Here is a 57,308-nt window from a genome sequence, read left to right as displayed (position 1 = left end):
CCCCAGACTCGATTCACCATCTGGCCACGCTTCAGGCCCGGGCGGGCTTCCAGCTCCTTGCTCCAACGGACCACGTTGGTATAGGTATGCACCTCCAGAAATTCCTGTGCGTCATAGATGGTGCCGGTGACCAGATTACCGTACCAGGGCCAGATGGCCATGTCGGCAATGGTGTACTCGTCCCCGGCGATATAGCGGTTATTGGCCAGCTGCCGGTCCAGCACGTCCAGCTGACGCTTGACCTCCATGGTGTAGCGGTCGATGGGGTACTGGAACTTCTCAGGCGCGTAGGCATAGAAGTGGCCGAACCCGCCACCCAGGAAGGGCGCACTGCCCATTTGCCAGAACAACCAGTTGAGCGTCTCGGTACGGCCGGCGATATCCTTTGGCAGGAATTCACCAAATTTCTCGGCCAGGTAGACCAGCATTGAGCCGGACTCGAACAGCCGCAGGGGCGGGTTCTGGCTGTGGTCCACCATGGCAGGGATCTTGGAGTTGGGGTTCACATCCACAAAGCCGCTACCGAACTGCTCGCCGTCCATGATCTTCACCAGCCAGGCATCGTATTCCGCCTCCTTGATGCCCTTCTCCAGCAGCTCCTCCAGCATGATGGTGACTTTCGCGCCATTGGGTGTGGCCAGGGAGTACAGCTGTATCGGGTGCTTGCCAACCGGCAGCTCCTTGTCGTGGGTCGGGCCGGCAATGGGACGATTCACGCTGGTGAACTTACCGCCATCCTGCTGTTCCCATTTCCAGACTTTCGGGGGGGTATAGGTATCGTCAGACATTCACGGATCCTTTGTTGGTGTACCGAAGGTGGTGGGCCGTCCTGGCGGACTATCCTGTATTGACCGACTATGGATTGTTGCACCACAGGGAAAACGTGCGACTCACATCCTATAGGACACAAGTAACAAAGAGAACATACCGGGCAGAGGCTCGCTGCGGCTCACTGCCATGCATCGCCTCCTGCGACGTCCTATCGTGAAACGCGTGGGCGAACGGTGGTTGCCCTCATAGAACAGCGTCAGCGAGAGCGGCCCGGCGGGCTGAAAACAGCCGATTGGCCGCAACCGCTGCTATCACGACGATCAGCTGGATAAGGAGCATGGGAGCAGTGCTGCTGGTACCTGCTGCACTGACCAGCAGTCCACATAGAGCGCCCAGCAACATCTGGAGGCACCCCACCAGAGCAGCGGCCATACCTGCCCGTGAACCATGGGGGGCAATTGCCCCTGCCACCGCATTGGGGAAGACGAAGCCTGCTCCGAGGGTCAACAGGAACTGGGGCAGAACCACGCTGTATGCATCCAGCCCCCGCAACGCATAACCGACGGCAGTGGTCAGGGCAAACAGACATACCAGCGCCAGCCCTGCGGTCAGCAGTCGCTGCGGGCCAACACGCCGCACCAGCAGGCGACTCAGCACCAGGGCGATGACGAATCCCGACAGAATGCCTCCGAAGATCAGGCCCAGGGTCTCGGTGGAGACGCCCAGCATGTTCCGGACCGCAAAAGGCGCGCCCACAACGTAAGCCATCATGGCGCCATAGACCAGGCCCAGTGGTAACGCATGTCGCAGGAATACCGGATGCATGGCCACCTCCCGGTAAGCACGCAGCAGGCTTTCGGTCCGTTCCACACCGGTTCCATTTTTCGGTCGGGTTTCAGGCAGACCAACAGCAACCAACAGTGCGAGCAGCACACCGAGAACAGCCAGCGCGGCGAAAATCATCCGCCAGCCCCATTGCATCGAAACCCAACCACCAATAGTGGGCGCAATAGCCACGCTCAGTGCAATCGCCAGTGTTGTCGTTGCCAGAACGGCGGGCACACGAGGCAGTGGGTAGACATCACGGATAATCGCCCGCGCCATGACAAAACCCACGCAGGCACCAAGGGCCTGCAGCACACGGGCAATAATCAGCACGGTGACGGACTCGGCCAGCAGGCAACCGACCGTGGCCGCCACATAAAGCCCCAGACCGCTTAACAGGACAGGACGTCGGCCCAAACGGTCCGATGCCGGCCCAAACACCAGCTGCCCCACCCCGAACGCAAACAGGAACAGCCAAAGGGAGCTCTGCACAGCCACCGGGCTTGCCGACATTTCCCCCGCAATCAGGGAAAGGGCAGGCACGTAAAGCTGGGTGGACAGCTCGCCGAGAATCGTCAACATTAACACCAGCAGACCAACCATCAAGGGGATCGATCTGACGTCATCCGGGGCGCTCATGATCCGGACTCCTCTGTGTCCGCCCGACTCACCGACACGTGCCGCCCCAGCATGTCCAGCCCGAGCGTAATCAGTGAGGGGTCGTTGAGGATCCGGCGATGGCCAAGCCCGGACACCTCGTGCAGGGTCGAACCGGGCCACGCTGCCCTTAGCAGGCGGCTCTCCTCGAACGGTACTTCCCGGTCGTCCAGGTCATGGAGGATCAGTGCGGGATGGCGAAAGCCAGCAGAAAGCTCCATCAGCTCCATCGCGACCATGGGCTGGCCTGTCTCCGCCTCCATCAGGGCAAGCAGACGATCCGCCTGCTCGTCGGTCAGCCTGGCCATGGACGCAGCCCGAAGCAGAGCCCCCTGCAGGGAGCTGGGCCCGGCGATGTGGATGCTGGCACGGACCTGCAGGCCTTGGGCAAAGGCATACAGCAAGGCCGGCGAGCCCATCGAATGGCCTATCGCTGCCTCAACCGGCCCGGCAGCCTCCAGCACCCGCAATGTGGCCCGCCCCAGGTCCACCACGTTGGATCGGCTTCCGCCAGACTGCCCATGGCCCGGCGCATCGAATGCCAGCACCTGGTATCCCGCTGCCAGCAGCGCCCTGATATACCCGGCCAGATGACTCGCCCGGCTATTCCAGCCATGAACCACCAGAACCCTGGGGCCCGTCCGGCCCCACTGCCAGGCCGCCAACCGGTTACCCCGGTAATCAACCTGAAAAGGCACCGCGCTTGCCAGTAAAGACTGTTCTTCGTCGGTGGCCTGAACCCGCACGGGAGTTACCAGTGCCCGGAAAAGCTGCTCGGCCTCAAATGGTCCTGGCCCGGCGATCGATGTTGATGTTGTGGTACTTGGAGTCTCCATGATGCTTACCCTCTCTAGATGACAGTCATCATACTATTATATGTTGATCATCATTTAAAGAAGCAAAACACACGTCAACCCATCGGTACCGGAACACCGGCAGCGGCAGTCACCTCCAGCTACCGGACGGCCTGAACAGCGTTATTGCCGGCCTCCCGCAAACAGCCAGGGGCCATCACCGTCAGCGCCCGTCGCCCTTTACACCCAGGCGGTCCAGATACACGTGCAGCTCCTGCTCGCTGATATTGACGTACTCCAGTACCCGACCGTAAAGCATCACCGTGGGCACATTGCGCCCGCCCAGCTCGCGCTGGGTTTCATTCAACACGTACAGGATCAGCCGTTCAGTACGGGTCAGACCGTCACGGACATCGGGGATGGCTTCCTCGGCGGTTTGCCGCGGAGCGGCGGAAGATCGGTCGCTGTGCAGCCGATTGTTAAATCCTTCTCTGTACGTTATTTTGAACATGATCAACATCCTGTACAGGAGCAGTCTTATGGATGCCATTAGCTACACAGCAGCCAGAACCAATCTAGCAAAAACCATGGAACAGGTCTGTGAAGACCATTCACCAGTGATCATCACACGAAGCAAGGCACAGTCCGTCGTCATGATCTCTCTTGAGGACTACGAGGCGCTGCAAGAGACCGCCTATCTCCTGCGTTCACCAACGAACGCCCGTCGCTTGCTGGAATCCGTTGCAGAGCTGGAGCAAGGCGGTGGTCAGGAAAAGGAACTTCCTGAATGAAACTCATCTTCTCCGAGAACGCCTGGGAAGACTATCTGTACTGGCAGAAAACCGACAAAAAGATACTTATCCGAATTAATAAACTTATCAAAGAGACCAAACTAGAACCGTTTGAAGGTATAGGTAAACCGGAGTCCCTCAAGCACAGTCTCGCCGCTTACTGGTCCCGCCGAATTAACGAGGAACACCGAATGGTGTACAAAGTCACGGATGACGCTTTGCTTATCGCCCAGCTTCGATACCACTACTGATTTAACCGTTTCTTTCAGACTGTCAGCACTACAGGCATCGTCTGTCGTACCCGTCTTCTCTCCACTACCTGAATAGCAATTCCGGGAGCCCGTAGGGTACCGCTCATCGGTTACCAGACCAGGTTACCGTTCTCACAATCGGGGGAAGGACCCAGCACGCTAGTGCCCAGCAGGGTTGCTGTTCCGGATAAATGGGAAACCGACGGATGTTCGAACCCCGGCACACCAATCGCATTGATGCAGCCGGCCACCAGGGCCAGGACAAAGGCCCCGTACTCGATCCATTTTGGAAGCTTTGATATCAAGAGGGTTACTCGCTGGTCTACTACGAAAATACCTGCCGTGACCAAACGATTCCATGAACCTGCCGTGCGTATACAGTATTCCAGACAGGTCGTCAGTCCGGTTGATTCATATCCATGACAAGCCCGGAAACGCCCACTACAGTACAATCATGGAATGACCAGAACCCAGTTCAAACGTGGGAGCCATTGTCGCCGTGGACCAGAAATCGCAAGACCTGGAGCTGTTTGAAGGGCTCAAGGCACTTTCTGACACCGCCTTCCCCAAAGAATGCGCCAGCTGCGGTCGCGTGTACGAGTCACCGGAAGACTTTATACAACAGTCCGAGGGCATCTCCGGTCGTTCAGGCCTCAAACACGCCTACGATGATGACGACCGGCCGATGGTCGAATTGTTTCGCAATTGTGTTTGCGGCTCCACTCTCATGGATTTCTTTTCCGATCGGCGTGATTCCTCACTTGCCGGCATCAGACGACGTCAGGTATTCAGCAAGGTGCTTACACATCTGGAATCCAGGGGCATGGATACCGATACCGCCAGGCAGGAGCTGCTGAAACTGATGCGCGGAGACGCCAGCGAAAAACTCGAAAGTCTGGGTGTCAACCTGAAAGCCCGGCGCTACGACCAATAGGGGGGGCGGGTAGTTACGCACCCATGTTCCTGATTCGCTCACTTGTCCTTCTAGCCTGTTTTTTACCCGGCACTATTTGCGCGTCCACCATGCCACTACCAACGGACGCTCATCATGTGCTGGACGGCAATGTTCAGTACCTGGAAGATTCCGACAACACCTATACTGCGGCCCAGGTGAGAGCGTCAAAGTCCCTCGACTGGCAAACTGCCGGCACCGAAGCATTCAACCAGGGCGTAAGCGATTCCACGTGGTGGCTCCGGCTGCAGCTGGTTAATACCAGTGACCAGGCCCACGAACGTTTGCTGGAAATCGGCTATCCCCTGCTGGATCATGTGAATGTCTACGTGTACGACGGTATTCAGCAACGTGCCTCCTATCAGCTCGGGGACAAGCAGCCCTACCTCCAACGCCCGCTGGAGCACCACCACTATCTGGTACCCTTGACCTGGCAACCAGAGCAGACCTTGACCATTCTTGTCAGGGTAGAGTCATCGGGCGCGGTATGGGCACCACTCACCCTGTGGACGCACGAGGCTTTTGTCGGCCAGGACGGCATTCGTGCAATAGCCCGGGGCCTTTTCTACGGCGCACTGGCCATCTTCGTCGTCTACAACCTCATGCTGTTTCTCTCAGTCCGGGAGCGGAGTTACCTCTATTACGTCTGTTCCTATACCTGTCTGTTACTGTTTTCCGCAACATTTACTGGCCTGAGTTTCCGATACATCTGGTCCACTGCCACTACCTGGAACGAGCTGGCCGTGCCTGTCTTCCTCGCTGGCATCTCAACGTTTGGCAACCTGCTGGCCTGCGAGCTGCTTCGGCTCAGACAGGAACATTCCCCGCTTGCCCGAATATTCCAGATTGGAGCCATTGCCGGAGCCCTGATCATCCTGGCGGCATTCGTGGTGCCGTATCAGTGGGCGCTAACGCTCTCTATGGTCTTTGGTATAGCGTCCTTCGCCATTGCATTCATTATTGGCCTTCATCGACTGCCACGTGGCGGCATTACCGAACGCCTGTTCACTGTTGCGCTGGCCTTTGCCTTCATCAGTTCGTTGCCAAACACACTGGCCGCTGCCGACCTGATGTCGCTTAACGCCATTTCAAAACAATCCATGTACCACGGCACCATCATTGCCGCCCTGCTACTCTCCTTCGCCCTGGCGTCCCGCATTACCGATGACCGCCGCCTGCGTCACCTGGCGCATCAGGAGGCCATGCTGACCACCCAGCGGGCGAAGGCTGAGCTGGAAGAGCGGGTCCTGGAACGAACCCGGGAACAACAGCGTCTCAGCGAACATCTTCAGGAGCTTTCCATTACCGATGCCATGACCGGAGCCAGTAATCGGCGTTACTTCGAGCAACGCCTCGCAGAGGAGTGGAAACGTTGCGGTGAGTCGGAGCGTTCTCTGGCCGTCATTCTTATGGATGCGGATCATTTCAAGCGCATTAACGATACCTACGGCCATGCCGCGGGCGATGCCTGTCTGATCGATATTATTCAGCGGTCTCGCCGTTGCCTGAGACGTCCGGCGGATGTCTTTGCCCGATTCGGTGGTGAAGAATTCTGTGTGCTGTTACCCGAAACCGATCAGAACGGTGCCCTGACGATAGCCGAGCGCATTCGCCTTGCTATTGCAGAGTCACCCGTTAAGTACGACGGCGAGCTCATCCCGGTCACAGTCAGTGCTGGCGTTGCATCCACGGTGCCCAGCCCGGGCACCCGACCAGACCGGTTGCTCAACCTGGCAGACAAGGCACTTTATGACGCCAAGGAAACGGGCCGCAACAGGGTTTGTGCACGCCGGCTGGACAATAGTTCGCCAGATCATGGGAGCAGCCAATGAGCCGATTCCCGACAGCACAGCCGTTATCCGTTCTCCTGACTCTGGTGCTGATGATTCTTGCCCCCACTTCGGCGTTGGCCCAGGAACATTCTTCCGGCGGGAATTCCATAGATCCGGCTGGTCAGCTGCAATACCTGGAAGATCCGGAAGACCAGTGGACAATCCAGGACCTTACAGGGCGACAGGACTGGAAGGCAACGGAAGGCGGCTTCAATCAGGGCTATTCCCGCTCAACCTGGTGGCTAAAAGTACCCCTGATGAATCCCGGCTCGGAGACCCTGACCCGCTATCTGGAGATCAGCTATCCGATGCTCGACCACCTGGAGGTATACCTTGTCAACGACGGCCAAGTCCTCGAACGATATTCACTCGGCGACAAGCAACCGTTCGCCTCTCGCCCGCTGAATCACCAGAACTTTGTCGTACCAATGCAACTACCGCCGGGCTCTGAACGGACCCTCTATCTGCAGATATCATCAAGCAGCATCGTTCAGGCCCCGCTGACTTTCTGGAACCCTGATGCCTTTCTCGAAGCCAATTTTGATCAACTCTTCACCAGTGGTCTCTTCTTTGGCGCACTGATCCTGATAGCGGCCTATAATTTGCTCCTCGCCATCGGGTTGCGTGACAAAAGTTATCTGTTCTACGTCGGATACGTGGTATCCATGACCCTCTTTCTGGCAAGCGTGGATGGACTGGCTTTTCGCTTCCTCTTGCCGAACGCCCCCAACTGGGCCGATCAGGTCCTTGTCATGAGCTTACCCGCACTGACCGTATTTGCAGGCCTTTTTGCCCGTAACCTGCTGGATATTCCCGCGTTTTCCCGCGCCCTCGACATAGTTACCGTTACCCATATCTCACTGGCCTTTTTACTCCTGGTCGCCAGCTTTTTCCTGCCCTACGCTGCGAGCATTAAACTGGGCATGCTGGCTGCCCTCAGTGGCAGCGCCATCAGCCTGTGGGCGGGCCCGTCTGCCTGGCTCCACAAACAGCCGGCGGGCAAATTTTATACCTACGCATGGACGGCTTTGTTCGTGTGCAGCGTACTGCACTCACTGGGGCGGTTAGGGGTATTTGACGTACCCTGGCTGACCAACAACATCATGCCTGTCGGCGTAATCACTGAGGTTCTGATATTGTCGTTGGCCCTGGGCGAACGCATCAACAGCGAGCGCCAGCAGCGTGTCTCTGCGCAACTCGACGCCCTGGCTGCCGAGGAGCAGGCCACCGCCGAACTGGAGCGCAGGGTCATGCAACGCAATGAAGAGCTGGCGGTTCTCAATGCCCAGCTACAGTCGCTGACCCACACCGACCAGCTCACGTCGCTGTCGAACCGACGAAATTTCGAGAACCACCTGCATAAGGAGTTCAACCGTTGCCGTCGCAATAACCGGCCGCTGACAGTAACCCTGCTCGACGTTGATCATTTTAAAAACGTTAACGACCGCTGGGGGCACCAGATTGGTGATATCTGTCTCCAGGCCCTCGCCCGGCAGATGGAGAAAGTCGCCAACGGTACCAGCACGATGGCCGCACGTATCGGCGGCGAGGAATTCTGTTTATTGTTGCCAGAGGTGAATGCCGTCGACGCTTACCGCATTGCCGAACAACTACGGGCCGACATCGCTGACATTCCAATACCATGTGCGGACGAGACCATCCACATAACCGTGAGTATCGGCGTGGCAACGATGATACCCGGGGTTGGTGGCAGTGCTGAAGAGCTACTCAAAGACGCGGACCTGGCCATGTATCAGGCCAAGAACAGTGGCCGTAACCAGGTGCGGGTTCGCAAGTCCGTCAGTCCGGGGCCTGGTGTCAGTAGCACGCTAGACCAACCTTGAGGATGCAATATCGTAGGCTGTAAACGCCCTTTCCTGCAGCCCGAACCGCTTCGCGGCTTCCCGCCAGGGACCAATATGGGGAGCCACCAGATGGGCATCCAGGGATTCGTTGTCCGGCCAGAGCTCGGAAAACCGGATCAGCCCCGGGTCGGTGAGATCCTCGGCCACATCATAGGCAATGCACCCATCATGACACCGGGTAGCGTCTACAAAGTCCAGCAGATACGGCCTGACTGCGTCCATGACCTCCGGCGGAAATCTCAGAAACCCGAAAACAGCAACTTTCTCTTCCATGGCTCGATGGGTCCTTACCCTATTGATCAGTCACCGCAATGTACCACCTGGGCTTGATGCGGCCGAAGTCCTGGCGGTTGTTTGATGTCAGCCCCTTTTTGGAATCCAGCACCCTTGCCTTGCCCCCTTCTCTGACAAACACCACCCAGTGCCAGAAAGGCCTGCCCCGTTCCATACGCCATTTGATCGCCATGAGGGCCTTGTCGGGAAGCCGCTCCCAGGACTCGAACGGGGTTTCCCTGTCCGCTACCGGTATACCGAACGCCTCCAGAAGTGTCCGGACATACTCAGTGTCTGACCAGAGCGCTGTATTGGCGGCATGAATGCCCAGAGCGCTCGCTTTCCGACGAGCCTCCCCGTAACTGACACCTGCAAGAGCGGCGCAGGCGGCAATGCCACAACCGGTGGTTTCTTCCTGAATCACGGGTTCCATCGCTTATCCTTTAGCCCTGATGTGATTCTTCAGTCGGGTTCCGGGGAGACCGACCACTTTCCCCTGGACTCTGAAACCGACCAACCCGGAAAGCATCCAGAATACCCAAAAGCCAGATACCCATTAACAGTAAACCTGCTCCATTGGCATCCTGGAAGGCAGCGCCTGACCGTTGATTCGAGATGGCTTCCTGAATCCCCGGAATATCCAGTGGAATGTCACCGGACAGGATCCGGGCACTGATTTCCTGCGATATGGCGATCGCCGCAGCCACGATAACGTAGAGGCAGACAAGCGACACTACCAGGAACAGCGCACCTGTGACGTTTCTCTTCAGGAAAAAATGGCCAGCTCCGGGCATTATGAAGGCCGATAGAAGCACCGCTTTCGTTGTTTTACTCATTCAGAGCACCGCCTTAGTAGCTTCCTGCACGGCAAGTCTACCGTAATTTGTTGCTCAGGAACGCGTTCGCTTAGCTAAACCCCGGGAGACCAGCCTCACCATTGTACGACCGACGGAACGACCCCAGGCATTCCCAGCGCCGCAGCAAGAGCGGTATCCTCGTGCCTCCCTACTGATCAGTATCAACAGGAGAACGGCCTTGTCCATTGCGGCGTTTTTTGATGGTTACCACGATATTCGGATACCCGCCGGCCACCCGGTGCTGCACCAGGGGGACGAATGCCTCAACTACTTCGTACTGAGGTCGGGGTCGGTACGCCTGTTCACCCGCTCGGCCAACGGTCGTGAGGTCACCCTCTACCATGTCCGGCCCGACAGTATCTGCGTTCTGACCACCAGCTGCCTGCTGGGAGGACGCCGTTTTCCCGCCGAGGCGGTGGCGGAAACCGAGCTGATCGTGAGAATGATGCCCAAGTCCCGCTTCGACAAGCTGATGGAGACGGCCCCGGACTTTCGCAACGCCGTTTTTCAGAGCCTGGCGCAGCGCATGGACAGCCTGATCCAGACTATCGAGAAGCTCGCCCTGCAGCCAATTGATGTGCGCATTGCCCAGTACCTGCTGTCGTTCGACACAGCCCTGGTACATTGCACCCACCAGCTGATCGCCGCCGAGGTAGGCACCGCCCGCGAGGTGGTGAGCCGCCACCTCAAGCAACTCGCGGATCGTGGCCTGATCCAGGCGGAACGGGGCACCATCCGCATTCTCGACCCGGACGCCCTGGCGAAACTGACCTGAATCAATCCACGGCACGACTTCCCTCACCTTGGTGACTTAGTTACAGACGCGCTGCTGATGGCGCCCCAGAATGCTCCCCATCACCACTGATCGGGAGGTCATAACCATGATGAAGAACGAAGGCAAAATCGATCGTACCCTGCGCGTACTGGTTGGGCTGGTATTGCTGAGCCTGGTGTTTGTTGGCCCGCAGAGCCTCTGGGGGCTTATCGGCCTGGTACCGCTACTGACCGGCCTGGTGGGTTTCTGCCCCCTGTACCGGGTGCTTGGACTCAACACCTGCCCGCTGAATAACCGGTAGCCAGCCCTGGCGGGGCGCGATGCCCCGCCTCTATCCCCGGCGAAGCAACCAGAGACACACCCCTGCCCCCGCCAGCGCAGCCAGACGATCCACCCCCAGGACGCCGCTCAGGGGTACGAGGTGAAGAATACCGGCAATGATGTGACGGTCTTCTGCATGGCGGCCTCCGTGGCCCCGGGCTAAGGAACGAATCTCTCACCGCCTCGGCGGACGGACAATTACCTTGCAGGTAACGAGCGGTGTCTAGTTGTCAGTGGGATTGCTCACCGCCCTGAAACCGGACGTGCTACTGTGGTTAACCAATGCCCCCTGGAAGATTTCTCAGGAGCCCCCCATGCTTCGCACGTTCCAAACGCTGGTCCTGGTATGCCTCGCCGCTGGCCCCTCGGCCCTGGTTGCTCAGTCGTCCCTGGTGCCGGTCTTTTCGGAGCTGCAAACTCTGGCGGGGGATAATGGCTGGGAGCCGCTTGAGTTTCCCGATATCGAACGCCACACCCGGTACACTCTGGTGACGGACAACGGCAGACAGGTGGTGGAGGCCCGGGCCGACGACAGTGCCTCGGGCATGATCGCTCGCGTATCCCTGGTGCCAGGCGATTCCCTGACGCTGCGCTGGAGCTGGAAGGTGGCGAATGTGTTGGAGGACGGGGACGCACGCCGCAAGTCCGGTGACGACTACCCGGCACGAATCTACGTGGCTTTCGAGTTCGAGCCAGACAAAGCAGGCTGGTTTGAAAGGGCCAGGCGCAAGACCGTCAGCACGCTCTTTGGCGAGGAATTACCGGGCCGGGCCCTGAACTATATCTGGGCCAACCGCCTGCCCCGGGGCGAGATCATCGCCAACCCCTACACCGACGACACCATGATGATCGCGGTCAATTCCGGCCAGGACCAGGCTAGCCAGTGGGTTACCGTGGAACGCGACATTGTGGCGGACTATCGCCGTGCCTTTGGCAGTGAGCCCCCCGGGCTGCTCGGTGTGGCCATCATGACGGATACGGACAACACCGGCGACACCGCCAAGGCCTGGTACGGCGACATCATTCTGGAACGGCCATAGTCAACGGGCCGTCGGCGACTCCGTCCGGGGAATTCTCCGACGGGGCGCCAATCACACCAGATAGATCACACAGAGCAAGCCGACGCTGCCCATCACCACCATGTAGGGAAAGGCCATGACCACCATGCGGCCGTAGGACAGCCGCACCAGGGGGGCGATGGCGGAGGTCAGCAGGAACAGGAAGGCCGCCTGACCATTGGGCGTGGCCACGCTCGGCAGGTTGGTACCGGTATTGATGGCGATGGCCAGGGTCTGGAAGTGTTCGTTACTGATCGCGCCGGCGTCCAGGGCCTGTTTGATCTCGCTGATGTACACAGTGGCCACGAACACGTTATCACTGATCATCGACAGCAGCCCGTTGGCCACGAAGAACATTCCCGGCTGCTGGCTTTCCGGCAGGCTAAGCACGAACTCGATGATCGGCTTGAACAGGTGCTGGTCGTGAATCACCGCCACCACCGCAAAGAACACCACCAGCAGGGAGGTGAAGGGCAGTGACTCCTGGAACGCCTTGCCAATCTGGTGCTCGTCAGTGACCCCGGTGAACGAGGTGATGATGATGATCACCAGCAGCCCGATCAGGCCCACTTCTGCCAGATGGAACGCGAGCCCGACCACCAGGATGCCGGCCGCAAACGCCTGGATCCACAGCGCCGCCTGATCCGCCTTGGTGCGCTTGGCTTTCTCGTTGTCGGCAAACTCCTCCAGTACCCGGCGTACCGGTTTCGGCAGGCGGGTGCCATAACCAAACCAGCGCACCTTCTCCAGCACCCAGCAGGTAAAGAGTCCAGCCCCAAGCACCGGCATGCTTACCGGTGCCATATGTTCGAAGAAGCTCTTGAAATCCCACCCGACCGTTTTCGCAATCAACAGGTTCTGGGGCTCACCAACCATGGTGGCCACGCCGCCCAGGGCGGTACCAATGGCGCCGTGCATCAGCAGGCTGCGCAAGAATCCCCGGAACTGTTCCAGGTCTTCCCGGTGCAGTTCAATCACATCGGCATCACTATTGGCATTATGGTCCCTCTGCTGGTAGCCCTTACCCGAGGCCACCTTGTGATAGACCGAGTAGAAGCCCACAGCCACGCTGATAATCACCGCCGTAACGGTCAGGGCATCCAGGAAGGCTGACAACAGCGCCGCCGCCGCGCAGAACAGCATGGAAAGCGCCGATTTGGACCTTACACCCACCAGGATCTGGGTAAAGGTGACCAGCAGCAGCTCCTTCATGAAGTAAATGCCCGCCACCATGAACATCAGCAGCAGGATCACCGGGAAGTTGGTGAGCAGTTCGTGGTAAACCGCCTCGGGCGTGGTCATGCCGATCAGCAGCGCCTCCACCGCCAGCAGGCCGCCCGGCAGCAGGGGATAGCACTTGAGCGCCATCGCCAGGGTAAAGATGAACTCCCCCACCAGCAGCCAGCCTGCCACTGCGGGGCCGAACATCACCACCACAATGGGGTTGATGACCAGGAACAGCAGGATCAGCTGCTTGTACCAGACGGGGGCCTTGCCCAGGAAATTGGCGGCGAAACCGCCGAATACAGTCGATGGCATTTATCTATCACTTCTATAGGGCGGGTCTTGTTTGGGCGCGCATTTTACCAGAAGCCATTGCGGATGTGCTTGATATTGATGAAGGGATAAACAAAAGGCGGATCATTTTGGTGCCTCGGACCGCACTTGAACCGGTCAGGCGCACCCTTTTGATGCGCCAGACAACCGGGGCACAGCCCCAAACAACGCAGCATAGATCTTTTTTCGCTTTATTATCAGCGCCTTGATCTAACTGGCACAGAACTTGGTTATCCACCTCTACGCAGCGAGACGTTGGTTACCAGAACCACTTATCAACGCGCGACAATCTGACAAAGAGGTCAACTAGGGTTCCGGCCTGCGGCAATAACACGCAGGTGGCTGGTCCGAGAGTTGACGACCTTTTCCAAAGGTTACACGGCGGGACAAAAGCCCGGGAGGATCGTTCAGTGACTGACGCCTCTCGTATTTTGAACCCTGAACCAGGAGGAAAAGGTGATGCTCGCAACCGCAGCTCCCCTCTACGACGATCTGATTCCCGGCGGATCCCACTGGTCTTTTGTCATGCGCCGTGGCCATGTGTTGCGCCTGATCGATAAAACCGGCGGTGCCAACGTCGGCATGCTGATGTACAACCCCGAGAATCCCCTCGAACGCTACAACATGCCGGACACCCTCAAGAACCAGCACACCTTCAACCTGACGAAAGGTCACGTTCTGCTGTCCGACATGGGTCGGGTCTTTGCCTCCATCACCCGCGATGACCTGGGCTGGCACGACACCGTCAGCGGTACCTGCAACGCTGAGCAGGTGACACAGCGCTGGGGCAAGAAGACTTACCAGGAGGCCCACAACCACTACCACCGCAACGGCTTCACCAGCTTCCTCAACGAACTGGCCAAGTACGGCCTGGGCAAGAAGGACCTGACCGCCAACCTCAACTGGTTCAGCCGGGTAAAAACCGATGACGACGGCAACATGCGCTATGTGAGTGATCACTCACATGCGGGCGCCACCGTGGACCTGCGCTTCGAGATGGACACCATCGTGGTGCTGCACACCTGCCCGCACCCGCTCAACCCGGCTGCCGAATACCCCAGCCACCCGCTTCGTTACCAGCTTTTCAGGGCTGCTCCGGTCACCGATGCCGACCCTTGCAAGACCTCGTCGCCGGAGGCCACCCGCGCCTTCGCCAATAACGCCCTGTACCACCTGTTCCAGTAACGGAGGCCGGAGATGATCAAGCAAAGCGCATTGAAAACCGAAAACGCCGCCTTCCGCGAAACGGTACCTGCGGGCGAGTATTTCCTGAAGGTGGTGAAGGCCGGCGAGACCGTCCGCATCCTGGACCTGGAAGGCAACCAGGCCGCCGACACCCTGTTCTATAACGCCGATAACCCCACCGAACGCTACAGCGCCGTCGACACCATCCGCGAGCAGGGCAACGTCTACCTGACCGCCGGCTCAAAACTGATGTCGTCGGAGAACAACGTAATGCTGGAAATCACCGCCGACACCTGCGGCCGTCACGATACCCTCGGAGGTGCCTGCGCGGCGGAGAGCAACACCACCCGCTATGCCCTGGAAAAGAAATGCATGCACGCCTGCCGCGACAGCTGGCTGGTGGCGGTCACTGAGCACGAAGAGCTGGGCATGACCAAGCGGGACATCACTCACAACATCAACTTTTTCATGAACGTACCGGTCACCGCCGACGGCGGCCTGACCTTTGCCGATGGCATCTCCGACGCCGGCAAGTACGTGGAGCTGGAAGCGAAGATGGACGTGCTGGTGATGATTTCCAACTGCCCGCAACTGAACAACCCCTGCAACGGCTGGAACCCCACGCCCATCGAGGTGCTGGTATGGAGCTGATGAGAACTCCCGACCATGGCCTCGACAAGGTCCTGATCGCCAACCGGGGCGCGATTGCGTGCCGGGTGATACGCACCCTGCGGGCCATGGGCATCACCTCGGTCGCCGTTTACGCAGAGGCAGACGCTGACTCACTCCATGTACGCCAGGCCGACGAGGCCTGGCCATTGGGCGAAGGATCAGCGGCGGCGACCTATCTGGATCAGGACCGGCTGTTCGAGATCGTCAAGGCCAGCGGTGCCCGGGCCATCCACCCCGGTTATGGCTTCCTCAGCGAGAATGCGGACTTTGCCCGTCGCTGCGATGCCGAAGGCGTGATTTTCCTGGGCCCCACCCCGGAACAGATGGAGCAATTCGGGCTCAAGCACACCGCCCGGGACCTGGCCCGGAAAGCCGGTGTCCCGCTGCTGCCCGGTACCGATCTGCTGGACAGCCTTGAGGACGCGCTTTCGGAGGCCGAACGTATCGGCTACCCGGTGATGCTCAAGAGCACCGCGGGCGGTGGCGGTATCGGCATGTCCCGCAACTACGGTCCGCAGGACCTGAAGAACAGCTTTGAGTCGGTCCAGCGCCTGAGCCGGAACAACTTCAGCAACAGCGGCGTGTTCCTGGAGAAATTCGTGGAACACGCCCGCCATATCGAGGTACAGCTGTTCGGTGACGGCCAGGGCACGGTGGTGGCCCTGGGTGAGCGGGACTGCTCGGCCCAGCGCCGCAACCAGAAGGTGATCGAGGAGGCCCCCGCCCCGGGGCTGTCCGATGAGGTGCGCCAGCGCATGCACGCCACCGCCCGGGTTCTGGGCGAGAGCATCCATTACCGCAGCGCCGGCACCGTGGAATTCATCTACGACCCGGACAGCGCCGGGTTCTACTTTCTGGAAGTGAACACCCGCTTACAGGTGGAGCACGGCGTTACCGAGGAAGTCTACGGTGTCGACATCGTGCGCTGGATGGTGGAGCTTGGCGCCGGCACCCTGACCGGGCTGGCCGAACAGGCTGCTGGACTGACGCCGAAAGGCCACGCCATCCAGGCCCGGATCTACGCGGAAGATCCCAACAAGGACTTCCAGCCCTCTGCCGGCCTGCTTACCAACGTGGCCTGGCCGGAAGCCGAAGGCCTTCGGATCGACAGCTGGATCCAGCCGGGCACCGAGGTGTCGCCCCTGTTCGACCCCATGCTGGCCAAGGTCATTGTACACGGGGCAGACCGGGAGGCCGCCCGCCTCAGGCTGATGAAGGCCCTGGACGACAGCCAGCTCTACGGCATCCAGACCAACCGGGACTACGTCAGGCAGGTGCTGGCCGACGACCGCTTTGTGGAGGGGCGCCTGTACACCGCAACCCTCAATGAGTTCCGGTACCAGCCGGCCACGGTGGACGTGGTGACCGGCGGCACCATGACCACCATCCAGGACTACCCGGGGCGCATCGGCTACTGGGAAGTGGGTGTGCCCCCGTCCGGCCCGTTCGACAGTTATTCGTTCCGCCTGGGCAACCGCCTGCTGGGCAACGCCGAAAGCGCCGCCGGCCTGGAGATCACCCTCAAGGGTCCGACCCTGGTGTTCAACCACGCCACCCAGATCGTGCTCACCGGGGCCGACCTTGACGCCACCCTGGACGACACTGCCGTGCCCTTCTGGGGGGTGGTCACCGTACCCGCCGGCGCCACCCTGAAACTGGGTGCCACCACCGGCGAGGGCGCCCGCGCCTATGTGCTGTTCCGGGGCGGGCTGGACTGCCCGGCCTACCTGGAGTCCCGCAGCACCTTCACCCTGGGCCAGTTCGGCGGCCACGGCGGCCGTGCCCTGCGGGCCGGGGACGTGTTGCAGCTGAATGATGCCGAACCCGCTGACAACACCCGCCTGGACAGCAGCCTGAAACCGGCCATCGGCAAGACCTGGAACCTCCACGTCACCTATGGCCCCCATGGTGCCCCGGACTATTTCACCCAGGCGGACATCGACACGTTCTTCGCCAGTGAGTGGGAAATCCACTACAACTCCAGCCGCACGGGCGTGCGCCTGATCGGCCCCAAACCGGAGTGGGCCCGCAGCGATGGCGGCGAGGCCGGCATGCACCCCTCCAATATCCACGACAATGCCTACGCCGTGGGCACCGTGGACTTTACCGGCGACATGCCGGTGATCCTGGGCCCCGACGGCCCCAGCCTCGGCGGATTCGTATGCCCGGTGACGGTGATCAGCGCCGACCTGTGGAAACTCGGCCAGCTCAAGGCCGGCGACAAGGTGCGGTTCGTACCGGTCAGCCAGGATCAGGCGGTGGCGCTACGGGAGGCCCTGGATGACACCGTGGCCACGCTCACGGCCGCCACCACCCATATCACCCCCATCAAGCCGGAAAGCCCGATCCTTCAGACCCTGGGCACGGACGAACACGAGACCGGCGTGGTCTACCGCGCCGCCGGCGACAACTACGTGCTGGTGGAATACGGTCCCATGGAGCTGGATATCCGCCTGCGCTTCCGCGCCCATGCACTGATGCTGTGGTTAAGGGACGAGGGCCACCCGGCCATCCTGGAGCTGACCCCGGGCATTCGCTCGCTGCAGGTGCACTACGACAGCCAGCGTCTCAGCCAACAGGACCTGCTGGCCCTGCTGACCGGCGCTGAGAAGGCTCTGGAAAAGCAGCCGGAATGGGACGTGCCCGCCCGCATCGTTCACCTGCCCCTGTCCTGGGACGACGAGGCCTGTCACCAGGCCATCGCCAAGTACATGCAGTCGGTGCGCAAGGATGCCCCCTGGTGCCCCAGTAACCTGGAGTTCATCCGCCGCATCAACGGCCTGAACAGCATCGACGACGTCAAGAAGACGCTGTTCGAGGCCAGCTACCTGGTCATGGGCCTGGGGGATGTCTATCTGGGCGCACCGGTGGCCACGCCCCTGGATCCACGCCACCGTCTGGTCACCACCAAGTACAACCCGGCGCGCACCTGGACGGCGGAGAACTCCGTGGGCATCGGCGGCGCCTACCTGTGCGTCTATGGCATGGAAGGCCCCGGCGGTTACCAGTTTGTCGGCCGCACCCTGCAGATGTGGAACCGCTACCGCACCACCGAACTGTTCGAGCCGGGCAAGCCCTGGCTGTTGCGGTTCTTCGACCAGGTGCGCTTCTACGAGGTCAACGCTGACGAACTGAAACAGATCCGCCGGGACTTCCCCAATGGCGACTACCCCATCCGCATCGAGGAAACCCGCTTCAACCTGAAGGACTACGAGGGTTTCCTGGCGGACCACGACAAGGACATTCGTGACTTCACCGTCCACCGCCAGCAGGCCTTCGACGATGAACTGCAGCGCTGGATCGAGTCCGGCCAGATCAATTTCAGCTCGGAGGCGCCCCTGGAGGACACCGGCGAGGATGACCTCAGCAACCTGCCCACCGGCCAGCATGCGGTGGAAAGCCATGTCGCCGGCAACCTCTGGGAATGCCTGGTGAAACCGGGCGACGAGATTGAGGCCCAGCGTCCGGTGGCGGTGGTGGAGTCCATGAAGATGGAAATCGAACTGCTCAGCCCGATCAGCGGGCGGGTGGTTGAGATTCGCCGCGAGGCGGGTCAGGCAGTCGCCCCGGGCACCCCGGTGGTGATTGTGGAAGAAATCAGCAACGACATCTGACAGACGTTCAATAACGGGCACAGCCCGGGGAGCACACCATGAAGACACGTGAACTGAGCAAAAAAATCGGCGCTACACTTGGCGCCGGCCTGCTGGCTGCCAGCCTGTCCTTCGGCGCCGCCGCCCAGGAGAAGAACTCCTTCACCCTGGCCTGGACCATCTACGTGGGCTGGATGCCGTGGCAGTACGCCGAGGACAGCGGCATCATGAAGAAATGGGCCGACAAGTACGACATCGACGTCGACATTGTGCAGGTCAACGACTACATCGAATCCATCAACCAGTACACCGCCGGCCAGTTCGACGCGGTGGTGGCCACCAGCATGGACGGCCTGTCCATACCTGCTGCTTCCGGTATTGATACCACGGCCCTGATCGTCGGTGACTATTCCGATGGCAACGATGGCGTGGTTTCCAAGGATGCCGGGTCCATCGAAGACCTGGAAGGCACCACCGTGCACCTGGTGGAGCTGTCGGTTTCCCACTACCTGCTGGTACGGGCGCTGGACAGCGTGGGCCTGGAAGAGCGGGACATCAACGTGGTCAATATCTCCGACGCCGACCTGGTCTCCGCGTTCCAGACGGACGACGTGCGCACCGTGGTCACCTGGAACCCTCTGCTGGGCGAGGTAAAAGCCTTCCCGGAGGCCACGGAGCTGTTCAACTCCAGCCAGGTACCCGGCCATATCAAGGACCTGGCCCTGGTCAACACCGAGGTGCTGGAAGCCAACCCGGAGCTGGGCAAGGCCCTTGTCGGCGCCTGGTACGAGGTGATGGGTATCCTCCAGTCTGATACCGAGGAAGGCCGCGAAGCCCGCGCCGCCCTGGGCGAGGCTTCCGGCACCGACCTGGAAGGCTATGAGGCCCAGCTGGCCGCTACCCGCATGTTCTGGGAACCCGCCAGCGCCGTTGAGTTCATCAACAGCGACCAGGCCCGGGACGCCATGGACAGCGTCCGCCAGTTCTCCTTCGACAAGGGCCTGCTGGGCCAGGGCGCCACCAGCCCGGACTTTGTCGGTATCGAGTTTCCGGATGGCACCATTATGGGTAATGACGATAACGTCAATTTCCGCTTCAACGACACCTACATGCAGATGGCCGCCGACGGCGAGCTCTGATGCTTACCTGACCACAACACGAAGGGCACGAGTCAGTTCGTGCCTTTTGCTTTCCTGTGCTCCGACTCGGCGCGAGTCCTTTCCTGTTCCCGGAAGCCGCTGGAAACACAGGCTGTTCTCGCCGCAGCTTTTGCTGTCGGAGAAGGGATGCTTTTACCACCGGCGATGCGGGTCAATGCCTGTATGCCCGAAAATTGACCAAGATCAATGGATCACCACATAAACGGGAAATCGCCGTCTGATCCACAAAATACTGCAATATATGGACATTCCAAATCATCGAAAAATCATACAATAGCGTAACATTCGCGTCCAAAACGGCGTCCACAGGATCGCGTTTATGTATGTCTGTAAAAGTCAGTCCTATTTACTTGAGCACTTTATAAGGCTCAATACCACACGCCCGGAAAACTGGGTTTCTGCTCTTCAAGTCTTGACCACCAGTCCGCAGCTTTCCCTGAAGACAGACAGCGGCGAGTTTCAGGCGCGCCTGTCCTCCCTTGCTTCAAGTGATCTGAATGTTTGCGGCACTTACCTGAGACATGCCAGTGAGGTAACCGGAGCCAACGCAGGCTCAATGGCAATCATAATGCCGGTATATGGGACAACCACCTTTGAGGTGATGGATGGCAGGTATATTTGCGGCCCCTGGGCCCCGTTTGTCCTCGACCCCCACGAGGATTTCCACGCAACACTGTCGGAAGACAGTCACCTGCTGATCGTTCAGGTGGTCAATCTGAGACACTCACGTTACCGTCATTTATGCTGGCGTGATAAAACCGTTCTCCGGGACATACTTTCCGGCTTTCTGTACGAAACCCCGTTCTTTCGCAGCCATGACCACGCGCTGGCCCGGCTCTCTCATCTGGCAACCCGGCTATACGGTCTCGTAGACGAGCAGGCAGCCGCTGTCCCCGAACCGGAGAACCGGAAGATCATCGGGGAGGACCGCAGGCTATGCAGAGCCATTGAATTACTGAATGAAAACCTGGGTTCGGATATCCAGATTGAGTCCATCGCCAGCCGCTCCGGCCTGAGTCTGCGTAACCTTCACTACCTGATGAAACAGCACATTGGTCAATCTCCCTACCAGTACATAAGGGGGCGCAGGCTGATAAAAGCACGGGAAGGCATTATCTACGACTACCCCGACAATATTCGTATTGCCGAGCATGCCGCGAAATGGAGGTTCCAGCACGCCGGGCGTTTTTCCGGGTATTACCTGAAGCAATTTGGCGAATACCCGAATGAAACCCTCCGCGAACTGGACCGGCTGAGGCAGTATTCCAGCCAGGTTATGGCGATCAAGAATGAAACCACGGCCCCCACCCATTACTGGATATCCAGCTCAATGAAGCCAGGCCACCAGCATTCACCCCAAAAACAACCTGCCTCTGGGGCGAAGAATGCTGATTCCGGAAAAGTCATTCAATGACACTGACTTCATTACGGGAACAAGACTTGCTCTGGTGAAGCGTCTCATCCGCCCGGGTCTTGGCCGCAACCACAACCGGGTTCTCACCCACCAGCAATGCAGCATCCGGAATAAAATCAACCAGCCAGCCCAGATCAATATCTTTCATGGAAACCGTTCATTCTGGTTTCAGTCCTGGTAGGCATCTTTGATGGCGACAAAGCCGTCGACATCCGCGAGAAACAGGTCGGCCAGTGCAGGGTCAAAGTGCTTGCCCCGATTGTCGCGAATCAACGCCACGGCATCATCCAATGGCCAGGCACGCTTGTAGGGGCGTTCCGAGGTGAGCGCGTCGAAGACATCCGCCAGCGCCGCAATGCGCCCAGACAAGGGGATAGCCTCGCCTGCCAGACCCGCCGGGTAGCCGCTGCCATCCCACTTCTCGTGATGGCTGAGGGCAATCTCGCGGGCCATGGTGAGCAGCTCGCTGTCGTTACCGTCCAGCAGGCGGCCGCCTATCTCGGCATGGGTTTTCATCGTCTCCCACTCTTCCGGCCCCAGCTTGCCCGGCTTCAGAAGGATGGCGTCGGGAATGCCGATCTTGCCGATATCATGCATGGGGCTGGCATGGAGTATGAGGTCACACTGAAACTCCGACCAGCCAACCTTGCGTGCCAGCAAGGCACACATCTGGCTCATACGGATGATGTGGTTACCGGTTTCCTCATCACGATATTCCGCCGCGTGGCCGAGCCGGCGAATGATCTCCAGGCGGGTGTCCTGCAATTCCCGGGTGCGTTCCCGTACCAGCCCCTCCAGGTGTTCTTTCTGATGCCGGACCATCCGGTGGGCGACATGGGCATCGAGGAAATTCCGCACCCGCATCAATAATTCACGGCGGTCAAAGGGCTTGGTGACATAGTCCCGTGCGCCGCATTGCAATGCTTTCAACAGCGATTCCTGCTGATTCTGGGCCGTCAGCACAACAACCGGTGGCCTCAGGGGGTCCCCAAGTTCGTCCAGTTGCTGCATAACCTGGAATCCGTCCATACCCGGCATGTTGAGATCCAGCAGAATCAAGGCCGGCTTGTGGTCCTGGTAGGCCGGCAGCACCTGGAACGGATCATTGATACACACCACCTGCTGGTACCCCTCAGCTGACAGGATCCGATCCAGCAATTTCAGGTTTACCGGTTCATCGTCGACCACGAATATGGTTTGTTCACGGAGGTTGGTGTCGAAATAAGCGGACATAAATGCACTACCTCAGATAGTGTTCCAGCATAGCCAGAAGCCCTTCCACGCTGACTGGCTTGGTCAGATAGTCGTCAAAGCCCGCCTCACGGCCGCGGCGTACCTCGTTGTGCATGGCGTTGGCGGTCACGGCGATCACCGGAATGGCTGCCGTGTGATTGTCGTCCTTCAGGGTGCGGAGGATGCTGTAGCCGTCCGTGTCTGGCAGGTTGATATCGAGCAGCACAAGGTCGGGCTTCTCGGCCCGTGCAATCGCAACGCCCTCGGCACCGCTGGCAGTGGTCCGCAACTGCGCACCGGGATAGCGCTGCATAATGCGGGCCACCAGCTTCAGGTTGGCCGGGTTATCCTCAATGTAGAGCACGGTCCTGGCATCATCAGGGACACCCTCCTCAGTCTGTGCGGAGGTCACGTGCGGCTGAACCACTGGAGAAGCGCTGGTATTGCGGGCACTTAATCCGTCTTCGGAAGGAAGTCGCAACCAGAAAGTGGATCCTTCCCCAACCCGGCTTTCAACGCCGATGCTGCCTCCCATCAGCTCCACCAGGCGCTGGGTCAGCGCCAGACCGATACCGGTGCCTTCAATATGGCTCAGCTCTGCGCCAAGCCGGTTGAACGGCTGGAACAGCTCCGGTATCCGGGAAGAGTCAATCCCCGGACCCGTGTCTGACACCCGGATATCAACCCAGTTGTCGCCATGCTCCCTTGCAGAGATCACCACCTGCCCATGTTCCCGGTTGTACTTGATGGCGTTGGAGATGAGGTTCAGCAGTGCCTGCTTGAGACGCGTCCAGTCGGCGGTAACCCTGAGTGACCCGGTGTCTTCGGCCTGCAAGGTTATTTCCCTGGCACTGGCGGAGTGGCGAACCAGGGTCAGGGTTTCCTCTAGCAGTTCCGGCAGGGAGATCACTTCCAGGGACAGGTCCAGCCGACCGGACTCGATCTTCGCCAGGTCCAGCACCTCGTTGATCAGTGTCAGCAGGTGTCGGCTGGCATTGAGAATTTCCTGCACATTGTCCCTTTGTTCATCGTCCAGGTCCGCATCCATTTCCAGCAACTGGCCAAAGCCAAGAATCGCGTTCAGCGGGGTGCGCAACTCATGGCTCATGCTTGAGAGGAACTCGGACTTGGCACGGTTGGCCTGGTCGGCCCTGTGCTTGGCACGGATCAGGTTCCTGCGATTGATCTCTTCCATATCCAGCATTCGCTGGGAATTGATAATGACGCCGTAGGTAGCAGAGAACGGACGCAGGAATTCAATGAGGGCGTCATCGTAACCTTCCTCGCGGTTCGCCAGGGCGAAGGTGCCCACCAGCTCGGGACCGATGAAGATCGGCACGCTCAGAAAGGTCCGAACTTCCGGATGTCCAGGCGGCAGGCGATCGAAGGAAACATCCGGCATCGACGAATCAACCACCACGGGTTTCCGCTCGCGGATACAGGCGCCCAGCAGGTTGTCCAGCTGCCGGAACTCGAAACGGTCGGTACCCACCCGGCTGAGCATTTCGGATGAGGGCACATCCCAGCTGATGTCCGTGATCGCCTGCAAACGGAGATAGGGCTTTTCACCGTGGTCATGGAGAACCTCCGCCAGATAGCCAAACTCACTGCCGGTCAGCTCGATCAGGTTCTTGAGCATGGTATCCAGGGTCGTCCGGAAACGACCTTCGAGGACGAAGGCGGTGAGGGAGTCGTGGAGCATGTTCAGCAACCTGGCCTGACGCTCCAGCCTCAAATCCGCTTCCCGCATTTCGGTCACGTCCTGGACCACACCGAGCATCCTGACGGCCTGTCCCTGGTCGTCCCGGGTAATATCGCCCGTTTCGAGCAGCCAGCGAACCGTCCCGTCAGGCCACACCACACGATGCTCGATGCGGTAGGGTCGATCTTCCTCAATCGTATTGCGGATCGCCTGCTCTACTGCCGCCCGATCTTCCGGATGTACAGCAGTAATGAAGTTGTCGTAGGACGTCTCCAGGTTGCCCTCGGGATAACCGAACAGCACCGGAATCTGTTCGGTCCAGAAAAGGTCATCGGTTTCAATGTTCCACTCCCAGGTGCCGATTCCTGAATACTTCTGTGCCATGCGGAGACGATCACGCCCCTTTTCGTGCTCGAATTCCCGCTGCCACCGGGTCAATGCCCCGACGAGGATGTTCGCCAGCAGTTTCACCAGGCCCCGCTGAGAAAAGGTCTCTGCCATACCATTGGGGCCGCCATGCAGCGAGACAGCGCCAACCGGAACGTCATTGACCAGCAGAGGGATGGACAAGCTCGCCGTTCCGGAAGTGGACTCATTGTCCTCAGAATCAGCCCAACTAATTCGCAACGCCGGTAATCCCTGCTGTTTTTCAAGCGATCGGGGCCAGTATTGGACGAAAGGATAGTCCTTTTGCAGGTTCAGGGAGATGAGGCTGGTCCCCAGGGCGGAACATAGCGGATCAAGGGCAGAGCAAAGCCCTTCTGCGCCACCGCGCCAACCCACGTCCAGCAATTTTGCCCCGGCTTCTCCAAGGTATGCCGCCAACTCTCCCTGGTTGCTGATCAACGCCTCAGCCTGTTTGACATGGGTAATATCCTTGCGGATGGCCAGGTATTGGTATGGTCGGCCTGCCGCATCCAGGAAGGGCACAATCGTGGAAGAAACCCAGTAAAGGGAGCCATTACGGGCCTGGTTGCAGATCTCCCCCTGCCAGACCTCACCCGACGCAATCGTTGACCATAAGTCCCGGTAAAACTCCGGACTGTGGTGCCCGGATTTTATAATCCGGTGATTCTGACCTATAAGGTCTTCGGCAGTGTAGCCGCTGATTTCGCAGAACCGGTTATTGACTTCGATGATGCGCCCGGCCCGGTCCGTCTTGCTGATAATGGCATGCAGGTTAAGGGCCATCCGCTCCTGTTCGTAATCATGGAGGCGATCGAAGAACTTGTGTCGCGGCAAATCCACGGTAGAGCCGTGTTGAAGACGGCTGGTCACGGCCGGGGCCAGTTGCTCCATGGCGGCGACCAACACAACATCGGGTAGCCCATTTACGGCCTCCAACATTTCCCCCTGTCGCCGCCCACCCTTGAGGATGAAAACGGGTATGCGGTTGAGTTCGGGGAACGTCCGGAAAAGATCGATCACCTGCCGGAGAGACATGGACTCCGGATAATGACTCAGTATCACGGCATCGGGTGGATCCTTGCGTAAAGCCAGAACCCCCGTGTGCAGGTTATCAATCTGATGCAGAGCCATATTAGAGTCAGCAATGATACTTTCCACGCGCTGGTAGACGGCCTCCCGGTCTTCCACAACCGACAGAATGGCATGGCATGGCGCGATTCCAATTCCCAGCCCGCGGCAGGCCTCCCTGATAACACGGGGTGTCACCGGCTTGCCAATGCAACGCAAGGCGCCCAGGGCCACGGCATTCCGGGCACTCTCCAGGGAGAATGCCTTGGACATGGCAAGCCAGGGCGTGCTCGTACCGGAGTCTTTGGGCCCGACGAGAACACCGATCAAGGAAAATTCATCAGACGAAAGTCCATCCAGGTCAACCAACCAGAGATCAGGTACCCATTGGTGCGGGGTTCCGTCCGCAGCAGAGACAAGCCGGCATTGCAGGCCCTCCAGATCAAGCTTTGTTTTTTTGCGTGCCAACCACTGTGCTGTCGAGTGGTCACCAACAACCGCAATATCAATCATGCACTGAAACCCTGGCCATAAACTCCCTATACAACCTGACGGGAAAGCTGTCCCCGCTCACGCAACCTTGTCACCAGCCGGGCCACATCCGCGATCTGCTGCTTGAGCTCGGTCGTGGCGTGCTGGGCTTCCTGCACCAGACCCATGGCAGAGTCACCCAGCTCGTTGATGCTGATGATCTTGCCGGAAATCTCGGACGAGGCGTTATGTTGCTGCTCCGCCGCCGCCGAGGTGCCGTTACAGGCCTCTGAAATATGGTCGATGTTTTCCACCAGTTCCTCGAGTGTGTGGTCAGAACTGACAGCATTCTCCACAGTCTGCCTGGCATGGTGGTCGCAACGCTCCATGGAACTGGTGGCATCCGCCACGGTCTGTCGGAAATGCTTCAGAGTCTGTTCAATCTGCTCTGTCGATGACTTGGTCCTCAGAGCCAGGCTGCGAACTTCATCCGCCACAACGGCAAAACCCCGACCGGCATCGCCGGCACGGGCTGCCTCGATGGAGGCGTTGAGGGCCAGCAGATTGGTCTGTTCGGTGATTTCTCCAATCACTTCCAGTGCGGCTGTTACCCCTCGGCTTGCCTCTGTCAGGTCACCCACGGCGGATGATGCCTGACCCAGCTCCCGGGACAGATTTTCCATACTGTTGCGGGTCTCCTGAGTCAGCTCTCGTCCTTTTGTAACCCGCTCCGAAGCCAGTCTGACCTGATCAAGCATGCTCATGGCATTGCTGGCCACTTCCCGGGAGGTTACTGACATCTGTTCACTGGCCGAGGCAATCGTGTCTGTCGCTGTCGCCTGTTGCTGCACGGCGGAATGGGCGTCGGCACTGCGGCTGATGGTGCACGCGGCCCCGCCGTCGAGCTTGCCGATTACATCATGCATGCGCTTGACCACGGCATCGAGTTCGGCCGATTGCTGGGTGATCGTCAGGTCAAGACTGCCAATATCATCCACACGGCCCGTAAAGATGTGTTCGGCCACGGTGTCGTCAATAACCGACCGAGCGCGTTGAACGCATTGACGCAATGATCCGGTCAGCCACCAGAGAACCAACAGGGAGGCCGCGACAGCGATGCCCCCCGACAGGGCGATGACCAGGGCCGATGGCATCAGCAACTGCACGGTCGTGGTCATGGCAATGATCAAGGCCATGGCAAGCATAAGCTTACTGTGCAGGGACGGACCACGCCGCAGGCCTGGTCTTTCGACGGGACCTTTACCCGGCTGGTTCTTGCTGAGGCTCGCGTACAGTTTTTCCGCCCGGGCCCGGGCTTCCGGTTCCAGCTGGGACCGGATCGATTGCAACTCCACCACGTCGCCGTTTTTGCCAAGCACAGGGATGGCGTAGGCACGAACCCAGTAATGGTCACCGTTCTTGCACCGATTCTTGACAGCACCCAGCCAGGTTTCGCCATTGCGCAATCTTGACCACATCTCTTCGTATGCGGCCCTGGGCATGTCCGGGTGGCGGATGATGTTGTGGGGCTGGCCGATCAGTTCATCCCGGGTGAAACCACTGATCTCGACGAACTCGTCATTGATATGAGTGATCTGGCCCTTGGGGTTTGTGGTGGACAGTATGTTGGCGTCAGAGTCGACAGGGACATTGCGATGGGTAACAGGAGAATTGACGCGCATTTCAGTGCTTCCATGGAAGAATTATAAGATTTCGTATAGCCAGAATATACGGAACAAATTCATTCTAGATGCCACTATGAATACTCGCCGCAACGTCGAAACACACTCAAAACTATCATAGATATTTGATTTAAAAACATAAAAACATGGAGACAGGAATAACTGTTGCCAAAACCGGATACTGAAAGCGCGAGCTTTGCGTTAAATGGATAGAAATCAGGAAATGTTATTTGTCCACTTATTGAAAAATTGCCACTCCTGATATCCAGTTATCGCAAACGAATAGTGAAATAAAATGAATAAATCTTTATAAATTAATATTTTACGGGATATTTAACAGATGCTGCCTTATGCATGTCACTGATTAAACAAATCCCTGTAAATGCCGATATGTATAAATAAGCAGAATCGCCGGAACCAAAATAGTCATCGATCTCCTCGCCTCCACGAGCCGATCCGGAAAGCAACAAGCCGGCAGTCGTTAACCAAGGCATAACCAGTAAAAAATTCTCAGGTCTCCTGCCTGATCCAATCGGGATTTCAGTGCTTTCAAAACACTATGCCAATAAGGCTCGAGGCCCCAGACAATGCTGTTGAAACATTATCTGGCAAACCTGGCTGTTGGAAAACAGCTGTCTGCAAGTTTCGGCATCCTCCTATTGTTCCTGATCACCATCTCTACAGTGAGTTTTTTTTCACTATAGCAGCAAGTGTTTCGTGCCAAGCCGGAGGTACTGTCCGAATCGGGGCACTGCACCTGCGATTCGCGCCCCCACAAAGTGCAGCCCCAGACAATCTTTGCACCTTTTCGGTGCGAACTGGCATGGCGCCATTGCCGGGCATTTCTGATAGCGCGAGCAAAAAACCTATAAAACAGCATATTGAGAGTTTACTTCTGGTCTGGCACGGGCCGTGCAATCCCTCCCCATAACGAAACACAGATCCAGTCACAGCAACACAGCCGCACAGGAAAGCGGGAACACAAGCTGACCAATGGGTGACTAGGGTTCCGGTCCAGTGCGAGTCGCTGGATGACTGGTCCGAGAGTTACCGACCTCTGCGAGGTTACACGGCGGGACAAAAGCCCGGGAGATCGGAGAATCACAGCGATTCCATTGCCGTGTTGCTGCACAGAGGAGACCCTTGATGCGACTGATCAACCGCCATCCTGGCCGGGCACCGGCCCTCATGCTGGGGCTGATTCCCTTCCTGCTCATCGTGCTGGTCTACAGCATGGCCTCCCAGGAGCGCCTGGCGAATAACCCCAACGACAAGCTGTTGCCAGGCCTTGAGCAGATGACCGATGCCGTCAACCGCATGGCGTTCCAGGAAGACCGGCGCAGTGGTGACTACCTGATGTGGCAGGACACCACCGCCAGCCTTCAGCGGCTGGGGATCGGTATGGGCATTGCCGCTTCGCTGGCGCTGGTGGTGGGGTTGCTCAATGGCATCCTGCCCATGGCGCGAGCCGGGCTGGCACCGCTGGTGTCAGCCCTGTCGATGGTGCCGCCGCTGGCGATCCTGCCAATTCTGTTCATTGTGTTTGGCCTGGGGGAACTGTCCAAGGTGATGCTGATCGTGATCGGTACTGCCCCCATCATGATGCGGGACGTGGCCCAGCGGGTACGGGAGCTGCCCCAGGAGCAGCTGATCAAGATCCAGACCCTGGGGGCCAACACCTGGCAGGTGATCACCCGCATGGCCCTGCCCCAGGTGCTGCCACGGCTGATCGACGCGGTACGGCTGAGCCTGGGCCCGGCCTGGCTGTTCCTGATCGCCGCCGAGGCCATTGCCTCCACCGAGGGCCTGGGCTATCGCATCTTCCTCGTGCGCCGCTACCTCGCCATGGACGTGATCATCCCCTACGTGATCTGGATTACCATCCTCGCCATTGTCATCGACCAGTGCCTGCGGTTCGCCAACCGCCGCCTGTTCCCCTGGTACAACGCCGGAGGCCACTGATGAGTTTTATCACCGTCAACAACCTGTGGAAGGAATACGGCCACACCGTGGTGCTGGAAAACCTCAACCTGACCGTGGAACAGGGCGAGTTCTGCACCTTGGTGGGTGCTTCCGGCTGTGGCAAGTCCACCTTCCTGAAAATGCTGCTGGGCCAGGAGCAGCCCACCCGGGGGCAGCTGGCCCTGGAGGGCCGGGACTTTCCCGGTGAACCCGACCGCAACCGGGGCATTGTGTTCCAGCGTTATTCGGTGTTCCCCCACCTGACCGTACGCCAGAACGTGCTGATGGGGCTGGAACTGGAACAGAAGCCGCTGCTGGGCAAACTGTTCGGCAAGGCCCGGCGGGACGCGCTGGAGAAGGTGGACCGGATGATTGAGTCGGTCGGCCTCGCCCACGCCGCCAACAAGTGGCCCCACGAACTTTCCGGTGGCATGCAGCAGCGCCTGGCCATCGCCCAGTCGTTCATCATGGAGCCCCGGGTACTGCTGCTGGACGAACCCTTCGGCGCCCTCGACCCCGGCATCCGCGGTGACATGCACGAGCTGATCCTCAAGCTGTGGCGCGACACCGGTACGACCATCTTTATGGTCACCCATGATCTGCACGAGGGCTTCTACCTGGGCACCCGCCTGCTGGTGTTCGACAAGGTCCGCAATGACCCGCAGAAACCCGAAGCCTACGGCGCCACCATCACCTACGATCTGCCCATCGGCCAGAACGACCGGCAGACCTACGAGTCCATTGAATCGTCCGTGTCGGAAACGGCCCGGGCCCTGTCAGCATGAGGCCACTGTGAAGACCACCATCAATCTCGACATCCCGTCCCTGTTACAGGGCTACCGTAGCGGTGAACTGACCCCGGCCATGGTGGTCGCCCACCTGCGGGAACGGGCGGCAGAGTTCGCCGACCGCAATGTCTGGATCCATCTGGCCAGTGAAGAAACGCTTTCGGTATACCTGGAACGCCTGCAGCAGGCCAGCCCGGACGACCTGCCGCTGTATGGCATCCCCTTCGCCGTAAAAGACAACATCGATGTAGCGGGCATGCCCACCACCGCCGCCTGTGAGGCCTTCCGTTACCATCCGGAGCAGCATGCGGTAGTGGTCGAGGCACTGGTCAGCGCCGGCGCCATTCCCCTGGGCAAGACCAACCTGGACCAGTTTGCTACCGGCCTTGTGGGCACCCGGTCACCCGAGCCCTGGGGCCCGTGCCATAACAGCATCAACCCGGCGTACATCTCGGGCGGCTCATCCTCCGGCTCGGCGGTTGCCACCGCCCTGGGGCTGGTGAGCTTCGCCCTGGGCACCGACACCGCCGGTTCCGGCCGGGTGCCGGCAGCCTTCAATAATCTGATCGGTCTCAAACCCACCCTGGGCCGGCTCAGTGTGCGCGGGGTTGTGCCTGCCTGCCAGAGCCTGGACTGTGTCTCGATCTTTGCCCGCTCCGCCAGCCAGGCGCAGACCATCCTGACCGTGGCGTCTGCCCGCGACGACGGCGACCCCTGGCAACGCCCTTTACCCGTTGGCCACCGTCCCCTGCCGGGGAACTTCCGTTTTGCCGTGCCCAAGGACGACCAGCTGGATTTCGACGGGGACGAGGGCGCCAGAGACCTGTTCGGCGAATCGATCCGCCAGCTGGAAAGCCTGGGTGGTGAAGCGGTGACAGTAAACTTTCAACCATTCCTGGATGCCGCCAGGTTGCTTTACGAGGGGCCATGGGTAGCGGAACGCTATCTCGCCACCAGCCCGCTGATCCAGGAACAGCCTGAAACCCTGCTGGAAGTGACCCGGAACATTATCAGCCAGGGCGCCAACGGCAGCGCCGCCGATGCATTCAGCGCCCGCTACCGTTTGCAGGCTCTGAAGCGGGAGGCGGACCAGGTCTGGGAGCAGGTGGACGTGGTGCTCACACCCACCACGCCCACCATCTACACCCTGGACCAGTTGGAACAGGAACCCGTGGCCCGCAACAGCCGCCTGGGCACCTACACCAACTTCATGAACCTGCTGGACTACAGTGCGGTCGCGGTGCCATCCGGTTTCCTGGCCAACGGCCTGCCCCTGGGCTGCACTATGTTCGCGCCTGCCTTCCAGGATGAAGGCCTACTGGCCCTGGCCAGTCGATTGCATCCGCTAGCCACCACCACCGTCGGCGCCCTGGAAGATCCGCTTCGCAGCCCGGTGCTGGAGCCGTCGGAAGGCACCATCGATGTGTTGGTCTGTGGTGCGCACCTCTCCGGCCTGCCCCTGAACCATCAACTCACCGGCCGCAACGCCATCCTGACAGAGACCACCGAAACGGCCCCCTGCTATCGCATGTATCTGCTTGCCGGTGGCCCGCCCCTGCGACCCGGTATGATCCGCGACGAGGATGGCATCAGCCTCCCGGTGGAAATCTGGCGGGTACCGGCGGACCAGTTCGGTAGTTTCGTCGCCGGCATACCGGCACCCCTGGGGATTGGCAAGGTGGAACTGGCGGATGGCCGCTGGGTACCCGGCTTCATCTGCGAGCCCATCGGTCTGGCAGGGGCGGAAGAGATCACCCACCTGGGGGGCTGGCGGGGTTTCCTGGCTTCCCGGTGATCACATATTGATCCAGCCGAAGGTGAGCAGTGCAGTGATGATGTACCGCCCGCCCTTGGCAAGAGTGACGATGGCAACAAAGGTCCAGAAGCGCTCCCGCATGATCCCCGCAATCAGGGTCAGCGGGTCACCGATAAACGGCGCCCAGCTCATCAGCAGGCTCCACTTGCCCCACCGGTGATAATGGACCTGGGCCTTGTCCAGCGTCTCCGCCTTGAAGGGAAACCAGCGCTTGTAGCGGAAGGTTTCTATATACAGGCCCAGGTACCAGTTCACCACCGAGCCCAGCACATTGCCCACGGTGGCCACCGCCAGCAGTGCCACAACGGAATAAGCATCCATTGCCAGCAACCCCACCAACAGGGCTTCCGACTGGAACGGGAAGAAGGTGGCAGCGGCAAAGGCCGCGAAGAACAGACTGAGATAGGCCATGGGTTTACCGACACTCCGCCCGCAGGCAGGACAAGGGCTGACCCAACACCATAATAAGGATACCCGGGCAATACCAGCAGACGGTTACTCCGTTGCTGGCATTGCCCGCACAGCTCTCCGGAAGCGCCGGCCTATTCGGATGAGGCAATGAGGCTCGCATTACCCCCGGCGGCCGTGGTGTCGATACACAGATGCCGCTCAATCACGTAGCGCTGATCCAGGGTGTGCTCGGTGATCAGTGGCAGCAGGGCGCCATCCCGTTTCGCCAGGGCCTGGCGATACTGCTTCAGCAGCTCCGTCTCGGCGCAGCTCACCACCGCGTGGAAACCTTCCACCGAGACCAGTGCCTCCGGCTCCAGCAGGCCCGCGCTGCTCACCACCGGCAGCCCCGCCTCCGCGGCCTTTTTCAGGGTGTCCTCAACCCCCGGCGCAATCACCACCACCCGGTTGCCCTGGGACAGAGCGGTGGCCGCCTGCTCCAGGGCGGTTTCCCGGTCCGGTCCCAGGCACAACACCAGGCCGCGAGGATGGTTGCTCAGCCGGTTCAGCTCCCCGGTGGGGCCCGGCAGCTCCTCGGCATCGTCGTCCAGGGGATGGGGAGCCTCGCCCAGAATCGGCACCAGGTGTGCCATCCTGTCACCGGGGGCCGGTACCTTGGCTTTCTCCACCTCCCCGATCAGCGCCTTGAGCGCCCTGGCATCCACTGTGGTTGCATCCGGCGCCGCCGGTCGTTGCTTGACGTCAGCCTGCAGGAAACGTCTCACATACTGGGGGCCGCCGGCCTTGGGTCCGGTACCGGACAGGCCCTCGCCACCGAAGGGCTGGGAGCCCACAATAGCGCCAATCTGGTTGCGGTTGACGTAGGTGTTGCCCACGTGGATGCGGCTGGCAATGCGGTCCACCCGGTGGTCCACCCGGCTGTGGATACCGAACGTCAGGCCGTAGCCCTTGGCGTTGACGGCGTCCACGACCTTGTCGATGTCTTTCGCCTCGAAGGTGGCCACATGGAGCACAGGGCCGAAAATCTCCTCCTCCATATCCTCGATACCACTGACCTTGAGTACCGCTGGCGATACAAACAGGCCACCGCCAGGCACCGGTACCTTCTTCAACAGGCGCCCTTCCTTCTCAAAGCGGTCGCAGTATTCCTGGATCTTCTTGCGGGCGCCCTCGTCGATCACCGGCCCCACGTCGGTGGACAGCTGCCAGGGGTCGCCTATGCCCAGCTCATCCATGGCGCCGTATAGCATTTCCAGCAGGTGATCGGCGATGTCCTTCTGCACATACAGCATTCGCAGGGCGGAACAGCGCTGCCCCGCACTCTGGAAGGATGAGGCCAGCACGTCACGCACCACCTGCTCCGGCAGGGCGGTGGAGTCCACAATCATGGCGTTCAGGCCACCGGTTTCCGCCACCAGCGCCGCGTCCGGAGCCATATTGTCGGTCATGGCCTGGTTGATGCGCTGGGCCGTGGCCGTGGAGCCGGTAAAGCAGACACCGGCGATGCGGGAGTCGGACGTCAGACCCGCACCGACCGTAGCACCGGTACCCGGTAACAGCTGGATCGCCGCCTTGGGGATACCGGCCTCATGCATCAGTTCCACCGCACGGGCAGCCAGCAGCGAGGTCTGTTCCGCTGGCTTGGCCACCACGGTGTTACCGGCCGCCAGATTCGCCAGGATCTGCCCGGTGAAGATGGCCAACGGGAAGTTCCAGGGTGAGATACAGCACATCACGCCGCGGGCGTCACCGCTGCCCTCATACCGTTCGGCCTCATTGGCATAGAACTGGGAAAAGTCCACCGCCTCACGGATCTCGGCGACCGCGTCCAGCAATGACTTGCCGGCCTCACGGGTGGTGAGGGCGAACAGCTCGTGGGCGTGTTCCTCATACAGATCACCGACCCGGCGGACGCACGCCGCCCGTTCCGCGACAGGCATGGCGGACCAGTGGCTGAATTCCTCCTGGGCGGCGCCGATGGCGGCATTGATATCTTCCTCGGAAGACTGGGTCACATAACCCACCAGATCCTCCGGGTTGGCGGGGTTGTGCACTACCTCCACTTCCGTGCCAAACACATCCGCCGCAATCAGTGGACCGCCTTTCCAGCGGTGGTCCCGGTATTGCCCGCGCCCCTGCTCGATCTCGTTGATGGTGACCGGATCGGTAATGTCCCAGCCTTTTGAGTTACGGCGTTGCTCGCCAAACAGGCTGGCCGGCTTGACGATGGCTTTGCTGGACAGGTCGCGCCCCAGGGATTCCACGGTGTCGATAGGATCCCGGGCAATCTCTTCCGGCTTGATGCTGGTATCAACGATCTGGTTAACGAAGGAGCTGTTGGCGCCGTTCTCCAACAGGCGGCGCACCAGGTAGGCCAGCAGGTCGCTGTGCTTGCCCACGGGCGCATAGATACGGCAGGGCACGCCGCTGTCTTCCATCACCTGATTGTGCAGTGATTCGCCCATGCCGTGCAGGCGCTGGAACTCGTAGTTCTCCAGGCCGGCCGTGCGGGTCATTTCCAGCACGGCCGACACCGAGTGGGCGTTGTGGGTGGCAAACTGCGGATAGATACGGTCCGCCATATTCACCAGCTTGCGGGCACAGGACAGGAAGGCCACATCGCTGCAGGCCTTGCGGGTGAACACCGGGAAGTCGCTCAGGCCCATCACCTGGGCGCGCTTGATCTCGGCGTCCCAGTAGGCCCCTTTCACCAGCCGCACCATGATCCGGCGGTCCAGCTTCTCCGCGAGGGCGTAGAGCCAGTCCAGCGTCTTCGATGAGCGCTTGCCAAAGGCCTGCACCACCACGCCAAAGCCTTCCCAGCCCGCCAGTTCCGGGTCGGAGAGAATGGCTTCGATCACGTCGAGGGACAGGTCCAGCCGGTCCTGCTCCTCGGCATCGATGTTGAAACCCATGTTGGCGGCGGCGGCCTTTTTCGCCAGCTTCAGGGCCCGGGGCATCAGCTCCTTCATGACCCGGTCACGCTGGCCGTATTCATACCGCGCCAGCAGGGCAGACAGCTTGACGGAAATACCCGGGTTCTTGCGCACATCACCATCGCAGGATTTGGCCAGGTGGTCGATGGCGTGTTCATAGGCCTCGTAATAGCGCAGGGCGTCGGCGTCGGTTCGCGCTGCCTCACCCAGCATGTCATAGGAGTAGGTGTAGCCACGGGCCACGTAATCCTTGCCTTCCCGCTGGGCCTCCTCGATATCGCGCCCCAGCACGAACTGGCGGCCCATCTCCTTCATGGCCTGACCGGCAACGGTACGCACCACCGGCTCCCCCATGCGCTTGACCATCTTGCGCAGGGTATCGCCAACGCTCTGGCGCTCCGAATCCTTCAGCAGGTTGCTGGTCATCAGCAAGGCTACGGTAGTGGAGTTGATAAAGGATGACGAGGCCTTGCCCACGTGGGCACTCCAGTTGCCGGAGGTGATCTTGTCCTCGATCAGGGCATGGATGGTCATATTATCCGGCACCCGCAGCAGGGCTTCCGCCAGGCACATCAGCGCCACGCCTTCCTTGGTGGTCAGGCCGTACTCCGCCAGGAATTTTTCCATGATGGTGGAGCGGGCACTGGAACGAACGTCGCGCACCAGTTCGGCGGCCCGGGCCGAAATGGCCCGGCGCTCTTCCCCGGACAGGCCGGCGTCCGCAATCAGCTCACGAATCGTCTCGTATTCGTCTGCCACATAGTATTCGCGGACGGCCTGGCGGCTTTCCGCCTGTGTTGGTGTTTCTGACTGCTGCGGTTTCATAACGGTAACCTCGTCGTCAACTGTCTCTGACAGGCATTCTACCGGCACACATGCAGACCGTTTTCCTGTATCACCAGGAACAGATAGTCGGAAATCTCTTATTCCATTCGATAAAGCCGACTTTTTCCGGCAAAATCTGACAAATATAGGCAACATGTATTTTCGGGAGACAACCGGCAGTCACCGGCCACCCAGTGGAACCTGTCTCCCTATCAGTCTAGAACCCTATTCCGGGTTACGCAGGAATTGCGCAACCGGTTTCAAATACCAGCGGGAAAACGTCATGGCCGATCCGGATCGCATCGATCATTCCATCATGCGCGAGCTTCAGAAGAATGGGCGTATCACCGTGACCGAACTGGCCTCCCGGGTGGGCCTGTCAAAGACCCCCTGCCAGGTCCGCATGCGCCGGCTGGAGGAACAGGGGTACATCACCGGCTATACCGCCCTGCTGAACCAGACCCGCCTGGGCCTGAACCACATTGCATTCGCCCAGGTCACCCTCAACGACACCAGCAGCAAGGCCCTGGCCGCCTTCAACGAAGCGGTACGGCAGATTGCCGCCGTGGAGCAGTGTCATATGATCGCCGGCAATTTCGACTACCTGTTGAAGGTTCGCACCCGCAACATGACTGAGTACCGGCAGGTGCTGGGCGAACAGATCTCGGCACTGCCCCATGTATTGCAGACCAGCACCTTTGTGGTGATGGAGAATGTGCGGGATGGGGGCGGGTAGGCTTTAATAGAGAAGGACTAAAACAGACGCTCTGTGAAATAGGGGTGCACGTTGTCTTGGCTATTACGCCAGAACGAACGTGCACACACATGGATTCGCTCCGTTTTCCTTCTGACGGACCTTGATACAGCAATCAGCCGCCGTATTCAGCAACCCGACTTACTGACTCAGAAGGCCTTTTCTCAACAAAGGTTGCTTTGACTCTTTTCGAAACCAGCATGTATGGAATCCAGATAAGAGCAGCTATCAGGCTACGCAGGAATTCCTTCATTGTGACCGGGTCAAACATTGGTTCAGACGGTAGCACTATCGTAACGAGCCAGGCATCCAGAGGGATAAAAACGAGCGAAGTAGCCACAATCGCGATATAAACCCTTGGAAAAAGGTAATGCTTTGAAAAGAAAAGATATATCAAACATAGAGAGGCAAAAAACAGTATCGTGTTAAACACTATTTCGCCAACCAGCAACGGCCCCCACAGCGGGTGATACGCTCCCGATCCTGGCGTGGTTAACACGTCCCACGTACCATCCTGAAATATCGGTACATAAAGTGGAACATACGTTACCAGCAACATAATCGGGGTAGCAATCACCCCAATGGCCACCAGAATCAGCCAACCGCCAAGTCCTTTCAGGTCTTTATTTTCACTCATCAGTCGAGGCTCTCATTAATACGTGCAGGGTCATATCCTTTTATCACATCGCCGTTGACCAGAAGCACCGGGACACCACTGCCCCCAAGAGCATCGAACTGGCGCTTGCCTTCCTCCGACTTCTCGATATCGTACTCATGGTAAGGAATGTCACTGGAGGTAAGATATTGCCTGGTCTTTTCGCAATAGCCGCACCAATCGGTGGCGTAGAGGATGACCTTGCCGCCATGGGCAGCGGCATAGTCCGGTGGCGGGTTAAAGAACTCGTTAATGTTTCCCCATTGCTGGAAGACAAGAGCAGCCAGTGCGATAAAAACCATCTTTTTCATCCAGAAAATCCCTTTCCTTGAACACCGTGTGTTTTCAACTGCCCGCTACCGGTGATCGTAACCATCCTGACCTGAAGACTTCCGAGCGATCAGGGCTTCTTATCTGTAGCTAAAAATCACATTATCAGATCTGATCAGTCGCTTCCGGGATTGCTCGACAGTCTGCGATCAAAAACACAAACCAGTGGCGTGCAAAACGAGGCGAAATCACCATGTCGATCATGCTCGGACAAGCGCCGCCACAATCTGAAAACTCATTACCAACATACAAACTACCCCGACCACAAACGCCACCGTGCGCCAGGGCTGTACGGCACACAGGGAAAACAGGGTGTGCAGGTAGCGGGCTCCCGTAAATATCAGAGAGAGCCAGGAGGCCAGGCCAGGTGAAAGCCCTTCAATTACACATTCACCGAATACTTCAGATCGCGCGCTTCGTCCCCGGTCATCCCCCGGAACCCCCAACTGTGAGGCGGCTGCTCCTTGATGGTCACTTCGATATCCACAGGGGAGATCCCCAGCTCCGACTCGATCCGGCTGAAAAGCGCCTTGATCAGGGCTTTCTGGGTCTCCGGAGCGCGACCCTGCATCATGTTGATTTCGATGATGGTGTAGGCGTCCGTTCTGCCACCGGGATAATACAGGTCCTCCGCATCCATCGGGATAAAACGGTGAGCCCGCTTGTCCTCCGGCATGCCCAGAACCGTTTGCATACATCCATGTATCACGTCGGAAAGCCGGGCCTTGATGGGGTTAAGACGCTCTTTGATTCCATAGATCACTATCATGCTGCCTCCTGCAACGCTCACGGGTTAGCCCAACAGCGTACTTTCAAGGTGTCTTTACCACCAGCATTTCGGTAGCGCCTTTCTGACTCTCCTGGTCTGTATAACGTTGGCTAACCGGGCCCCGAGATGGGACCGCTGTCGGCTATCTCGTGGCGCAGAGGTCAGAGCGCGCTTCGATAAAGGTTCTAACGGGCGGGATGCTTCCCCCATTCTGGCGAGGCATCACTGCCATGCCTGACCATGCCAAAACAAATCAGCAACTGAGCTGCGTAATAGGTCGTCATTACGGCCACACCGGACCACGCAAAGGACGAAACAAATTTGTCGATGGCAATCAGGGTGTCACTGATCATGAATATCAGTGCGCCTACGGCCACCCATAGGAACTGCCGGTCAGCCCGAAAACCGGCGGAGATTGCCATCAGGCTGATAGCGGCCATATAAACCGTGGTGACAACCTGTAGGTCACCGGTCTGTGGAATGATGTACAGCGTGCAGGCCAGAGTGTAGCCAACGACCCCGGCTGCCCAGAACAACCGACCCGCCCGCCAGTGAAACTGGGTGAGAAACAGCGCTGTGTAGGTCAGTTGCGCCAGAAGGAAAGCACCAAGACCCGGAATAAACAGCCCGTCCAGACTCAGAAGTATGTCACCGATACCCGACAACACGAGCGCAGCAACCAGCAGGTTACGGGTGTTACCCGACGCCTTTGTCACCACAAACTGCAGAAGCAGGGCAATGGGGATGATCTTGAATAACCACCCCACGCCTTGAGGAAAAACGTCTCGAAAAACGATGTACAACAGTGCGCCCCCGGCAAAGACCAGCAACCAGATAGTCGACGGTACCACTGGAGGTGGAGGACCAAGAGGTGGTTTCATCGGCACTGCCTCCAGGCTGCGTTTATCTCGTTCAATATCGAATCTCATTCACTTTGTATATCAACAGGCGCCCGTCCCTGAACCATAGCGGGTCGGCAACCGACCCGAAAGGGATACGCCAGCCTGTTTACTTCACGCCGGCACTCACGCTTTGATTCGCTGTAGCGCACGGCCAAGGTTAAGAAAGTAGTTCTGAAACGCGCCGTTGATAGCTGCCCGCTGTTCACCCTGCGGATACAGCCCCATCCTGGCTTCTTCCGATTCCTGGGTACCCTTCACCAGGAACTCGTTCTTGCAGTCCGCATCCTGCACAAACGCTTCGAAGGCCCGTGCGCAGAGTTCTTCGGGTTTGCTGAAGTAGTGCACACCGGCGGCCTTGTCAGCCAAGGCAGAATTACGAAAGAGCTCGCTGGGAGCGGTGCCCGCTTCATTCAGCAGTATGCACTTGTAACAGGCCTGCAGGCGATGGTTCAGGGGGTGGCTGATGGCATTGTCGCGGGTTAGCCATAGAGTGGACCCAAATTCTCCCTTGCCGGTGCTTTCGAACAGCTTGTCGGCAATGTAGTGGTCAAAGGCGTGAAACCATTCGTGGGCGATACTGCCGGGTCCGGCGTTCTTGGCCAGGGCGAAACTGCGGGTGGCCGGGGTGTAGTGGGCGGACACACCCGGCTGGCCCCCGATACCGTACTGCAGGGCCAGGTTGCCCCGCAGGGAGATGAGGGTTTCATTACCCCCCAGGATGTTCATCAGGTCGCACAAGGCATCGTAGAACAGGGTCGCGCTGCGCTGCTTTTCCGGTTCGGTCACCCAGCGGCCGATCTCGACGGTGCGAAACTGGAAGCGACGGCGTACATCCAGGAAAGTCACCGGGGCGCCGGCGCGATGGTCCGGGCCCCGGCGATAGAACTGTCTTGGCATGAAGGTTCAACGAATAAGGTTTTATAAACACAGTCTACCTTCTACGCCGAACACCCAACACAGACCACAACACATCCGTCACATGGTTGATGCGATCAGTGCTTTCCTGCTGTTCCCGCTGATAGTCACGATATTCCGGACTGTTGAATTTCGCTTCGACAAAGTCCCTGCCGACCTGCTGCCTTTTTGCCTGGGTGGGGAACAGCCTTCTCAGGTGTTCCAGCTCGCCAGCATCCAGCCAGATACCGTTACAGGTAACGCACTCATCGATTTCAATCTGATTCTCTGGACTGTAGTAGTACCGCCGCATAACTGTCGTGACGCACTTCGGACAGTTAATCCGTTCGTTCTGAACCAGAAGAGGAACACTGAACTGCTCCAGGTGCTCTGCCAATACCTCACCTCGCAGCTCAGTGCTTTCATCGAATTTCTCAAGCTCGAAATTGTCGAAGAAAACACCGCCACATGCCTTTGATACATCAACGGTGATGCCCCCGACTTTCAACGGCCTGAGCGGACTTCCTGTTCTCGGACACTTCATATTCCCTCCATGGAGTTTCAGGCAAACCTAGCGGTCCGCATGACACGACGTTCGTCTTTTGATCTAAACACTATCAGATAGTTATAGGCATTTCTCCGCTGACTTATGGAGTTTTGCGAACGCGTTCGCTGAACTCCGGGATGCACACCATCGATTGATACCCCCTCGCCGGCTACCACTCCAACTGTGTGCCAGTCTGGTATTCGATAACCCGCGTCTCGAAGAAGTTCTTTTCCTTACGCATCGTCGCCTGCTCGTCCAGCCAGGGTGAGACGTTTTTGGCTCCCGGGAAAGGTTCTTCCAGACCAACAGTCCGTGCGCGCCGGTTGGCCACAAAGCGGAACTGCTCGCTATGGTACTCGGCGGAGTAGCCCAGGATGGGATCGCGCAGGATGTAGTTGGCGTAGTCCCGTTCTGCGGCTTCAGATTCGTCCCACATGTCGCGCACAGCTTTGGGGTCGAGGGTGATGTTTTCTTCCTCCAGGATCTGGTTGACCACTTTCAGGCCGAAGGAGAAGTGCATGGCCTCGTCCCGCAGGATGTACTGCAACTGTTCGCCAGTGCCGCGCATCAGGCCCCGGCGCTGCAGGGCAAAGATGGGGCTGAAGCCATTGTAGAACCAGGCACCCTCGAACACGGCGGCGAAGAACAGGTAGGACATGATGAATTCCTGCAGGTCGTCCCGGTTGCGCAGGTTGAGGTCGGAGCGCATGGCGGCATCCAGGCGACGGTTGGCCATCTGGATCTTGCCGTTGATCGCCGGCACCACGCGGTAGCGGTTGTAGATCTCGCTCTGGTCCAGGTTGAGGGTTTCGATGCAGTGCTGGTAGGCCCAGGTGTGCATGGCTTCCTCGTAGACCTGGCGGGCCTGGTAGATCTGCAGTTCCGGCGCACTCATCTTTTCCATCACCGCCAGGCCTATATTGCGCATGGCGAGGATGTCGGAGGTGGTGAGGTATGCCAGTACGTTCTCGTAAACGTGTTTTTCCGACGGGTTGAGGCGGTGGTGGTAGTCGTGGACGTCCTGGGCCATATTCACGTCCAGCGGCGTCCAGTGGTTCTTGTTGGCGTTCATGAAGTACTCCCAGGCCCAGGGGTACTTGAACGGTGCCAGCTGGTTGATGTCGGTTTCGCCGTTGATAACGCGTTTGTCGTCGAGGTTAACAGGGGCCGGGCCTTCCGGAGTGGCTTCTGGTGTTGATTTTGGTTCGTCGTCCCAGTTCAGCATGGGGATCTCCTTTAATAAGGGTGATGCCAGGGGTCGAGGGTACCGCCATACAGCCCCTCTCCCTTGAGGGGAGAGGGGTTGGGGTGAGGGTGGAGACTCCAATTCTGCAGTATGGCCGCCTCCCCCTCTCCCTCCAGGGGAGAGGGAATGTATGATGCCGACTTTCGTGATATCTCAGCCTCTACTGACAGGCTTCGCAGTCAGGCTCGTCTATGGAACACACCTGCGGCTGTGGCGCGGCGACCGGTGCTGTCTTTTCAGCACCCGTGGCACCCAGGGAGCGCAGGTAGTAGGTGGTTTTCAGGCCCCGTTCCCAGGCCAGCTGGTACAGGTTGTCCAGTTTGCGACCGTTGGGTTCGGCCATGTACAGGTTCAGGCTCTGGGCCTGGTCGAGCCATTTCTGGCGCCGGGCGGCGGCTTCCACCAGCCAGCGGGCGTCGATTTCGAAGGCGGTGGCGTAGCGGGCCTTGAGTTCATCGGGGATGCGGTCGATCTGCTGGACGCTGCCGTCGAAGTACTTGAGGTCGTTGACCATGACGTTGTCCCACAAACCCTCGGCCTTGAGGTCGCGGACCAGGGACGGGTTGACCACGGCGAACTCACCGGAGAGGTTCGATTTGACGAACAGGTTCTGGTACGCCGGTTCGATGGACTGGGACACGCCCACGATATTGGAGATGGTGGCCGTGGGCGCGATGGCCATGACGTTGCTGTTGCGCATGCCGTTCTTGGCGATGAGCTCGCGCACCGGTGTCCAGTCCAGGCGAACGCTGGTGTCCACGCTGAGGTCGCCTTCCCGGCGGTTTTCCTTCAGGCGGTTGACGGAGTCGATGGGCATGACGCCCTGGTGCCACAGGGAGCCTTCGTAGCTTTCGTAGGCGCCGCGCTCACCAGCCAGTTCGGCGGAGGAGCGGATGGCGAAGTAGCTGATCTGCTCCATGGCCACGTCGGCGAATTCCACGGCTTCCGGGCTGGCGTAGGGCAGACCCAGTTTGTAGAGGGCGTCCTGGAAGCCCATCAGGCCCATGCCCACGGGGCGGTGGCGCAGGTTGGAGTTGCGGGCCTGGGTTACCGCGTAGTAGTTGATGTCGATGACGTTATCGAGCATGCGGACGGCGCGGCAGACGGTGCGCTCCAGGCGCTGGACGTCCAGTTCGCCGTCTTTCACGTGGGCGGCCAGGTTCACAGAGCCCAGGTTGCACACGGCGATTTCGTCCGTGCTGGTGTTGAGGGTGATTTCGGTGCACAGGTTGGAGCTGTGGACCACGCCCCGGTGCTGCTGAGGCGAGCGCAGGTTGCAGGGGTCCTTGAAGGTGATCCAGGGGTGGCCGGTCTCGAACAGTACGGTGAGCATCTTTCGCCAGAGCTGCTTGGCAGAGACTTTCTTGAATAGCTTGATCTTGCCCTGCTCCGCCAGTGCCTCGTAGTGCTCGTAACGCTCGCGGAACTCGTTGCCATACAGGTCGTGCAGGTCGCCCACGTCGCTGGGGGAGAACAGGGTCCAGTCCTGGTCGTTGCGCATGCGTTCAATCAGCAGGTCCGGCACCCAGTTGGCGGTGTTCATGTCGTGGGTGCGACGGCGTTCGTCGCCGGTGTTCTTGCGCAGCTCCAGGAACTCCTCGATGTCCAGGTGCCAGCTTTCCAGATAGGCACAGACCGCCCCCTTGCGTTTGCCGCCCTGGTTGACGGCTACGGCGGTGTCATTGACCACTTTCAGGAAGGGCACCACGCCCTGGCTCTGGCCGTTGGTGCCCTTGATGTGCGAGCCAAGTGCGCGCACCGAGGTCCAGTCGTTGCCCAGGCCGCCGGCCCACTTGGACAGCATGGCGTTGTCGCGGATGGCGCCGTAGATGCTTTCCAGGTCATCCTGCACCGTGGTGAGGTAGCAGGAGGACAGCTGGGAATGGCGGGTGCCGCTGTTGAACAGTGTGGGTGTGCTGGCCATGTAGTCGAAGCTGGACAGCAGGTCATAGAACTCGATGGCGCGGGCGTTGGGATCGTCCTCCCGCAGGGCCAGGCCCATGGCCACGCGCATGAAGAACACCTGGGGCAGTTCCAGCCGCGCCTTGTCCCAGTGCAGGAAGTAGCGGTCGTACAGGGTCTGCAGGCCCAGGAAGCCGAACTGGAGGTCCCGCTCCGGCTTCAGGGCCTCGCCCAGACGGTCCAGGTCAAAGGCGGCCAAGGCTTCGTCCAGCAACTCATAACGGATGCCTTCATGGATAAAGGCTGTCAGGGCCCGGGGATAGAGATCCGACAGTGACAGGTCAGTGGGTAGGTTGAGGGCCCCGGCGGTTTCCAGCCGGATCTGTTCCAGCAGCAGCCGCGCGGTGACCGCGCTGTAGTCCGGCTCCTGCTCTATTCGGCCCCGGGCAGTCATGACCAGGGCGGAGAGCACGCCGGTCTCCTCGATACCGTCGTAGAGGTTGCGTAGGGCGTCCTCCACCAGTGACTCGCCGTCGATGCCCTCAAGGCCATGGGCAGCCTGCTCCACCTGCAGTTTCATCAGCCCCAGGTCCAGGGGGGCCAGCTCACCGTCGGCTTTTCTCACGGTCAGGTGGGGGTGGGCTTCCACCGGCTCGTCCTGCGCCCGCTGACGGGCGTGTTCTTCCCGGTAGAGCACGTAGGCCCGGGCAACCTTCTGTTCGCCGCCGCGCATCAGGGCCAGTTCCACCTGGTCCTGGATGTCCTCGATATGCACCTTGCCGCCTGCCTTCAGGCGTCGGCTGATGGCCTGCAGGACCTGATCGGTCACCTGCTTCACGGCATGGTTGATATGGGCGGAACCGGCGGCCTTGTCGCCCTCCACGGCGAGGAAGGCTTTGGTGACAGCAACACTGATCTTGGAGGGGTCAAAGCCGACCAGCGTGCCGTTGCGCTTGATGACCTGGAGGGATTCGGTGGTGGCTGGAGGTGCTTCGGCCAGGGCTGTGGACATGGGTGTTCTCCTTTACAACGCGTTGGTATTACGAGACTTCGCGTTGCAGGAGATTTCCGGGCAGGATCGAGCGTCGGTCACCAAAGCTTGCGGGAGCTTTTCTCCCTCTCCCCTGGAGGGAGAGGGCCGGGGTGAGGGGGAGGAGTTTAACTCCGGAGTCCGCCGCTTTCCCCCTCTCCCTAACCCTCTCCCTCCAGGGGAGAGGGGATGATGACAGTCATCCGCTAGCCTGGGACCAACGACCGCTAATCGCCGTGGCCAAAGAATCTGTCTGCTAACCTTATAAACGCGAAGGCTCGACATTCTGTCCAGGGCAGGTCTTCGGACTCAGGGGCAGAAACCTGTCGGTTCGGCCTTGCGGGCGACTTCCCGGCTGGAGCCCCTGGTGACCTCCTGAGTCGCCTCTGGCTTTCAGAGCGCTTCACAGTCAAGGCGCGACTTTGCAGTAAGGCCGGGGCCTTTCAAAAAGTCGCAACGCCGATTGTGGAGCGCTCTGAAAGCCCCGAAGGGCGTGCTCTGAAAGCTGCACCTGCTGTGTTGCGACTCTTGCCAAGGGCTTCGGCCATTGCCGGCGAGCCGCGCCTTGCATCTGCAACTTTCAGAGCACGCAGAGGCGATTCAGGAGGTCACCAGGGGCTCCTTGCCAGTGTCATGATGCCCGCTCGTTCCCCAATACCGCTGCGCGTCAGTTCCGGATTCTCACCGGATTCCCGTTACCAGTTTGATCAGTGATTAATCACTATATCTGGTAGTTCGCCAAGGACATTAACACTATATACAGAGAAATCTTCCCTAACAAGCGAGACATTTCAGAAAGCGGAAGTGATCAGGCCGGAGAGCTCTCCGCCGCTATCCCGATAAAGGCGCGGGTGTGCTGGTCGTGGAGGTCGGCAGTTCTTACGCCCAGGTTGATGTGCTTGTGGATACCCTGCTCCCCGAGCCGCACCGGGACGATGGGCAAGGTCTCAGCGTATTCCTCCACCAGCCAAAGCGGCAGTGTAGCCACACCCCGACCGGCAGCGACCATCTGCAACATCATCTCGGTGGCTTCCAGCACCTTGTGTTTCCGGGGCAGGCAATTGGCGGGCAGCAGGAACTGCTGGAAGATGTCCAGACGGTCGATGGCCACCGGGTAGGTATACAGTGTCTGGGCGGCCACCTGCTCCGGGGTTACCCGCTCCAGCCCGGCAAGCTCGCTGTCCCGGCCGACCACCAGCACCTGCTCGTAGGGAAACACCGGCTCGAAATGGATGCCCTCCCGCCGGATGGGGTCCGGGCTGACCAACAGGTCGATATCGTGGTTAAACAGCGCCGCCATGCCACCAAACTGAAATTTCTGGGTGACGTCCACATCCACCCCCGGCCAGCGGGCCAGGAACGGGTCCACCACCTTGAGCAGCCACTGGTAACAGGGGTGGCATTCCATGCCGATGTTGAGGGCACCCCGTTCCCCCCGGGCGAACTGCAACAGTCGCTCATCCACCCGCTCCAACTGGGGCAACAGGCGGTTGGCCTCCCGCAGCAGGTAGTCGCCGGCCTGGGTCAGCTTCAGGCCACGGCCTTCCTTCTGCCACAGGGGCGTGCCCAGCAATTGCTCCAGCCGGGTGATCTTGTGGCTGAGGGCAGACTGGGTCAGGTGCAACGCCCGCGCGGCTGCGGTCAGCGAGCCCTGGCGTTCGATTTCCCGCAGGATTCTGAGGTGGCTTCGTTCAATCATGGCATATCATGAATTCTGGTCATGGTTTGGTGACATTTAACCATTTTTCGTCATGAACTACAGCCGCTATGCTCGCTCCACTTATCGATCAACAGGAGCGTCATCATGGCACAGGCACACAACCTCGGGTTTCCCCGTATCGGCACCCGCCGGGAACTGAAATTCGCCCTGGAAGACTATTGGAAGCAGAAGACGACCGCTGACGAGTTGCTGACATCGGCCGCCGCCCTGCGCGCGCAGAACTGGCACGCCCAGGCGGATCTGGACCTGGCACCCGTAGGCGACTTCTCCCTGTACGACCATGTACTGGATATGAGCTTCACCCTCGGTCACCTACCCGAGAGGGTGCAGGGGCTGAAAGGCAGCCAGTTGGACGACTATTTCCGTGTCGCCCGGGGCCGATCACCGGCGGATTGTGGCTGTTCCGGTGTCGCCGCCGGCGAGATGACCAAGTGGTTCGATACCAACTATCACTATATCGTTCCGGAAGTCGCCGAAGGCACAGAGTTCTCCCTCAACAGCCAGCGCCTGGTGAACCAGATTACCGAGGCCCGCAGCGCTGGTGTCACGCCAAAGCCGGTGATCATCGGCCCGGTCACCTACCTCTGGCTGTGCAAGGCCCGGGACGGATACGAGCGGCTGGAACTGCTCGAGCGGCGACTGCTGCCAGTGTACGGCCAGCTGCTGGAGCAACTGGCAGACCTGGGCGTGGACTGGGTACAGGTGGACGAACCCGTCCTGGTCACCGAGCTGGACGCCGACTGGAAACTGGCCTTCGAGACTGCCTACCACCAGCTGAAAGGCAGCCGTACGAAACTGCTGCTGACCACCTACTTTGGTGCCCTGGGGGAAAACCTCCAGCAAGCCTGTAACCTGCCGGTTGCCGGTCTGCATGTGGATGCCATTCGCGGCCGGCAGGAAGTGGATGCCGTGGTCGACTGGCTGCCGCCTCATAAGGTGCTGTCAATGGGGGTGATCAATGGCCGCAATATCTGGAAGACAGATTTGCGCGCAGTGCTGGAGTGGCTGGCGCCGATCCATGACAAGCTCGGGGACCGCCTGTGGGTGGCGCCGTCGTGCTCCCTGCTGCATGTTCCGGTCGACCTGGCGCTGGAAACCGGGCTTGATCCGGAGATCCGTAGCTGGCTGGCCTTCGCCACCCAGAAACTGGACGAACTCCGGGTGCTACGGACGGCCCTCAACCATGGTACCGACGCGGTAGCCACGCAACTTGCGGACAACGCCCGCGCCATCGCCAGCCGCCGGGCCTCCACCCGGGTCCATAACCCGAACGTGAAAGAGCAGGCCCAGGCGATCACCCCGGAACTGGGCGAGCGTCAGAGCCCCTACTCCGTGCGGGCGGAAAAGCAGGCCGCCGCATTAAAGCTGCCCCACTACCCGACCACCACTATCGGCTCCTTCCCCCAGACCACCGACATTCGCAAGACCCGGCTGGCTTACCGCAAACAGGAAATCAGCCACGAACTCTACGTCACCACCATGAAGGCGGAAATTGAACATGCGGTGCGGGAACAGGAGAAACTGGGGCTCGATGTATTGGTACACGGCGAGGCCGAGCGCAACGACATGGTGGAGTACTTCGGGGAGCAGCTGGAAGGTTACCTGTTTACCCGCTTCGGCTGGGTACAGTCTTACGGCTCGCGCTGCGTGAAGCCACCCATTCTCTACGGCGATATCCAGCGCCCCGGGCCCATGACCGTGGAATGGATTGCCTACGCCCGCTCCCTGACCGACAAGCCCCTGAAAGGGATGCTGACCGGCCCGGTGACCATCCTCAACTGGTCCTTCGTGCGGGACGACCAGCCACGGCGGGATACGGCATTCCAGCTGGCCCTGGCCATCCGCCAGGAGGTACTGGACCTGGAGGCCGCCGGCGTCAACATCATCCAGATCGACGAAGCCGCCCTGCGGGAAGGCCTGCCCCTGCGGCGCTCCCAGTGGCAGGATTACCTGGACTGGGCCGTTGACGCGTTCCGCATCACCGCCAATGCCGTCAGCGACACCACTCAGATCCATACCCATATGTGCTATTCGGAGTTCAACGACATCATCAGGGACATCGCCCGCATGGACGCGGACGTGATCACCATTGAGACCTCCCGCTCCGCCATGGAGCTGCTGGATGTGTTTGAGGAGTTCCGCTACCCGAACGAGATCGGCCCGGGGGTGTACGACATCCACTCCCCGAACATTCCGTCCCGGGAGCAGATTGTCAGCCTGATGAGCAAGGCGGCGGAACGGGTGCCAGCGGAACGCCTGTGGGTGAACCCGGACTGCGGCCTCAAGACCCGCCAGTGGGAGGAGGTGGTGCCGGCGCTGGAGAATATGGTGGCGGCGGCGAAGGAGCTGCGGCAGGCTGGTTAGTTATTGGTTCCTGGCAGACTCCGCTAATAACGTTACCAATAGGCTAGCAAGCTATCCGGGTGCTGTGATGAGTGTCCTGGCAGGGCACTCATCATTGGCCTTCAGGCCCAAAGCCCAGACCCCACTAATGGCTATCAGCCGGGCCTGGCCAATTCTGGTCGGGGATAGTCAACTCGAAAACAAGCGGTAGCATTAACTCCGCTATGTCGTCGGCATCATAGGGTTGTCCATCCGATTGGCGAAAGTAGCGAATATCCATCATGAGGTCTGGCCTCGGCAGGAGGCTCAGAGTTCCTGTGAGCTTTCCGTTGAAGGTGTGGGTAAGAATACAGACCGATTGGCCAGCAACCTCCGTCAAAATATGAATGTCCTGCATCGGCCTGGCGCTACCGAGCTCAACACCTTGCTTCTGACAGCTCTCAAGGCTTTTGATCGCACTCTCTCCACTCGATGTAATAGCCACTTTGGGGACCGTAGGGCCAGAGATATCAGCCGTTCCATCCAGAGTGAAGTCGCGTACGAACGGGGATTCTCCATCCAGTACGATAGTGGAGATGTAGAAGTAGGGACTGTCAGGGGAGTCATCCTCAGCATAGGTGACCCAGACACGATCAATCGTGCAGCCCCTTTCAGTCTCTACCAGACGACCCAGTTGGGAGCTTTGCGGTAAGGTCTGAAGCAGGGGTGTCATTGAGTAACAACGACCCTCACTTGCATTGAAATCCGCTTCCTGCGACAACCCCACACCGCATCCACTCAGGGTTACCGCCAGAAGAAGAGCTATCAGAAACCGGGAAGTAATATACAGACTGAAATCAATCGACTGGGACATACGACAACTCCTTGTCCTTTGGGGCAAACCTGCTCATTTCTGATGCAGGACAGCGGCGCTTGAGCAGCAGTGAAACAGGACTATATCCCAAGGCATACTGCAATCAAAACAGGTATGGTAGCGCAAAAAGTTGGCAACAAATAAGCGCCCCAAACCTCACTCTATCGCTAACCGGCTGCTGATATAGCTCATACTGGATGCATATAGGATGAGAGCAGTACAGGAGGCGACCAACGCCTTGATCGATGGAACACCGAGGGTTACGTTCTCCTTAAAAGATGAGCCAACCGATGGCCCTAAGAAACTTGACCCTGTATCTACTACAGCCTTTTTAATGGCTATGACGACTACCGAAAAAGATACAGGGATCTTTCCAATGCGAAAATTTACAAAGAGTATCTTCGCCTTAATCCTGCTCACCTTCCTACTAATCTTAATCGCAGTCAATCCCCGCGAAGTTGACGTCACGGAAAGCGTTGTCATTGACGGAAACCGGGAAGAAATCTGGCGCGCTGTTACAGACTTCGAAGGATCCTTTCATGAGTCCAACACTGCCCACCTCAGCACCACCATCACCTCTGAACCCTCCGCACCCTTCAGGGAAGGCCTGACATTCACACAAGTGGAAACTGTCGGGGGGTATCGAGGGGCTCTCGACGGTCGCGTGTACGATGTATACCCCAAGGACCGATATCGCTGGTCAGCGGATACAACCTATCGTGTACTTGGCATAGATCTTCTGGAAATTCAGGAAGGTGGCGATCTCCGCATAGAGGCCACCCGTACGGGACCCGGGCTGCGCTTGTCTCACCGTGTCTATGGACAATTTCCAGACACAATCGGCGGGCGAATGGCCAGTTGGTTCATGTCGGCACTATTGGACATCGAAGCGGATGCCGCACATCACACACTCGTTGAACTTAATTACATCAAAAACGAGGTGGAAAGTGATGACACATAGTCCAGCAAAACACGTTCTCATTCTGGGCGGCTACGGCGAAGCAGGATACCGGCTTGCCCGCCTTCTCGGGGAAGACTTCCAGGGCCACATCACACTGGCTGGCCGCTCACCGGACAAAGGCCGGGAGAGCGCCGCCTGCCTGCAGGCATTACCCGGCAACCACGCATATTTCCACGCGCTCACAATCGACCTCTCGACGATAGAGGCTGCAGCCGGGTGTCCGAAGGGTTGTGACCTAGTGATTGTTGCCTGCCCATTATCCGACAGGAGTCTGGGTGCTCTGATTGAAGGCTGTATCCGACATAGCACGGACTTCATCGATCTCGCTCCTATGGCTGCAAAGGCTCGTATTTTCGCCGAATGGGCCGACACCATTAAGTCTGGCAAGAGCCGCTTCATTCTGGATGCCGGCGCCAATCCTGGATTGCCGGGGTGGCTTGTGCGCTATGCGACCTCAAGGCATCCTGCGGCAAACTCACTGAAGCTCTGGGGGCGGTATCGCTCTGACCGTATTGGCTGGGACGGTGTGGGCGATATCCTGGACGAGGTGGGCAACCAGGGATGGCGCTATCGTCGGGGATGGCGGAAGGTACCCGGTTGGGACATGCGCGCACACCGATTCCCAGGAGGACTTGGTTGTGGCGTTTGCGTCCCAATTCACCTCCAGGAATTGAGCGATTTGCCAGACCAGCTTGGTCTTGAGCGGTTCAGCTTCTACCACGCGGGCCTGAATCCGGTAACAGACACACTGATGACACTGGAACGCTTCGGGCTGCTCCATTTACTGAGCCCCGGGACACGCCAGTCCCTCTTTTTTCATGCGATGCGCCGGTTCAGCCATCCTCCCTTTGGCCTTGCCCTGGTCGCGGAACTGGAATACGACGGCGAGACCCTTGAGATGTCTCTCTGGCATAGGGATCTTTACCAGGCGACTGCCGTACCGACCGTCCTGATGGCCAGAATGCTGCTCAGCGACCCAACCCTGCGCCCGAATTATGGTTTTCTCGGATTCTGGGCCATGCAGCATTCCGACTTCGGCGGCGCGCTGAAGCAACACGACTTTCACCTCGATGAAGCGGATCGGTTAGGTGACCAACCCGCACAGCCGGGTTGACGCCCCCTAACGCCGGATACTCAGGTGTGATTTAACAGTCGCTGCACTGACTGGAACGGCTTTCCACTGGTTTTTCTAACCTGACCAAACGTTTTCTGCGTTCAGGCGCTACCGTCTCTACACCATTGGCGTTGAGGCACCCCGTGTGCACTCAGCAAGGGCCTCGGCAACGGTGTCGGCTTCTTCGACAGGAAGATTCCCGACACTGAGCCTGATACCGGGCTCCGACCGCAGCCGGAATGGCTGGCCAGCCTGAATCCGGTAGCCACGCGCGGTCATGCGTTCAACCATCGCCGCTTCGTTCTTCACGGGAAGCCACAGATTGACACCGGAACCGGAACTGACCGTAAACCCATGCCGACGCAAAGCATCAGCCAGTGCCTTGTGACGGGAGGCATACGTGGCCCGGGCAGTCCGAAGCTGCGATTTGGTCTGTTCGCTACGGAGGAGTTGCACGGCAATCCGCTGTACCAGGCGGCTGATCCAACGTGGCCCCAGGGCAAACTGCCTGGCCATTCGGTTGACGGTGTCCGCGTCGCCGGTGGCAACGGCCAGGCGCAGGTCCGGACCGAGGAACTTGGAAACCGACCGTACCAGCAACCAGGTGGGTGCGCCGGGATCAATAGCCGGTGGTGGCGCTTCGGACAGGGGCCCCCAGTGATCATCCAGGATCAGGAGCGTCCGCGGATGGTCTCGCAACGCACCCTGAATCCGCTCAAGACGCCCGGCGGGGAGATCGATACCGGTCGGATTCTGGGCACGCGGCGTCAGCACAACGGCGGCCACACCGGCACCGAGCCTGCCGGCAAGCTCCTCCGGCATAACCCCCTTATCGTCAAGGGGCACCGGCTCCACCACAAGGCCAAGGGATCGCAGCAATGCAAGCAGTGGCGGCCAGACAGGATCCTCGACCAGGACCTTTTCCCCGATCGGCGCCCGAACCCGCAACGCCCGTTCGATGAGATCCAGGGCGCTATGCCCTAGCATCATCGAGTCCGCCGGTACACCTTCACGCGCCAACATGTCCCGGAACAGGCCAAGCAGTTCAGGGTCCTCACCGGACCGGTCGTATCCGGTCTGCTGCCAGTCGACTTCCGCAGCGGCCCGCTTCAGGGATGGCAGCAACGTAGGGTCGATATTACCGGAAGCGAGATCAACGGTACCGGGGAAAACTGGCGCCTCCCCGAGTGCTTCTCCTTCCTCGTGCAGTGGCATTACCCGGGTACCACCCCGACCGCGCCCGTAGACCCAACCACGCTCGCGCAGCCGGGAGTATGCCTGCGCCACCGTGTTTCGGTTAACGTCCAGCATCATTGCCGCCTCACGGACGGATGGCAGGGAATCGCCTCCGGCCAGTTGCCCGCATTGAATGGCATGCTCAATACTTTCGGCAATCTTGACAGCCGTTTTTCCTTCCAGATATTCTTTACTCATGACATTATTATATTTGGCATAGGACATTTGTCAACATGGAAGTCGCGCATGTTATCCGTCATATCCATTTCGAGGATCTTGGCCTGCTGTCCCCAATCCTGGCTGAGCACGGTTACCACTACCACTACTGGGATGTTGGAGTGGATGACCTGACCGAGCTGGCGCAGATGACACCGGACCTTCTGATTGTCCTCGGGGGTCCCATCTCCGCGAACGATACCGACGCTTACCCGTTTCTTGCCATAGAGCAGCGCCTGGTAAACCGCCAGATTGCAAGCGGTCGGCCCCTGCTGGGCATATGCCTGGGCGCCCAGATCATTGCACGTGCTATGGGCGCCAGAGTCGAACCCATGGCTTCCGGGGAAATCGGATTCGCGCCGCTGGCCCTGACCGAAGCCGGCAGCCAATCCGTGCTGGCTCCGCTGGCCGATGCGGAAGCGGTACTGCACTGGCACGGCGAGGCCTGCCAAACAGATGAGCAGTTACCCGCCCTGGCCTACACATCCGCATGCACGAACCAGGCCTTCCTGTATGGCTCACAAATCCTGGGATTGCAGTTTCATCTGGAAGTGCCCCTGCTGGGCTTCGAACGTTGGCTTGTTGGCCACTGCCATGAACTGGCCTCCATTGGCACTGACGTGGCGGCAATGCGGGCAGCGGCACAGAGGTACCTGCCCAGGCTGGAACCCATTGCCAGGGACGTCTTTCACAGGTGGTTGACGCAATGTGCCTGAAACTGCCTGTAAACCGGCTGCTGATTGGCGGTGTTGCGCCTTTGGGCCCACAGGCAGTGCCAAGCGGCATACGCAAATTCCCGGTTGCCAGTGCCGAACTTGGACTGACCGGTTTCACCGGCGACGAGCAGGGAGACCTGAAGCGCCACGGCGGAATAGAAAAGGCCGTGCATCAGTACTGCCTGGATCACTATGTTTTCTGGCGGAAAGAGCTGGGGGATCTGGATGTCCTGAGTCAACCCGGCGCCTTCGGGGAAAACCTGGCTGTCGCCGGGATGAACGAAGACGACGTTTGTGTTGGCGACCACTGGGGCCTTGGCAATGCGGTGGTCCAGGTTTCCCAGGCACGCCAGCCCTGCTGGAAGCTCAACACCCGTTTCGGTGTACCGGACATTGCAAGGCGCCTGCAACACTCCGGAAGAACCGGTTGGTACTACCGCGTTCTTGATCCGGGCCGCATTAGCGAGGGCGACCAACTTCGCCTTCTCCATCGTCCCAATCCGCTCTGGCCCGTGTCCCGCCTGGTAACCGTGCTCTACACCAGAACACAGGACTGGCAGGCCCTGGAGGCCATGTCAGTACTTGAAGGGCTCAGTGACAGTTGGCGACGTCTTGCAGCTCGTCGCCTGGAAACAGGTCAGATCGAAAACTGGAGCAATCGCCTGGGGGAACGCAAGTGATGGTTTCACCGAACAGAAGCAATAATCCTCAGAAGCGGCACAAACAGCTCTCGGCACTGCTCTGGCTTGGAGGCCTGCCGCCCGTAGTGTCCGGCGTATTAGCATCTGCTGCGCCAGACTGGTACCTCGGTCTGACCGGCGTAACAGATGTCATCTCACCCGCTGGAGACCAAGCGCTGGCATTTCTATGGCATTTGCAAGGGGGCGATGCCTGGGTTGCCGGTTCCGCCCGAATTGCAGTCGCATTGCTTGGAAGCCTGATGCTCAAACGGACCATGGTTTTCATCATGCTCATGCACAGTAGCTACGAACTCTGGTTGCTGCCAACCCATGCCTTTTCCTGGTGCTCTAATCAGGAGTCCGTATGCACCACTCTCTATCTGGTGGAGTTATGGGCATTCCTATCATTGCACACTGTGCTCATCGCCGGTTCGGTATTCGTATTGACGATGCCACAACGGCCCAACGAAAGATTGGAGACATAATATGAATCACAGCAACAACCTCTCGCCCCTTCTGCAACAATCCAGCAAGCTGGAAGCGGCTAGCGGTGAAGGCTGTTATCTGGTGGATGGGTCCGGCCAGAGATACCTTGACCTTACCTCCGGCATTGGCGTGTTGAGTACCGGCCATTGCCACCCTGCCGTGGTCAACGCGATCCGTGAACAGGCGGGAAGACTGATTCATGCCCAATATGCCATTGTGCGCCATTCCCCGATGTTAAAGCTCGCCGAACGGCTAGACGGACTAACGCCCTCCCGTATCAACTCGTTCTTCTTTTCCAACGCCGGTACCGAAGCGGTTGAGGCTTCCGTGCGCCTGGCTCGGCAGGCCAGCGGCAAGACCAATATCATTGCGTTTCAGGGGGCATTCCATGGCCGCACCATGGGCGCCCTGTCGCTGACCTCCTCGAACGCCAAGGTGCGGCATGGCGTCCAGCCCATGATGGGAGGTGCCGTTATCGCCCCTTTTCCTGACCCGTACTGGTACGGCTGGAGCGAGGGTCGGACAACCGATTTCTGTCTCCGTGAGCTTGATCGGATACTGATGACCCAGAGCACGCCCGAGGAAACCGCCGCCATCATTATCGAACCCGTGCAGGGGGAAGCAGGGTTCGTCCCGGCACCCGCGTCCTTCCTGCAAGGCCTGCGTGAATGCTGTGACAGACATGGCATCCTGCTGATCTTTGACGAGGTCCAGTGTGGAAATGGCCGCAGCGGAAGCTACTGGGCCCATACGCCCTCCGGCGTTGTGCCAGACATTCTCGTGTCTGCGAAAGGGCTGGCAAGCGGCATGCCCCTCTCTTTTATGGGGGCCTCCAGAGAGCTTATGGCAAAAGGCTGGCCCGGATCCCAGGGAGGCACTTATGGGGGCAATGTCGTGGCCTGCGCCGCAGCCCTTGCCACCCTCGATGTGATCGAATCCGAGCGCCTCGTGGATAACGCCCGCGAGATGGGCCGTTTTCTCAGGCAACGACTGGAAGCACTCTCTGGCCTGTGCCCCATTATTCATGATGTTCGGGGCATCGGCCTGAT

50 protein-coding genes and 2 riboswitches (2 of these 52 only partly in view) are annotated in these 57,308 nt (G+C 59.4%); of the genes, 24 read left to right on the top strand and 26 right to left on the bottom strand.

Annotated elements, in window-relative coordinates:
* From yghU to ACFOZ5_RS01805, 4 genes are all read right to left on the bottom strand, one after another.
* On the bottom strand, positions 1–788 hold the 5' portion of the coding sequence (yghU, locus tag ACFOZ5_RS01820; RefSeq protein ID WP_379885017.1) for a glutathione-dependent disulfide-bond oxidoreductase. It extends 82 nt beyond the left edge of the window; the window shows 788 of its 870 coding nt (coding positions 1–788); it begins with the start codon at positions 786–788; its stop codon lies off the left edge, out of view.
* Positions 789–1,014: 226 nt separating this feature from the next.
* Complete coding sequence (locus tag ACFOZ5_RS01815) at positions 1,015–2,235, bottom strand: multidrug effflux MFS transporter (RefSeq protein ID WP_379885016.1); 1,221 nt, start codon at positions 2,233–2,235, stop codon at positions 1,015–1,017.
* Positions 2,232–3,089: an alpha/beta fold hydrolase gene (locus ACFOZ5_RS01810; RefSeq protein WP_379885015.1), complete on the bottom strand. Its 858-nt coding sequence runs from the start codon at positions 3,087–3,089 to the stop codon at positions 2,232–2,234. Before ACFOZ5_RS01810 ends, ACFOZ5_RS01815 begins: the two co-directional genes overlap by 4 nt.
* A gap of 181 nt (positions 3,090–3,270) precedes the next feature.
* Positions 3,271–3,558, bottom strand: a complete 288-nt coding sequence (locus ACFOZ5_RS01805; protein ID WP_379885014.1) for a hypothetical protein — start codon at positions 3,556–3,558, stop codon at positions 3,271–3,273.
* Between the two features lie 28 nt (positions 3,559–3,586).
* On the opposite strand from ACFOZ5_RS01805, the gene ACFOZ5_RS01800 reads away from it, so the two are divergent.
* The 5 genes from ACFOZ5_RS01800 (at position 3,587) to ACFOZ5_RS01780 (ending at position 8,717) form a co-directional block, all read left to right on the top strand.
* Positions 3,587–3,838, top strand: coding sequence for a type II toxin-antitoxin system Phd/YefM family antitoxin (locus ACFOZ5_RS01800; protein WP_379885013.1), 252 nt, complete (start codon positions 3,587–3,589; stop codon positions 3,836–3,838).
* Entirely contained in the window at positions 3,835–4,089 is a 255-nt protein-coding gene (locus ACFOZ5_RS01795; RefSeq protein WP_379885012.1) for a Txe/YoeB family addiction module toxin, read from the top strand. Before ACFOZ5_RS01800 ends, ACFOZ5_RS01795 begins: the two co-directional genes overlap by 4 nt.
* 499 nt (positions 4,090–4,588) lie before the next feature.
* Positions 4,589–5,023, top strand: coding sequence for a hypothetical protein (locus tag ACFOZ5_RS01790; protein WP_379885011.1), 435 nt, complete (start codon positions 4,589–4,591; stop codon positions 5,021–5,023).
* An 89-nt stretch (positions 5,024–5,112) separates the two neighbouring features.
* A complete protein-coding gene (locus ACFOZ5_RS01785) occupies positions 5,113–6,873 on the top strand; it encodes a sensor domain-containing diguanylate cyclase (protein ID WP_379885010.1) in 1,761 nt (586 codons plus the stop codon).
* Positions 6,870–8,717 carry a sensor domain-containing diguanylate cyclase gene (locus ACFOZ5_RS01780; protein WP_379885009.1) on the top strand — a complete coding sequence of 616 codons (1,848 nt, stop codon included), beginning with the start codon at positions 6,870–6,872 and terminating at the stop codon, positions 8,715–8,717. The genes ACFOZ5_RS01785 and ACFOZ5_RS01780 overlap by 4 nt, the downstream gene beginning before the upstream one ends.
* On the opposite strand, the gene ACFOZ5_RS01775 is transcribed toward ACFOZ5_RS01780, so the two are convergent.
* The 3 genes from ACFOZ5_RS01775 to ACFOZ5_RS01765 are packed head-to-tail and all read right to left on the bottom strand — an operon-like array spanning position 8,703 to position 9,847.
* Entirely contained in the window at positions 8,703–9,011 is a 309-nt protein-coding gene (locus tag ACFOZ5_RS01775; protein ID WP_379885008.1) for a putative quinol monooxygenase, read from the bottom strand. The two genes, ACFOZ5_RS01780 and ACFOZ5_RS01775, sit on opposite strands and share 15 nt — an antisense overlap.
* Before the next feature lie 19 nt (positions 9,012–9,030).
* A complete protein-coding gene (locus ACFOZ5_RS01770) occupies positions 9,031–9,444 on the bottom strand; it encodes a hypothetical protein (RefSeq protein WP_379885007.1) in 414 nt (137 codons plus the stop codon).
* A 10-nt stretch (positions 9,445–9,454) separates the two neighbouring features.
* Complete coding sequence (locus ACFOZ5_RS01765) at positions 9,455–9,847, bottom strand: DUF6677 family protein (protein WP_379885006.1); 393 nt, start codon at positions 9,845–9,847, stop codon at positions 9,455–9,457.
* A 199-nt stretch (positions 9,848–10,046) separates the two neighbouring features.
* Between ACFOZ5_RS01765 and ACFOZ5_RS01760 the strand changes: the two genes are divergently transcribed.
* From ACFOZ5_RS01760 to ACFOZ5_RS01750, 3 genes are all read left to right on the top strand, one after another.
* Complete coding sequence (locus tag ACFOZ5_RS01760; protein ID WP_379885005.1) at positions 10,047–10,643, top strand: Crp/Fnr family transcriptional regulator; 597 nt, start codon at positions 10,047–10,049, stop codon at positions 10,641–10,643.
* A 106-nt stretch (positions 10,644–10,749) separates the two neighbouring features.
* The gene (locus ACFOZ5_RS01755) at positions 10,750–10,944 is read left to right on the top strand and encodes a YgaP family membrane protein (RefSeq protein ID WP_379885004.1); all 195 of its coding nucleotides are present in this window, start codon (positions 10,750–10,752) and stop codon (positions 10,942–10,944) included.
* Positions 10,945–11,278: 334 nt separating this feature from the next.
* Positions 11,279–12,004, top strand: a complete 726-nt coding sequence (locus ACFOZ5_RS01750; RefSeq protein ID WP_379885003.1) for a DUF3047 domain-containing protein — start codon at positions 11,279–11,281, stop codon at positions 12,002–12,004.
* Between the two features lie 51 nt (positions 12,005–12,055).
* Here ACFOZ5_RS01750 and nhaB read toward each other — a convergent pair whose 3' ends face one another.
* The gene (gene nhaB, locus ACFOZ5_RS01745) at positions 12,056–13,561 is read right to left on the bottom strand and encodes a sodium/proton antiporter NhaB (protein ID WP_379885002.1); all 1,506 of its coding nucleotides are present in this window, start codon (positions 13,559–13,561) and stop codon (positions 12,056–12,058) included.
* A gap of 313 nt (positions 13,562–13,874) precedes the next feature.
* A riboswitch (guanidine-I (ykkC/yxkD leader) is annotated at positions 13,875–13,982 on the top strand.
* 56 nt (positions 13,983–14,038) lie between these two features.
* Here nhaB and ACFOZ5_RS01740 point away from each other — a divergent pair.
* From ACFOZ5_RS01740 to ACFOZ5_RS01720, 5 genes are all read left to right on the top strand, one after another.
* The gene (locus tag ACFOZ5_RS01740; protein WP_379885001.1) at positions 14,039–14,764 is read left to right on the top strand and encodes an urea amidolyase associated protein UAAP1; all 726 of its coding nucleotides are present in this window, start codon (positions 14,039–14,041) and stop codon (positions 14,762–14,764) included.
* A 12-nt stretch (positions 14,765–14,776) separates the two neighbouring features.
* Positions 14,777–15,415, top strand: coding sequence for an urea amidolyase associated protein UAAP2 (locus ACFOZ5_RS01735; protein ID WP_379885000.1), 639 nt, complete (start codon positions 14,777–14,779; stop codon positions 15,413–15,415).
* The gene (uca, locus tag ACFOZ5_RS01730) at positions 15,406–19,050 is read left to right on the top strand and encodes an urea carboxylase (protein ID WP_379884999.1); all 3,645 of its coding nucleotides are present in this window, start codon (positions 15,406–15,408) and stop codon (positions 19,048–19,050) included. Before ACFOZ5_RS01735 ends, uca begins: the two co-directional genes overlap by 10 nt.
* 38 nt (positions 19,051–19,088) lie before the next feature.
* A complete protein-coding gene (locus tag ACFOZ5_RS01725) occupies positions 19,089–20,168 on the top strand; it encodes a putative urea ABC transporter substrate-binding protein (protein WP_379884998.1) in 1,080 nt (359 codons plus the stop codon).
* Positions 20,169–20,745: 577 nt separating this feature from the next.
* The gene (locus ACFOZ5_RS01720; RefSeq protein ID WP_379884997.1) at positions 20,746–21,603 is read left to right on the top strand and encodes an AraC family transcriptional regulator; all 858 of its coding nucleotides are present in this window, start codon (positions 20,746–20,748) and stop codon (positions 21,601–21,603) included.
* On the opposite strand, the gene ACFOZ5_RS01715 is transcribed toward ACFOZ5_RS01720, so the two are convergent.
* The 4 genes from ACFOZ5_RS01715 to ACFOZ5_RS01700 all read right to left on the bottom strand — a co-directional run bounded on the left by ACFOZ5_RS01715 (position 21,593) and on the right by ACFOZ5_RS01700 (position 28,167).
* Positions 21,593–21,751, bottom strand: coding sequence for a hypothetical protein (locus ACFOZ5_RS01715; RefSeq protein ID WP_379884995.1), 159 nt, complete (start codon positions 21,749–21,751; stop codon positions 21,593–21,595). The two genes, ACFOZ5_RS01720 and ACFOZ5_RS01715, sit on opposite strands and share 11 nt — an antisense overlap.
* A 20-nt stretch (positions 21,752–21,771) precedes the next feature.
* Positions 21,772–22,836: an HD domain-containing phosphohydrolase gene (locus ACFOZ5_RS01710; RefSeq protein ID WP_379884994.1), complete on the bottom strand. Its 1,065-nt coding sequence runs from the start codon at positions 22,834–22,836 to the stop codon at positions 21,772–21,774.
* Positions 22,837–22,843: 7 nt separating this feature from the next.
* Complete coding sequence (locus tag ACFOZ5_RS01705; protein ID WP_379884993.1) at positions 22,844–26,344, bottom strand: PAS domain-containing protein; 3,501 nt, start codon at positions 26,342–26,344, stop codon at positions 22,844–22,846.
* Between the two features lie 209 nt (positions 26,345–26,553).
* Positions 26,554–28,167 carry a methyl-accepting chemotaxis protein gene (locus ACFOZ5_RS01700; protein ID WP_379884992.1) on the bottom strand — a complete coding sequence of 538 codons (1,614 nt, stop codon included), beginning with the start codon at positions 28,165–28,167 and terminating at the stop codon, positions 26,554–26,556.
* A gap of 990 nt (positions 28,168–29,157) precedes the next feature.
* A riboswitch (guanidine-I (ykkC/yxkD leader) is annotated at positions 29,158–29,261 on the top strand.
* Positions 29,262–29,313: 52 nt separating this feature from the next.
* Here ACFOZ5_RS01700 and ACFOZ5_RS01695 point away from each other — a divergent pair.
* Genes ACFOZ5_RS01695 through atzF form a run of 3 tightly spaced genes read left to right on the top strand, consistent with a single transcriptional unit; the run spans position 29,314 to position 32,712 of the window.
* Positions 29,314–30,129 (top strand): ABC transporter permease, encoded by an 816-nt coding sequence (locus ACFOZ5_RS01695; RefSeq protein WP_379884991.1) that lies wholly within the window; start codon positions 29,314–29,316, stop codon positions 30,127–30,129.
* Complete coding sequence (locus tag ACFOZ5_RS01690) at positions 30,129–30,914, top strand: ABC transporter ATP-binding protein (RefSeq protein ID WP_379884990.1); 786 nt, start codon at positions 30,129–30,131, stop codon at positions 30,912–30,914. The genes ACFOZ5_RS01695 and ACFOZ5_RS01690 overlap by 1 nt, the downstream gene beginning before the upstream one ends.
* A gap of 7 nt (positions 30,915–30,921) precedes the next feature.
* Entirely contained in the window at positions 30,922–32,712 is a 1,791-nt protein-coding gene (gene atzF / locus ACFOZ5_RS01685; protein ID WP_379884989.1) for an allophanate hydrolase, read from the top strand.
* On the opposite strand, the gene ACFOZ5_RS01680 is transcribed toward atzF, so the two are convergent.
* Together ACFOZ5_RS01680 and putA are read right to left on the bottom strand one after the other, a co-directional pair.
* Complete coding sequence (locus tag ACFOZ5_RS01680; RefSeq protein ID WP_379884988.1) at positions 32,713–33,144, bottom strand: YqaA family protein; 432 nt, start codon at positions 33,142–33,144, stop codon at positions 32,713–32,715.
* A gap of 131 nt (positions 33,145–33,275) precedes the next feature.
* Positions 33,276–36,905 (bottom strand): bifunctional proline dehydrogenase/L-glutamate gamma-semialdehyde dehydrogenase PutA, encoded by a 3,630-nt coding sequence (gene putA / locus ACFOZ5_RS01675; RefSeq protein WP_379884987.1) that lies wholly within the window; start codon positions 36,903–36,905, stop codon positions 33,276–33,278.
* A gap of 283 nt (positions 36,906–37,188) precedes the next feature.
* Here putA and ACFOZ5_RS01670 point away from each other — a divergent pair, with 283 nt between their 5' ends.
* The gene (locus tag ACFOZ5_RS01670; RefSeq protein WP_379884986.1) at positions 37,189–37,641 is read left to right on the top strand and encodes an Lrp/AsnC ligand binding domain-containing protein; all 453 of its coding nucleotides are present in this window, start codon (positions 37,189–37,191) and stop codon (positions 37,639–37,641) included.
* A gap of 133 nt (positions 37,642–37,774) precedes the next feature.
* Here ACFOZ5_RS01670 and ACFOZ5_RS01665 read toward each other — a convergent pair whose 3' ends face one another.
* The 10 genes from ACFOZ5_RS01665 to ACFOZ5_RS01620 all read right to left on the bottom strand — a co-directional run bounded on the left by ACFOZ5_RS01665 (position 37,775) and on the right by ACFOZ5_RS01620 (position 47,633).
* Positions 37,775–38,296, bottom strand: coding sequence for a DUF2569 domain-containing protein (locus ACFOZ5_RS01665; protein WP_379884985.1), 522 nt, complete (start codon positions 38,294–38,296; stop codon positions 37,775–37,777).
* Complete coding sequence (locus tag ACFOZ5_RS01660; RefSeq protein WP_379884984.1) at positions 38,296–38,625, bottom strand: glutaredoxin domain-containing protein; 330 nt, start codon at positions 38,623–38,625, stop codon at positions 38,296–38,298. Before ACFOZ5_RS01660 ends, ACFOZ5_RS01665 begins: the two co-directional genes overlap by 1 nt.
* 219 nt (positions 38,626–38,844) lie before the next feature.
* A complete protein-coding gene (locus tag ACFOZ5_RS01655) occupies positions 38,845–39,090 on the bottom strand; it encodes an MAPEG family protein (RefSeq protein ID WP_379884983.1) in 246 nt (81 codons plus the stop codon).
* Positions 39,027–39,413 carry a tautomerase family protein gene (locus ACFOZ5_RS01650; protein WP_379884982.1) on the bottom strand — a complete coding sequence of 129 codons (387 nt, stop codon included), beginning with the start codon at positions 39,411–39,413 and terminating at the stop codon, positions 39,027–39,029. Before ACFOZ5_RS01650 ends, ACFOZ5_RS01655 begins: the two co-directional genes overlap by 64 nt.
* 185 nt (positions 39,414–39,598) lie before the next feature.
* Positions 39,599–40,294, bottom strand: a complete 696-nt coding sequence (locus tag ACFOZ5_RS01645; RefSeq protein ID WP_379884981.1) for a lysoplasmalogenase — start codon at positions 40,292–40,294, stop codon at positions 39,599–39,601.
* A 144-nt stretch (positions 40,295–40,438) separates the two neighbouring features.
* The gene (locus tag ACFOZ5_RS01640) at positions 40,439–41,212 is read right to left on the bottom strand and encodes a CLCA_X family protein (protein WP_379884980.1); all 774 of its coding nucleotides are present in this window, start codon (positions 41,210–41,212) and stop codon (positions 40,439–40,441) included.
* A 34-nt stretch (positions 41,213–41,246) separates the two neighbouring features.
* Positions 41,247–41,753, bottom strand: a complete 507-nt coding sequence (locus ACFOZ5_RS01635; RefSeq protein ID WP_379884979.1) for a TFIIB-type zinc ribbon-containing protein — start codon at positions 41,751–41,753, stop codon at positions 41,247–41,249.
* Between the two features lie 172 nt (positions 41,754–41,925).
* Positions 41,926–42,981, bottom strand: coding sequence for a ribonucleotide-diphosphate reductase subunit beta (locus tag ACFOZ5_RS01630; protein WP_379884977.1), 1,056 nt, complete (start codon positions 42,979–42,981; stop codon positions 41,926–41,928).
* 181 nt (positions 42,982–43,162) lie between these two features.
* Complete coding sequence (locus ACFOZ5_RS01625; protein ID WP_379884975.1) at positions 43,163–45,916, bottom strand: ribonucleoside-diphosphate reductase subunit alpha; 2,754 nt, start codon at positions 45,914–45,916, stop codon at positions 43,163–43,165.
* Positions 45,917–46,742: 826 nt separating this feature from the next.
* A complete protein-coding gene (locus tag ACFOZ5_RS01620) occupies positions 46,743–47,633 on the bottom strand; it encodes a LysR family transcriptional regulator (protein WP_379884974.1) in 891 nt (296 codons plus the stop codon).
* Positions 47,634–47,738: 105 nt separating this feature from the next.
* Here ACFOZ5_RS01620 and metE point away from each other — a divergent pair, with 105 nt between their 5' ends.
* Positions 47,739–50,018: a 5-methyltetrahydropteroyltriglutamate--homocysteine S-methyltransferase gene (gene metE, locus ACFOZ5_RS01615; protein WP_379884973.1), complete on the top strand. Its 2,280-nt coding sequence runs from the start codon at positions 47,739–47,741 to the stop codon at positions 50,016–50,018.
* A 124-nt stretch (positions 50,019–50,142) separates the two neighbouring features.
* On the opposite strand, the gene ACFOZ5_RS01610 is transcribed toward metE, so the two are convergent.
* Entirely contained in the window at positions 50,143–50,850 is a 708-nt protein-coding gene (locus ACFOZ5_RS01610) for a hypothetical protein (RefSeq protein WP_379884972.1), read from the bottom strand.
* Between the two features lie 208 nt (positions 50,851–51,058).
* Between ACFOZ5_RS01610 and ACFOZ5_RS01605 the strand changes: the two genes are divergently transcribed.
* Entirely contained in the window at positions 51,059–51,811 is a 753-nt protein-coding gene (locus ACFOZ5_RS01605; protein WP_379884971.1) for a hypothetical protein, read from the top strand.
* Complete coding sequence (locus tag ACFOZ5_RS01600) at positions 51,801–52,925, top strand: saccharopine dehydrogenase (protein WP_379884969.1); 1,125 nt, start codon at positions 51,801–51,803, stop codon at positions 52,923–52,925. The genes ACFOZ5_RS01605 and ACFOZ5_RS01600 overlap by 11 nt, the downstream gene beginning before the upstream one ends.
* 117 nt (positions 52,926–53,042) lie before the next feature.
* Here ACFOZ5_RS01600 and ACFOZ5_RS01595 read toward each other — a convergent pair whose 3' ends face one another.
* Positions 53,043–54,359 carry an aminotransferase class I/II-fold pyridoxal phosphate-dependent enzyme gene (locus ACFOZ5_RS01595; protein ID WP_379884968.1) on the bottom strand — a complete coding sequence of 439 codons (1,317 nt, stop codon included), beginning with the start codon at positions 54,357–54,359 and terminating at the stop codon, positions 53,043–53,045.
* Between the two features lie 35 nt (positions 54,360–54,394).
* On the opposite strand from ACFOZ5_RS01595, the gene ACFOZ5_RS01590 reads away from it, so the two are divergent.
* The 4 genes in view from ACFOZ5_RS01590 to ACFOZ5_RS01575 are tightly spaced (at most 1 nt apart) and all read left to right on the top strand, a layout consistent with a single transcriptional unit that may run on beyond the window.
* A complete protein-coding gene (locus tag ACFOZ5_RS01590; RefSeq protein WP_379884967.1) occupies positions 54,395–55,093 on the top strand; it encodes a glutamine amidotransferase in 699 nt (232 codons plus the stop codon).
* Entirely contained in the window at positions 55,084–55,773 is a 690-nt protein-coding gene (locus tag ACFOZ5_RS01585) for an MOSC domain-containing protein (protein ID WP_379884966.1), read from the top strand. Before ACFOZ5_RS01590 ends, ACFOZ5_RS01585 begins: the two co-directional genes overlap by 10 nt.
* Positions 55,770–56,258, top strand: a complete 489-nt coding sequence (locus tag ACFOZ5_RS01580; RefSeq protein ID WP_379884965.1) for a hypothetical protein — start codon at positions 55,770–55,772, stop codon at positions 56,256–56,258. The genes ACFOZ5_RS01585 and ACFOZ5_RS01580 overlap by 4 nt, the downstream gene beginning before the upstream one ends.
* Position 56,259: 1 nt before the next feature.
* Positions 56,260–57,308: the 5' portion of an aspartate aminotransferase family protein gene (locus tag ACFOZ5_RS01575; protein ID WP_379884963.1), read on the top strand. 208 nt of this gene lie beyond the right edge of the window; the window shows 1,049 of its 1,257 coding nt (coding positions 1–1,049); it begins with the start codon at positions 56,260–56,262; the stop codon falls past the right edge of the window.

It is taken from the genome of Marinobacter lacisalsi (assembly GCF_042651045.1).
Classification (GTDB): Bacteria; Pseudomonadota; Gammaproteobacteria; order Pseudomonadales; family Oleiphilaceae; genus Marinobacter; species Marinobacter lacisalsi.
Note: the sequence above shows the minus strand (reverse complement) of the source record. Positions and strands in the feature narration are given on the sequence as shown.

Excerpts from the sequence above, each read along its gene's own strand:
- ACFOZ5_RS01815 (WP_379885016.1), bottom strand. The coding sequence starts at position 2,235 with ATGAGCGCCCCGGATGACGTCAGATCGATCCCCTTGATGGTTGGTCTG.
- ACFOZ5_RS01810 (WP_379885015.1), bottom strand. The coding sequence starts at position 3,089 with ATGGAGACTCCAAGTACCACAACATCAACATCGATCGCCGGGCCAGGA.
- ACFOZ5_RS01805 (WP_379885014.1), bottom strand. The coding sequence starts at position 3,558 with ATGTTCAAAATAACGTACAGAGAAGGATTTAACAATCGGCTGCACAGC.
- ACFOZ5_RS01800 (WP_379885013.1), top strand. The coding sequence starts at position 3,587 with ATGGATGCCATTAGCTACACAGCAGCCAGAACCAATCTAGCAAAAACC.
- ACFOZ5_RS01795 (WP_379885012.1), top strand. The coding sequence starts at position 3,835 with ATGAAACTCATCTTCTCCGAGAACGCCTGGGAAGACTATCTGTACTGG.
- ACFOZ5_RS01785 (WP_379885010.1), top strand. The coding sequence starts at position 5,113 with ATGCCACTACCAACGGACGCTCATCATGTGCTGGACGGCAATGTTCAG.
- ACFOZ5_RS01780 (WP_379885009.1), top strand. The coding sequence starts at position 6,870 with ATGAGCCGATTCCCGACAGCACAGCCGTTATCCGTTCTCCTGACTCTG.
- ACFOZ5_RS01775 (WP_379885008.1), bottom strand. The coding sequence starts at position 9,011 with ATGGAAGAGAAAGTTGCTGTTTTCGGGTTTCTGAGATTTCCGCCGGAG.
- ACFOZ5_RS01770 (WP_379885007.1), bottom strand. The coding sequence starts at position 9,444 with ATGGAACCCGTGATTCAGGAAGAAACCACCGGTTGTGGCATTGCCGCC.
- ACFOZ5_RS01765 (WP_379885006.1), bottom strand. The coding sequence starts at position 9,847 with ATGAGTAAAACAACGAAAGCGGTGCTTCTATCGGCCTTCATAATGCCC.
- ACFOZ5_RS01755 (WP_379885004.1), top strand. The coding sequence starts at position 10,750 with ATGATGAAGAACGAAGGCAAAATCGATCGTACCCTGCGCGTACTGGTT.
- ACFOZ5_RS01750 (WP_379885003.1), top strand. The coding sequence starts at position 11,279 with ATGCTTCGCACGTTCCAAACGCTGGTCCTGGTATGCCTCGCCGCTGGC.
- nhaB (WP_379885002.1), bottom strand. The coding sequence starts at position 13,561 with ATGCCATCGACTGTATTCGGCGGTTTCGCCGCCAATTTCCTGGGCAAG.
- ACFOZ5_RS01740 (WP_379885001.1), top strand. The coding sequence starts at position 14,039 with ATGCTCGCAACCGCAGCTCCCCTCTACGACGATCTGATTCCCGGCGGA.
- ACFOZ5_RS01735 (WP_379885000.1), top strand. The coding sequence starts at position 14,777 with ATGATCAAGCAAAGCGCATTGAAAACCGAAAACGCCGCCTTCCGCGAA.
- uca (WP_379884999.1), top strand. The coding sequence starts at position 15,406 with ATGGAGCTGATGAGAACTCCCGACCATGGCCTCGACAAGGTCCTGATC.
- ACFOZ5_RS01725 (WP_379884998.1), top strand. The coding sequence starts at position 19,089 with ATGAAGACACGTGAACTGAGCAAAAAAATCGGCGCTACACTTGGCGCC.
- ACFOZ5_RS01720 (WP_379884997.1), top strand. The coding sequence starts at position 20,746 with ATGGCAATCATAATGCCGGTATATGGGACAACCACCTTTGAGGTGATG.
- ACFOZ5_RS01715 (WP_379884995.1), bottom strand. The coding sequence starts at position 21,751 with ATGAAAGATATTGATCTGGGCTGGCTGGTTGATTTTATTCCGGATGCT.
- ACFOZ5_RS01710 (WP_379884994.1), bottom strand. The coding sequence starts at position 22,836 with ATGTCCGCTTATTTCGACACCAACCTCCGTGAACAAACCATATTCGTG.
- ACFOZ5_RS01700 (WP_379884992.1), bottom strand. The coding sequence starts at position 28,167 with ATGCGCGTCAATTCTCCTGTTACCCATCGCAATGTCCCTGTCGACTCT.
- ACFOZ5_RS01695 (WP_379884991.1), top strand. The coding sequence starts at position 29,314 with ATGCGACTGATCAACCGCCATCCTGGCCGGGCACCGGCCCTCATGCTG.
- ACFOZ5_RS01690 (WP_379884990.1), top strand. The coding sequence starts at position 30,129 with ATGAGTTTTATCACCGTCAACAACCTGTGGAAGGAATACGGCCACACC.
- ACFOZ5_RS01680 (WP_379884988.1), bottom strand. The coding sequence starts at position 33,144 with ATGGCCTATCTCAGTCTGTTCTTCGCGGCCTTTGCCGCTGCCACCTTC.
- putA (WP_379884987.1), bottom strand. The coding sequence starts at position 36,905 with ATGAAACCGCAGCAGTCAGAAACACCAACACAGGCGGAAAGCCGCCAG.
- ACFOZ5_RS01670 (WP_379884986.1), top strand. The coding sequence starts at position 37,189 with ATGGCCGATCCGGATCGCATCGATCATTCCATCATGCGCGAGCTTCAG.
- ACFOZ5_RS01665 (WP_379884985.1), bottom strand. The coding sequence starts at position 38,296 with ATGAGTGAAAATAAAGACCTGAAAGGACTTGGCGGTTGGCTGATTCTG.
- ACFOZ5_RS01660 (WP_379884984.1), bottom strand. The coding sequence starts at position 38,625 with ATGAAAAAGATGGTTTTTATCGCACTGGCTGCTCTTGTCTTCCAGCAA.
- ACFOZ5_RS01650 (WP_379884982.1), bottom strand. The coding sequence starts at position 39,413 with ATGATAGTGATCTATGGAATCAAAGAGCGTCTTAACCCCATCAAGGCC.
- ACFOZ5_RS01645 (WP_379884981.1), bottom strand. The coding sequence starts at position 40,294 with ATGAAACCACCTCTTGGTCCTCCACCTCCAGTGGTACCGTCGACTATC.
- ACFOZ5_RS01640 (WP_379884980.1), bottom strand. The coding sequence starts at position 41,212 with ATGCCAAGACAGTTCTATCGCCGGGGCCCGGACCATCGCGCCGGCGCC.
- ACFOZ5_RS01635 (WP_379884979.1), bottom strand. The coding sequence starts at position 41,753 with ATGAAGTGTCCGAGAACAGGAAGTCCGCTCAGGCCGTTGAAAGTCGGG.
- ACFOZ5_RS01630 (WP_379884977.1), bottom strand. The coding sequence starts at position 42,981 with ATGCTGAACTGGGACGACGAACCAAAATCAACACCAGAAGCCACTCCG.
- ACFOZ5_RS01625 (WP_379884975.1), bottom strand. The coding sequence starts at position 45,916 with ATGTCCACAGCCCTGGCCGAAGCACCTCCAGCCACCACCGAATCCCTC.
- ACFOZ5_RS01620 (WP_379884974.1), bottom strand. The coding sequence starts at position 47,633 with ATGATTGAACGAAGCCACCTCAGAATCCTGCGGGAAATCGAACGCCAG.
- metE (WP_379884973.1), top strand. The coding sequence starts at position 47,739 with ATGGCACAGGCACACAACCTCGGGTTTCCCCGTATCGGCACCCGCCGG.
- ACFOZ5_RS01610 (WP_379884972.1), bottom strand. The coding sequence starts at position 50,850 with ATGTCCCAGTCGATTGATTTCAGTCTGTATATTACTTCCCGGTTTCTG.
- ACFOZ5_RS01605 (WP_379884971.1), top strand. The coding sequence starts at position 51,059 with ATGAGAGCAGTACAGGAGGCGACCAACGCCTTGATCGATGGAACACCG.
- ACFOZ5_RS01600 (WP_379884969.1), top strand. The coding sequence starts at position 51,801 with ATGACACATAGTCCAGCAAAACACGTTCTCATTCTGGGCGGCTACGGC.
- ACFOZ5_RS01595 (WP_379884968.1), bottom strand. The coding sequence starts at position 54,359 with ATGAGTAAAGAATATCTGGAAGGAAAAACGGCTGTCAAGATTGCCGAA.
- ACFOZ5_RS01590 (WP_379884967.1), top strand. The coding sequence starts at position 54,395 with ATGGAAGTCGCGCATGTTATCCGTCATATCCATTTCGAGGATCTTGGC.
- ACFOZ5_RS01585 (WP_379884966.1), top strand. The coding sequence starts at position 55,084 with ATGTGCCTGAAACTGCCTGTAAACCGGCTGCTGATTGGCGGTGTTGCG.